The 57,671-nt window shown below is 69.8% G+C and carries 41 protein-coding genes, 2 rRNA genes and 1 pseudogene (2 of these 44 cut by a window edge); 20 read left to right on the top strand and 24 right to left on the bottom strand.

The window, feature by feature from the left end; all coding sequences use genetic code 11:
- The 3 genes from M2157_RS29225 to ftsE all read right to left on the bottom strand — a co-directional run.
- A protein-coding gene (locus tag M2157_RS29225; protein ID WP_280858015.1) for a S41 family peptidase crosses the window boundary here: on the bottom strand, positions 1-360 show its 5' portion. 813 nt of this gene lie to the left of the window's left edge; only the first 360 of its 1,173 coding nucleotides appear in the window; the start codon lies at positions 358-360; the stop codon falls past the left edge of the window.
- 68 nt (positions 361-428) lie between these two features.
- Positions 429-1,346: a permease-like cell division protein FtsX gene (ftsX, locus tag M2157_RS29220; protein ID WP_266528533.1), complete on the bottom strand. Its 918-nt coding sequence runs from the start codon at positions 1,344-1,346 to the stop codon at positions 429-431.
- A gap of 42 nt (positions 1,347-1,388) precedes the next feature.
- Positions 1,389-2,078 (bottom strand): cell division ATP-binding protein FtsE, encoded by a 690-nt coding sequence (ftsE, locus tag M2157_RS29215; protein ID WP_007382424.1) that lies wholly within the window; start codon positions 2,076-2,078, stop codon positions 1,389-1,391.
- Between the two features lie 236 nt (positions 2,079-2,314).
- Between ftsE and M2157_RS29210 the strand changes: the two genes are divergently transcribed.
- Entirely contained in the window at positions 2,315-2,506 is a 192-nt protein-coding gene (locus M2157_RS29210; protein ID WP_280858016.1) for a hypothetical protein, read from the top strand.
- Positions 2,507-2,623: 117 nt separating this feature from the next.
- Here M2157_RS29210 and M2157_RS29205 read toward each other — a convergent pair whose 3' ends face one another.
- The 4 genes from M2157_RS29205 to M2157_RS29190 form a co-directional block, all read right to left on the bottom strand.
- Positions 2,624-3,295 carry a hypothetical protein gene (locus M2157_RS29205; RefSeq protein WP_280866657.1) on the bottom strand — a complete coding sequence of 224 codons (672 nt, stop codon included), beginning with the start codon at positions 3,293-3,295 and terminating at the stop codon, positions 2,624-2,626.
- 291 nt (positions 3,296-3,586) lie between these two features.
- Positions 3,587-4,693 (bottom strand): peptide chain release factor 2, encoded by a 1,107-nt coding sequence (prfB, locus tag M2157_RS29200; protein ID WP_266563956.1) that lies wholly within the window; start codon positions 4,691-4,693, stop codon positions 3,587-3,589.
- 72 nt (positions 4,694-4,765) lie between these two features.
- The gene (locus tag M2157_RS29195) at positions 4,766-6,022 is read right to left on the bottom strand and encodes a serine/threonine-protein kinase (protein ID WP_280866656.1); all 1,257 of its coding nucleotides are present in this window, start codon (positions 6,020-6,022) and stop codon (positions 4,766-4,768) included.
- Between the two features lie 149 nt (positions 6,023-6,171).
- Positions 6,172-7,884, bottom strand: coding sequence for a serine/threonine-protein kinase (locus tag M2157_RS29190; protein ID WP_280866655.1), 1,713 nt, complete (start codon positions 7,882-7,884; stop codon positions 6,172-6,174).
- A 331-nt stretch (positions 7,885-8,215) separates the two neighbouring features.
- Here M2157_RS29190 and M2157_RS29185 point away from each other — a divergent pair, with 331 nt between their 5' ends.
- The 5 genes from M2157_RS29185 to M2157_RS29165 all read left to right on the top strand — a co-directional run bounded on the left by M2157_RS29185 (position 8,216) and on the right by M2157_RS29165 (position 18,564).
- Positions 8,216-12,328 (top strand): FHA domain-containing protein, encoded by a 4,113-nt coding sequence (locus tag M2157_RS29185; RefSeq protein WP_280868292.1) that lies wholly within the window; start codon positions 8,216-8,218, stop codon positions 12,326-12,328.
- A 189-nt stretch (positions 12,329-12,517) separates the two neighbouring features.
- Complete coding sequence (locus M2157_RS29180; RefSeq protein ID WP_280866654.1) at positions 12,518-13,912, top strand: ABC transporter substrate-binding protein; 1,395 nt, start codon at positions 12,518-12,520, stop codon at positions 13,910-13,912.
- A 4-nt stretch (positions 13,913-13,916) separates the two neighbouring features.
- Positions 13,917-15,260, top strand: a complete 1,344-nt coding sequence (locus M2157_RS29175) for a sugar ABC transporter permease (RefSeq protein WP_280866653.1) — start codon at positions 13,917-13,919, stop codon at positions 15,258-15,260.
- Complete coding sequence (locus tag M2157_RS29170; RefSeq protein WP_280866652.1) at positions 15,257-16,165, top strand: carbohydrate ABC transporter permease; 909 nt, start codon at positions 15,257-15,259, stop codon at positions 16,163-16,165. The genes M2157_RS29175 and M2157_RS29170 overlap by 4 nt, the downstream gene beginning before the upstream one ends.
- A gap of 140 nt (positions 16,166-16,305) precedes the next feature.
- Positions 16,306-18,564 carry a bifunctional glycosyltransferase family 2 protein/CDP-glycerol:glycerophosphate glycerophosphotransferase gene (locus tag M2157_RS29165; protein ID WP_280866651.1) on the top strand — a complete coding sequence of 753 codons (2,259 nt, stop codon included), beginning with the start codon at positions 16,306-16,308 and terminating at the stop codon, positions 18,562-18,564.
- Positions 18,565-18,723: 159 nt separating this feature from the next.
- On the opposite strand, the gene galE is transcribed toward M2157_RS29165, so the two are convergent.
- Both galE and M2157_RS29155 read right to left on the bottom strand, forming a co-directional pair.
- Positions 18,724-19,704: a UDP-glucose 4-epimerase GalE gene (gene galE / locus M2157_RS29160; protein WP_280866650.1), complete on the bottom strand. Its 981-nt coding sequence runs from the start codon at positions 19,702-19,704 to the stop codon at positions 18,724-18,726.
- Between the two features lie 125 nt (positions 19,705-19,829).
- A complete protein-coding gene (locus M2157_RS29155; RefSeq protein WP_280866649.1) occupies positions 19,830-20,306 on the bottom strand; it encodes a MarR family transcriptional regulator in 477 nt (158 codons plus the stop codon).
- A gap of 121 nt (positions 20,307-20,427) precedes the next feature.
- Between M2157_RS29155 and M2157_RS29150 the strand changes: the two genes are divergently transcribed.
- Both M2157_RS29150 and M2157_RS29145 read left to right on the top strand, forming a co-directional pair.
- The gene (locus tag M2157_RS29150; protein ID WP_125192855.1) at positions 20,428-20,841 is read left to right on the top strand and encodes an organic hydroperoxide resistance protein; all 414 of its coding nucleotides are present in this window, start codon (positions 20,428-20,430) and stop codon (positions 20,839-20,841) included.
- 103 nt (positions 20,842-20,944) lie between these two features.
- Positions 20,945-21,877: an ADP-ribosylglycohydrolase family protein gene (locus tag M2157_RS29145; RefSeq protein WP_280866648.1), complete on the top strand. Its 933-nt coding sequence runs from the start codon at positions 20,945-20,947 to the stop codon at positions 21,875-21,877.
- A 54-nt stretch (positions 21,878-21,931) separates the two neighbouring features.
- Here M2157_RS29145 and M2157_RS29140 read toward each other — a convergent pair whose 3' ends face one another.
- The gene (locus tag M2157_RS29140; RefSeq protein WP_280866647.1) at positions 21,932-22,195 is read right to left on the bottom strand and encodes a YciI family protein; all 264 of its coding nucleotides are present in this window, start codon (positions 22,193-22,195) and stop codon (positions 21,932-21,934) included.
- Between the two features lie 119 nt (positions 22,196-22,314).
- On the opposite strand from M2157_RS29140, the gene M2157_RS29135 reads away from it, so the two are divergent.
- Positions 22,315-23,019: a Crp/Fnr family transcriptional regulator gene (locus tag M2157_RS29135; protein WP_280858028.1), complete on the top strand. Its 705-nt coding sequence runs from the start codon at positions 22,315-22,317 to the stop codon at positions 23,017-23,019.
- Positions 23,020-23,026: 7 nt separating this feature from the next.
- Here M2157_RS29135 and M2157_RS29130 read toward each other — a convergent pair whose 3' ends face one another.
- Positions 23,027-23,665, bottom strand: coding sequence for a TetR/AcrR family transcriptional regulator (locus tag M2157_RS29130; protein ID WP_280858029.1), 639 nt, complete (start codon positions 23,663-23,665; stop codon positions 23,027-23,029).
- A 304-nt stretch (positions 23,666-23,969) separates the two neighbouring features.
- Between M2157_RS29130 and M2157_RS29125 the strand changes: the two genes are divergently transcribed.
- Positions 23,970-24,887 carry an ABC transporter permease gene (locus M2157_RS29125; RefSeq protein ID WP_280858030.1) on the top strand — a complete coding sequence of 306 codons (918 nt, stop codon included), beginning with the start codon at positions 23,970-23,972 and terminating at the stop codon, positions 24,885-24,887.
- Positions 24,880-25,695, top strand: coding sequence for an ABC transporter ATP-binding protein (locus tag M2157_RS29120; RefSeq protein ID WP_280858031.1), 816 nt, complete (start codon positions 24,880-24,882; stop codon positions 25,693-25,695). Before M2157_RS29125 ends, M2157_RS29120 begins: the two co-directional genes overlap by 8 nt.
- A gap of 94 nt (positions 25,696-25,789) precedes the next feature.
- Here M2157_RS29120 and M2157_RS29115 read toward each other — a convergent pair whose 3' ends face one another.
- Positions 25,790-30,736: an NAD-glutamate dehydrogenase gene (locus tag M2157_RS29115; RefSeq protein WP_280866646.1), complete on the bottom strand. Its 4,947-nt coding sequence runs from the start codon at positions 30,734-30,736 to the stop codon at positions 25,790-25,792.
- Between the two features lie 515 nt (positions 30,737-31,251).
- On the opposite strand from M2157_RS29115, the gene M2157_RS29110 reads away from it, so the two are divergent.
- Positions 31,252-31,818: a DJ-1/PfpI family protein gene (locus M2157_RS29110; protein ID WP_266528590.1), complete on the top strand. Its 567-nt coding sequence runs from the start codon at positions 31,252-31,254 to the stop codon at positions 31,816-31,818.
- Positions 31,819-31,867: 49 nt separating this feature from the next.
- Here M2157_RS29110 and M2157_RS29105 read toward each other — a convergent pair whose 3' ends face one another.
- Positions 31,868-32,533, bottom strand: coding sequence for an HAD hydrolase-like protein (locus tag M2157_RS29105; protein ID WP_280858032.1), 666 nt, complete (start codon positions 32,531-32,533; stop codon positions 31,868-31,870).
- Positions 32,534-32,620: 87 nt separating this feature from the next.
- Complete coding sequence (locus tag M2157_RS29100; RefSeq protein WP_280866645.1) at positions 32,621-33,136, bottom strand: hypothetical protein; 516 nt, start codon at positions 33,134-33,136, stop codon at positions 32,621-32,623.
- A gap of 306 nt (positions 33,137-33,442) precedes the next feature.
- Here M2157_RS29100 and M2157_RS29095 point away from each other — a divergent pair, with 306 nt between their 5' ends.
- Entirely contained in the window at positions 33,443-34,174 is a 732-nt protein-coding gene (locus tag M2157_RS29095) for an Rv3235 family protein (protein WP_280858034.1), read from the top strand.
- 133 nt (positions 34,175-34,307) lie between these two features.
- Here the strand turns inward: M2157_RS29095 and secA are convergent, their stop codons facing one another.
- Complete coding sequence (gene secA, locus M2157_RS29090) at positions 34,308-37,148, bottom strand: preprotein translocase subunit SecA (protein WP_280858035.1); 2,841 nt, start codon at positions 37,146-37,148, stop codon at positions 34,308-34,310.
- 272 nt (positions 37,149-37,420) lie between these two features.
- On the opposite strand from secA, the gene M2157_RS29085 reads away from it, so the two are divergent.
- Both M2157_RS29085 and M2157_RS29080 read left to right on the top strand, forming a co-directional pair.
- Entirely contained in the window at positions 37,421-38,008 is a 588-nt protein-coding gene (locus M2157_RS29085) for a GNAT family protein (protein ID WP_280858036.1), read from the top strand.
- 50 nt (positions 38,009-38,058) lie between these two features.
- A pseudogene (locus M2157_RS29080) lies at positions 38,059-39,244 on the top strand (crosslink repair DNA glycosylase YcaQ family protein).
- 12 nt (positions 39,245-39,256) lie between these two features.
- On the opposite strand, the gene M2157_RS29075 reads toward M2157_RS29080, so the two are convergent.
- From M2157_RS29075 to mtnA, 7 genes are all read right to left on the bottom strand, one after another.
- Entirely contained in the window at positions 39,257-40,003 is a 747-nt protein-coding gene (locus M2157_RS29075) for a response regulator transcription factor (protein ID WP_059210138.1), read from the bottom strand.
- 202 nt (positions 40,004-40,205) lie between these two features.
- On the bottom strand, positions 40,206-40,898 hold the full coding sequence (raiA, locus tag M2157_RS29070) for a ribosome-associated translation inhibitor RaiA (RefSeq protein WP_057610773.1): 693 nt from the start codon (positions 40,896-40,898) through the stop codon (positions 40,206-40,208).
- A 312-nt stretch (positions 40,899-41,210) separates the two neighbouring features.
- The gene (locus tag M2157_RS29065) at positions 41,211-42,329 is read right to left on the bottom strand and encodes a ComF family protein (protein ID WP_280866644.1); all 1,119 of its coding nucleotides are present in this window, start codon (positions 42,327-42,329) and stop codon (positions 41,211-41,213) included.
- A gap of 327 nt (positions 42,330-42,656) precedes the next feature.
- Positions 42,657-44,501 (bottom strand): LpqB family beta-propeller domain-containing protein, encoded by a 1,845-nt coding sequence (locus M2157_RS29060; protein ID WP_280866643.1) that lies wholly within the window; start codon positions 44,499-44,501, stop codon positions 42,657-42,659.
- On the bottom strand, positions 44,491-46,596 hold the full coding sequence (gene mtrB, locus M2157_RS29055; RefSeq protein ID WP_280858041.1) for an MtrAB system histidine kinase MtrB: 2,106 nt from the start codon (positions 46,594-46,596) through the stop codon (positions 44,491-44,493). The genes M2157_RS29060 and mtrB overlap by 11 nt, the downstream gene beginning before the upstream one ends.
- Before the next feature lies 1 nt (position 46,597).
- Positions 46,598-47,275: a two-component system response regulator MtrA gene (gene mtrA / locus M2157_RS29050; RefSeq protein ID WP_009333493.1), complete on the bottom strand. Its 678-nt coding sequence runs from the start codon at positions 47,273-47,275 to the stop codon at positions 46,598-46,600.
- Between the two features lie 157 nt (positions 47,276-47,432).
- A complete protein-coding gene (mtnA, locus tag M2157_RS29045; protein ID WP_280866642.1) occupies positions 47,433-48,581 on the bottom strand; it encodes an S-methyl-5-thioribose-1-phosphate isomerase in 1,149 nt (382 codons plus the stop codon).
- A gap of 140 nt (positions 48,582-48,721) precedes the next feature.
- On the opposite strand from mtnA, the gene M2157_RS29040 reads away from it, so the two are divergent.
- Genes M2157_RS29040 through M2157_RS29020 form a run of 5 tightly spaced genes read left to right on the top strand, consistent with a single transcriptional unit; the run spans position 48,722 to position 54,287 of the window.
- A complete protein-coding gene (locus tag M2157_RS29040; RefSeq protein WP_280866641.1) occupies positions 48,722-50,044 on the top strand; it encodes a glycerophosphoryl diester phosphodiesterase membrane domain-containing protein in 1,323 nt (440 codons plus the stop codon).
- Positions 50,045-50,075: 31 nt separating this feature from the next.
- Positions 50,076-50,789 carry a DUF4129 domain-containing protein gene (locus tag M2157_RS29035; RefSeq protein WP_280868290.1) on the top strand — a complete coding sequence of 238 codons (714 nt, stop codon included), beginning with the start codon at positions 50,076-50,078 and terminating at the stop codon, positions 50,787-50,789.
- Positions 50,786-51,988, top strand: coding sequence for a DUF4350 domain-containing protein (locus tag M2157_RS29030; protein ID WP_280858057.1), 1,203 nt, complete (start codon positions 50,786-50,788; stop codon positions 51,986-51,988). Before M2157_RS29035 ends, M2157_RS29030 begins: the two co-directional genes overlap by 4 nt.
- Entirely contained in the window at positions 51,988-52,977 is a 990-nt protein-coding gene (locus M2157_RS29025) for a MoxR family ATPase (protein WP_266528619.1), read from the top strand. The genes M2157_RS29030 and M2157_RS29025 overlap by 1 nt, the downstream gene beginning before the upstream one ends.
- A complete protein-coding gene (locus M2157_RS29020) occupies positions 52,977-54,287 on the top strand; it encodes a DUF58 domain-containing protein (protein WP_280866640.1) in 1,311 nt (436 codons plus the stop codon). Before M2157_RS29025 ends, M2157_RS29020 begins: the two co-directional genes overlap by 1 nt.
- Positions 54,288-54,388: 101 nt before the next feature.
- Here the strand turns inward: M2157_RS29020 and rrf are convergent.
- Both rrf and M2157_RS29010 read right to left on the bottom strand, forming a co-directional pair.
- A 5S ribosomal RNA gene (rrf, locus tag M2157_RS29015) occupies positions 54,389-54,505 on the bottom strand.
- Between the two features lie 71 nt (positions 54,506-54,576).
- Positions 54,577-57,671, bottom strand: a 23S ribosomal RNA gene (locus M2157_RS29010); it runs 28 nt beyond the window's last position.

Here is a 57,671-nt window from a genome sequence, read left to right as displayed (position 1 = left end):
CCGCGCCCACAGCCCGACGCCGGTGTACTGGCCGTCGAGGGCTTCCTCGAACTCCTCGTACTCGCCGCGGGAGTAGACGGCCCCCCAGCGGTCCCCGCTGCGGCTGACGGCACGCTCGGCGGCCTCCATGGGGGACGTGCCGTCGGCCTTGGCCTCCTCGGCCGCCTCCGCCACGTCCGCGTGATGACCCGCGGGAGCGGCCGAACGGGCCGAGTCCGACGAGGACTTCCGGTCGCCGCGGTCGGCCTCGGGAAAGGAACCGGTCGCCGCGCCGGCCACCAGCACGCTCGCGAACACCAATGTCAGGGCCGCCCCGCGGCGGATGCGGCGGGGCTGACAGAACAGGTCTCGGCCTGACATGCCGGTGAGTCTAGGACAACGCAAGAGGGCCGCACGGCCGGTTGACCGTACGGCCCTCTTGGCATGCGTCACACCTTCAGGTACTTGCGCAGCGCGAAGAACGCGGCCAACGCGGGCATCAGCACACTCGCCGCGAGGATCAGCGGCAGCTTCGTCAGTACGGCGTCCCAGCCCACGAAGTTGATCAGGTTGAGCTTCGTGGACAGGGCCATGCCGTGGTCGATGGTGAAGTACCGGCCGACGACCAGGAAGACACAGGCGAGCCCACCGCCGATCGCACCGGCGACGGCGGCCTCCATGATGAACGGCGCCTGGATGTAGAAGCCCGAGGCGCCCACGAGCCGCATGATCCCGGTCTCCCGCCGCCGGCTGAACGCCGAGACACGCACCGTGTTGACGATCAGCAGCAGGGCGACGATCAGCATGAGCGCCATGACGCCCAGCGCGGCCCGGTTCATCAGGTTCAGCATCGTGAAGAGGTTGTCCAGGATGCCCTTCTGGTCCTGCACGGACTGCACGCCGTCGCGCCCGTTGAACGCGGTCGCGATGACCTGGTACTTCTCCGGGTCCTTCAGCTTGATCCGGTACGACTCCTGCATCTGGTCCGGCGTGAGGGAGGCGGCCAGCGGGGAGTCGCCGAACTGCTCCTTGTAGTGCTTGTACGCCTCGTCCTGGGACTCGTGGGCGACCGTCTCGACGACCGACATCTTCTTCAGGTCGGAGAGGATGTCCTTCTTCTGGTCGTCGGTCACCGCGCCCTTGGCGCAGTTGGGATCCGACTCGGCGTCGCTCTTGTTGCAGAGGAAGATCGAGACGTTGACCTTGTCGTACCAGTAGCCCTTCATGGCGCCGACCTGGTCGCTCATCAGGAGCGACCCGCCGAACAGGGCGAGCGACAGGGCGACGGAGACGATGACGGCAAACGTCATCGTGAGGTTGCGACGGAGACCGACACCGATCTCGGAGAGTACGAACTGGGCGCGCATGGCGTCTTCTTCAGGCCTTTCCGGGGACTCTTCGAACGGCGGTCAGTGCTGGTAGCCGTAGACGCCGCGTGCCTGGTCGCGGACGAGACGGCCCTTCTCCAGCTCGATGACGCGCTTGCGCATCTGGTCCACGATGTTCTGGTCGTGCGTCGCCATCAGCACCGTCGTGCCCGTCCGGTTGATCCGGTCGAGCAGCTTCATGATGCCGACGGAGGTCTGCGGGTCGAGGTTGCCGGTGGGCTCGTCGGCGATCAGCAGCTTGGGCCGGTTGACGAAGGCCCGGGCGATGGCCACCCGCTGCTGCTCACCGCCGGACAGCTCGCCGGGCATCCGGTCCTCCTTGCCGCCGAGCCCGACGAGGTCGAGCACCTGCGGCACGGACTTGCGGATCTCGCCGCGGGACTTGCCGATGACCTCCTGCGCGAAGGCGACGTTCTCCGCCACCGTCTTGTTCGGCAGGAGCCGGAAGTCCTGGAAGACCGTCCCCAGCTGGCGGCGCATCTGCGGCACCTTCCAGTTGGAGAGGCGCGCGAGGTCCTTGCCCAGGACGTGCACCTGGCCCTGACTGGTCCGCTCCTCGCGGAGAACCAGCCGCAGGAAGGTGGACTTTCCGGAGCCGGAGGACCCGACGAGGAACACGAACTCGCCCTTCTCCACTTCCAGGGAGACATCCCTGAGTGCGGGGCGGGTCTGCTTGGGGTAGACCTTGGATACGTTGTCGAATCGGATCACGGATGCACCACGGTAGGCCGGGGGTAGATGAGCGTGACCATACGCGAACCGGGTGCGGGAGCGCAGGCGCCGGTTCGGGTTGCGTAGGGGATGGGCGCTTTTGTGCCGACCTGGAAACCCTCCCTTCGGCAGCGCACAGGCGGCCCTCGGTCGAACCTGGCACAGTAGGGAAGGGAACGTTCTGCTATCCGGGAGCGTTGTCCTGTATGGAACCGACGGCAAGAAGGGTGACGCGCATGACGTACGACCGCCTGGTGTGCGCAAACTGCGCGGCGCCCGTGAGTGAGGGCCGGTGCCACGTGTGCCGCGCCAGCCGCGAGCGGCTGCAGCAGGAGAACCTCTTCGCGGGCCTGAACCCGATGGCCCTGATCGCCCTGCTCGCGGTGCTGATCGCAGCGGTGGCCCTGCTGGCACACCAGACCGCGTAGGCGGGCACCCCGAAGACTTACGCAGACATACGAAGGGCCCGGAGCGACACCCGCTCCGGGCCCTTCGTCATAGCGCACGCACACGTCAAGCGAGCGCGTGACTATCGAGAGTCACCTTCAGGCGACAGCGCCACCGCGACCGCTCGCCAGACGCGGCAGGAGGCGGAAGCCGACGCCGCCGGCGATCATCGTGGCGGCACCGATGACCAGGAAGGCGGTCTGCCCGGCACCGGTCTCGGCGAGCTGCGCACCGCCCGTGCCCTGCGCCGCGGCGTCGGACGTGGTGTCCGTGCCGGTCTCGGTGAGGGCCGAGGAGCCCTCCTCCTGGGTGGAGGCGTTGGAGCCGCCGTCGGGGTCGGTGTTGCTGTTGCCGCCCCCGGCGTTGCCGTTTCCGTTGCCGTTTCCGTTGCCGTTCCCATTCCCGTTGCCGTTCCCGTTGCCCGGGTCGGTCGGGTCCTCGGTGGGCTCGGTCGGCTCCTCGGTGGGCTCCGTCGGGATCGTCGGCTCCTCGGTGACCGGCGGCTCCTCGGTCGGCGGCTGCTCGGTGGGCGGCTCCTCGGTGGGCGGGTTGGGTGCGGTCGGGATGCCTCCGTCAGGAGGGGTCGGAGTGCCGTCGCCCGGCTCGCCGTCGCCGAGGCCGGTGTCGACGTTCACGCCGACCCCGCTCTCGTCCACGCTCACACCGATCTCCAGCGCGGAAGCGGCGCCGGCAGCGGTCAGCGAGGCACCGGCCGCGATCACGGCACCAGCGGCTATGCGCGCGATCCGGATCCGCGTCTTCTTCGTCATGTGGTTGCTACCCCCAGTAGCTCATCGTCAATGAGGCGGCGCTCGGGGCCGTGATCGACGGGAGAAGGTAGCTGAACTTGAATCCCCCGGTTCACATGCGCCCCAGAGATACGCATGCCACGCTTTACCTTTCCCATTTTTCAAAGCATCGTCAAGGCCGTTGAGCGTGCGATGTCCTGGTAAGAGCCCTTTGCCGGGGAAAGCGGTCTGTGAGTGTGATGTAAAACCCAGACATAAAGCAAACTGCCGCCCGGCGGGCGGCAGTTGCGGGGGATTACCAAGTCGACAAAGTTACTTCTCCTGCTGCTTGCGCCAGCGAATGCCGGCCTCCAGGAAGCCGTCGATCTCGCCGTTGAACACAGCCTCGGGGTTGCCGACTTCGAACTCGGTGCGCAGGTCCTTGACCATCTGGTACGGGTGCAGGACGTACGAACGCATCTGGTTGCCCCAGGAGTTGCCGCCGTCGCCCTTGAGGGCGTCCATCGCGGCCTGCTCCTCCTGGCGGCGCCGCTCGAGCAGCTTGGCCTGGAGGACGTTCATCGCGCTCGCCTTGTTCTGGATCTGCGAGCGTTCGTTCTGGCAGGAGACGACGATGCCGGTGGGGAGGTGGGTGAGACGCACCGCGGAGTCGGTGGTGTTCACGCCCTGGCCGCCGGGCCCGGAGGAGCGGTAGACGTCCACCCGCAGCTCGGACTCGTCGATCTCGATGTGGTCGGTCTGCTCGACCACGGGGAGGATCTCGACGCCCGCGAAGGAGGTCTGGCGGCGCCCCTGGTTGTCGAAGGGCGAGATGCGCACGAGCCGGTGGGTGCCCTGCTCCACGGAGAGGGTGCCGTAGGCGTACGGGATCTGCACGGCGAAGGTGGTCGACTTGATGCCGGCCTCTTCGGCGTACGAGGTCTCGTAGATCTCGGTCTTGTAGCCGTGCTGCTCCGCCCAGCGCAGGTACATCCGCTGGAGCTTCTCGGCGAAGTCGGCGGCGTCGACGCCACCGGCCTCGGCGCGGATGTTGACGAGCGCCTCGCGGGAGTCGTACTCGCCGCTGAGCAGCGTACGGACCTCCATCTCGTCGAGCGCCTTCTTGACGGAGGTGAGCTCCGACTCGGCCTCGGCGAGGGTGTCGGGGTCGTCCTCCTCCTCGGCCATCTCGAACAGCACGGAGAGATCGTCGATCCGGCTGCGCAGCGCGTCGGCCTTCCTGACCTCGGCCTGGAGGTGGGACAGCTTGCTGGTGATCTTCTGCGCCTCGTCCGGGTTGTCCCACAGGGACGGCGCGGCCGCCTGCTCCTCGAGCACGGCGATGTCTGCCCTCAGCTTGTCGAGGTCCAGAACGGCCTCGATCGACTCCATGGTCGAGGAGAGGGACTTGAGCTCTTCGGATACATCGACGACTGCCACGCCCTCCAGCCTAACGGCTGTGGCAACCGACCTCGCCCGACCACCGTCACCGGGGCCGCCGCCCCGCCTCCCTCACGGCGAAGCGGGCGCCGAGTTCTTCGTGTCCTGCGGTGACGCCCCCGCGTCGTCCCCCGACGTGGCCGCCCACACCCCGACCCCCGCCGCGGCCACCAGCACCACGGCCGCGGCCCCCACGGCCAGCCGACGCCGCCGCGTGGTCGCCCGGTGCCGGGCCGAACCCGGACGGGGCGCGCCGGCGGCCCGGGGCACCCGGGCCGTTCCCCGCGCGCCCCCGGCCAGCTCATCGGGCGCCGGCACCCTCATCGACGTGTGCGTGTCCCGGTTGGAGTCGGCGGGCTTGGCGCCCGGTACCAACGGCACGGCTCCGCGCCGCACCGGCCGCCCGGAGGACGCCGTCTCCCCGTCGGAAGCCGCCGTCGGCGCCTCCCCGTCCGGCTCCTCCTCTTCCTCCGCGTCCGGCTCGTCCACGTCCAGGGGCGGCATCCCGGCCAGCAGCGGCAACAGCTCCCGCAGGCGCACCCCCAGCTCGGACGCCCGCAGCCGGGAGGCCGGCGCCTTGGCCAGGCACTGGACGATCAGCTGCCACAGCTCGTCGGGGATGCCCGGAAGCGGAACCACCGTCTCCGTGACATGCCGGCGCAGCACCGCCCCCGGATGCCCGCCGCCGAACGGCGTGAAGCCGGCCAGCAGCTCGTACAGGACGGTCGCGAGGGCGTAGATGTCCACGGACGCCCGCGGCGGCAGCCCCTCGACGATCTCCGGCGCCAGATAGTCCGGCGTCCCGATGATCTTCGTGGCCCGGGTCCGCCGCGGTGAGTCGATCAGCTTCGCCACACCGAAATCGGTGAGCAGAGCGGGGTGCGAGCCCCCGGGACCCAGCGGGCCCTGCATGTCCAGCAGGATGTTCTCCGGCTTCACGTCCCGGTGCACGACCCCCTTGGCGTGCGCCGCGGCCAGCCCGTCCGCGACATCGGCCACGATCGCCACCGCCGCCTCGGGCGCGAGCCGCTTCTCCCGGTCGAGCCGGGTGCGCAGATCCGTGCCCCGGACCAGGTCCATGACGAGCGCGAGGTCGTTGCCGTCGACCACGAGGTCGCGCACGGAGACCACGTGGGGGTGCTCCAGGCCGAGCAGGGCCGTGCGCTCCTGGACGAAGCGGCCCACGAGTTCCTGGTCGGACGCGAGGTCCTCGCGCAGCAGCTTGACGGCGACGGGCCCCTCGGGCCCCTCGCCCAGCCACACCGTGCCGGCGCTGCCGCGCCCCAGGATCTGGTTGGCGGTGTACCGGCTGCCGATCTTCCGTGCCAAGACTGCTCCTACAGACGCGTGTTGTCGCTGCTGCGCCGTCTGGGGGACGACCCCCAGACCCCCAGTCGACAAAACTACGCGCCCGGAGAGGTCATGCTCACCGCGGAGACGGAAATCACCCGCTGGGTGTCGACAAATCCCCTGAGTCGCTACTGACCTGAGGACTTACCGCCCAATTCGCCGATCCACCCGCTCACGGTGTCGATCATGTCGCCGAGCTGCTGCCAATAGCTCTTGCCGGTGCCGATCCAGTCCTGGAGCGGGCTCAGCTCCCAGATCAGCCAGCTCGCGACGAACAGGATGACGATGGTGAACAGACAGCCCTTGAGACAGCCCAGACCCGGGATCTTCATCGGGTTGGCGCTGCGCTGCCGCGGCTGCCGGGGTTCGCGCGCGGGGCGCTCGGGCTGCGGCGGGGGCGCGTACCGCTGCGGCTGCTGCTGCGGGGCGTGCTGCTGGGGCGGGGGCTGCTGCCGGCGGCCGTAACCGCCGTCCTGCGGCGGCCGCTGCGGGGGCCGCTGCTGTCGCTGCGGCTGCTGTTGTTCCGGCCTGGCGACCTGCCGCTGCGGACGGCGGCGCAGCGGGTCCTCGCTGGGGTCGAGGTACTGGACCTGCGTCTGTTCGTTGCGGTCCCGGGCCGCGCGCAGCTGGTTCTGCCAGGGGTGCGGATCCTCGGGCCCGCCGGCCTGCTGCCCCTGCTGTCCTTGCTGCCCGTACTGCCCCTGTCCCGGCCGGCCGGGCGGTACCGGCGGCATGACGGCGGTCGGATCGGCCGCGCCACGGTTGGGCAGTACGGCGGTGGGGTCGGCGGCTCCGACGGGGTTCCCGGGGCCGGTGTGCGGCAGGAAGCTGGTCGCGGCGTTCGGGTCGTAGGCGCCCTGGGCGCCCGCGCCGTGCGGCAGCACCTGCGTCGGGTCGGCGGCGCCGGGCGCGTCCGGGACCGCTGCCGGGGCCGGGTCGGGCAGCAGCAGCGCGCCGACGTTGTCCGCGGCGGCGATCTGCGCGGAGTTCGCGTGCACGCCGATGCCCTCGGCGACGACACGCAGCCCGCGCGCGAGGTTCTCGGCGCTGGGACGCCGGTCCGGGTTCTTGCTCAGGCAGCGCTCTATGACCGTCCACAACGGGTCGGGGACCGTGGAGGGGCGGCGCGGTTCGGCGCTCAGGTGCTGGTGCAGGACTTCCAGGGCGGAGCCGCCGGAGAACGGCGGACGGCCGGTGACCAGCTCGTACAGCAGGATGCCGGCGCCGTAGATGTCGACCGCGGAGGTCTGCGGGCGGCCCTCGGCGGACTCGGGAGCGACGTACGCGGGCGTGCCGACGAATTCCTGCGTCCGGGTCAGGCCCGGGGAGTCCGCGAGACGCGCGATGCCGAAGTCGGTCAGGAGGGGGTGCATCTGGCCGCCGTACTGCCGCAGCAGCACGTTGGCGGGCTTGAGGTCGCGGTGGACCACCCCGTCGGCGTGGCTGGCGGCGAGGGCGTCGGCGATCTGGGCGGTGATCAGGGCGGCGCCGACGGGGCTGAAGGGGCCGTTCTCGCGCAGATAACGGTGCAGGTCGGGGCCCTCGACGAGGTCCATGACCAGGGCGAGCAGATCGCCTTCGACGACCAGGTCACGCACCCGCACGATGTTCGGGTGGGTCAGCCGCAGCAGGACGGAGCGCTCGCGCAGAAACCGCATCACGATGTCCGGATCGCTCGCGAGCTCCTCCTTGAGGACCTTGATCGCGACGGTCTCGCCGGGCTGTCCCGGTACGGCGGCCTCGGCGCCCGCGGTCTCCCGCTGGCGGGCTCGCCACACGGTCCCCGTGGCACCGCGTCCGAGCGGCTCCTCGAGGAAGTACTTGCTGCCTACCGGCCGCACGTCATGCACTCCCTGCTGCTTGCTGTCGTTCCGACCCACTGTAGTGCCGCTCCCCAAGGCACTGCGTAAGCGTTCCCAAGCGCGTTCGAAGGAAAGACGCTCCGGCCGGGTCCGCTGGTTGCCGGACGTTGACGTGACCGATCTCAAGTGATCGTCGGCGCTGCACTGGTCAGGCACTTTTGGGGGCAGAGCTGACCAATCAAGATCACTTGCCCTCGGGCGGCGGGCATGTTGTCAGTGGCAGGTGCGAGGATGCCTACCGTCAAGGCCGACGAACTTGGGCGCGTGCTTGTCCGCGAACTCGTCCGCGCAGAAGGGACCGCTGACGGCGATGCAGATCCGGCTGACCGTCGTAGACCCGCTGGGCCCGCCCGACCGCGCCCGGGGCCGCGCCGCGAGCTGCGACGTGCTGGTCACGGCTCCCGTCGGCACGGCGCTGGCCGCGGTGGCGACGGCGCTCGCCTCGGCGGTCCCGGCGGACGGGGGCACCTCCCGCGCGGGCGAAGCCGAGCGCGGGGGCGGCCCGGTCGTGCTGTACGCGGACGGGGAGCGGCTCGACACCCAGCGAGCGACCCTGGGCGAGCCGCCGCTGATAGACGGCGCCGTGCTGTCCCTGGGCGCCCCGGCGGCCCCCGAGCCCCACCCCGAGCTCGACGACGCCCCCACCCAGCTCCACGTGGTCGCCGGCCCCGACGCCGGCGGCGTCCATCTGCTGCACGGCGGCCAGATCCACATCGGCCGCTCCGCCGACGCCGACGTCCCGCTGGACGACCCCGACGTCTCCCGCCTGCACTGCGCGGTCACGGTCGCCGCCGACGGCCACGTCTCGGTGGCCGACCTCGACTCCACGAACGGCACGACCCTGGACGGCACCCGCGTGGGCGCCCGCCCGGTCCGGTTCCCTCCGGGGGCCCTCCTGAGGATCGGCGAGTCGGTGCTCCGGCTGTCACCGAGCGGGGGGCGACGGCTCGGGACGGAACCTGACGGCGAGGGCCACGTGCGGGTGCCGTCCGGCGAGGCCGGGCACATGGCGGGCGACCGAGCCGGGTCGGTGCCGGGCGCGAGCCGGGCCCACCGTGGCTCGGAAGCGGCCGGTGAGTCGGGCAGCGGTGGTCGGGGACCGAGCGTGACCGGAGGGCGCCGGGGCTCGGAGAACACTGCGGAGTCCCGCACGGGCGGGTGCCCGCCGGATGCGGTCCAGGGGCGCGGGGCGGCGGGAACCAGCGAGGACGACGGAGGTGCCTCCGGCTCGGCCCCCGGGCAGGCCGAGCGCTCGCCACGCGCGCGTGGCAGGGTGTCGGCAGGCGCCGGAGGGGCCGGGTCCGGCAGCTCCGCGCCGTCCTCGGACGCGGTACCGGCCGAGGGCTCGGCACGCACGCGTGAAGGCCGTGGCAGTAGCGACACCTCACCCCGGTCGCCCCTCGACCGGACCCACCACACCTACGGCTCCGCCGGCTGGGGCGACTCGGGCGGAGACCCCGAGAGCACCGGAGCGCAGGGCCACGGCCCCGCAGAGCCGCCCATCGTCGTGCCGGAGCAGGGCGGTGCGCCCCGGATCGAGCGCCGGAACGGAACCGGCGGGGGCCGTCCTGACATCGACGACACCCTCCGGGGCGCCGCCGGAGCGGTCTCCGACGACCCGGGCCACGAGCAGGGCAGGAGCCCCGGCGGGGACACCCACGGCGGCCGGTCCGGGATCGGCGCCTTCGAAGTGACGCGCACCACCGCCGTCCCCCCGCCTCCCGCAACCGGCCAGGACCTGCCCTCGGCTGCCGCCGCACCCGACGCCCCCGCGACCGGCCGCCGCAAGGGAACCCCCCTGCGCGGAACCGACGTACCGCAAGGCGTCCGGCGCCGTGGCGGGCTGTCCGCATGGGCCCGGCGGCTGGCCGGGGGGCGGAGCGAGCAGGAGATGCCCCGGCAGGACGAGGCGTACGACGAGGAGGCCGCGCCCGTCGCCGCGGTTGCGTCGCCCTCCGCGCCCCAGGCGCCCGAGGCCTGGCCCGACCCGGCGGCCCTGCTGCTGACGGCGCTGGGTCCCGGGGCGCGTCTGTGGGAGCGCGGGCCCGGGCATCCGGAGGCCCTCACCGTGCGGCTCGGCACCGCCGACCGTGCGGCGCCCGACGGCTCGGGGCTGCTGCCTGCCGTTCCGGTCACCGCGGATCTGCGCGAGGCCGGCGCACTGGGCCTCGCCGGTCCGCGCGCGCGGCTCGCCGGGCTGGCCCGCTCGGTGGTGGCCCAGCTCGCCGCCCTGCACGCGCCCGAGACCCTGGAGATCGTCCTGATCAGCGCGGACCGCTCCCGGCCCGCGCGGGAGCGCACCGCCGAGTGGTCCTGGCTCGGCTGGCTCCCCCATGTCCGCCCCGGTCACGGCCAGGACTGCCGCCTCCTGCTCGCCCATGACCGCGAGCAGGCCGCGGCCCGCACCGACGAACTGCTGCGGCGCCTGGACGACCACCTGTCCGACGCGCAGGCCGCACCGGCCCGCAGGACGGTCCCGGCCGCCCGCTCCGCCGCCCCGCAGGACCGTCTCCGCAACACCGCCCGACGCCCTTCCTGGGCCCGGGACGACGCGGAGGACGAGACGAGCGGCGGTTTCCCGGGGCCGTACACCGTGGTCGTGGTGGACGGCGACCCCGGTGGCGCCGACCTGCGCAAGGCCGTGGCGCGGCTGGCGGCGGAGGGCCCCCGGGCCGGCATCCACGTCGTGTGCCTGGCCGAGACGGCCCCGGCCTCCCCGGCGTCCCCGGTGACGGACACCTACGAGGCGGCGTGCGCGGTGGCCCCGACGTTCCGCGAGTGCGGCGCGGTCGGCCTGCTCAGCGGGGACGTGGCGACGGCACTGCGGCTGATGCGGGTGGCGCGGGCGGGGGTTCGCGCGCAGGCGCGCACCGAGGCCGACGGCACCGGTGCGGCACCTTCCCGCAACCGCCCCGAGCCCGGACGTCCGGCCACCGGCACGTCCCACCCCGGTGCCACCGCGTCCCCGGCCGCCGCACGCCAGGCGGACGCGTCCGGCACCCAGGCCCATCCCACCGGCACGCGCACCGGCGCTCGCACGGGCACCGGCGCCGACGCCGAGACCCTCCACCTCACCGCCGACCCCACCCCCGCCCCCGTCGGCCACGGCACCGTCGCCGCCGTGGACGCCGTCTCCGCGGCCTGGGCCGAGCGGTTCGCGCGGGCGCTGGCGCCGTTGCGTACGGACGGCACCGCCGGTGGAGGGCACGCGCGCGTGTCCTCGCCGTTGCCCCAGGCGGCGCGGCTGCTGGACGAGCTGGGGCTGGCCCGGGCCACCCCGCCGTCGCTGATGACGCGCTGGGCGGACGCGGCCGACGACCCGGAGTCGCTAGGCGGCCGGGCGTGGGCGGTGCTGGGGGCCGGACCGCGCGGCCCGGTCTGCGCCGACCTCGTGGCCGAGGGCCCGCACCTGCTGATAGAGGGCCCCGCGGGCAGCGGCCGTACGGAACTGCTGCGGGCGGTCGTCGCCTCGCTCGCCGCGGCCGAGCGCCCCGACCGCCTGAGCATCGTCCTGATGGACGGCCGGGACAGCGTGAGCGCCGGTGGCACCCCCTCCGGGGGAGGCGGTCACGGCGAGGGCCTGCGTGTGTGCACGGACGTGCCGCATGTGACCACCCACCTCACCGCCAACGACCCGGTCCGCATGCGGGAGTTCGCCCAGTCCCTGAGCGCCGAGCTGAAGCGGCGCGCGGAGCTGCTCGGCCGCTCCGACTTCGCGGAGTGGCACACCGGCCGGGAGCTGTCGGGCCGTATGGTCGCCCAGCGCACGGCACCCACGCGGGGCACGGCAGGCGCCCCCGGTAGCGCGGGCACCCCCGGCGACCCGGCCGCCGGTGACCTGGACTCCCCACCCAGCTCCACGATCCGGCTGCGCCCGGCGGCGGCCCGCCGGCGGACGGAGACGGCACCCCCGCTCCCCCGTCTGGTCGTGATCGTGGACGACCTGGACGCGCTGGTCTCCCCGCCCCTGGGCTCCCCCGGCAGGCCGGCCGCCGGCTCCGTCATACGCGCGCTGGAGGCGGTGTCCCGCGAGGGCGAGCGCCTGGGCGTCCACCTGGTGGCCGCGACCGGCCCGGGCGGCCGTACGGCGGAGTCGGAAGCGGCCCGCCGGGCCACCCTCCGCGTCACCCTGGACACCCCGGCCACCGGGCCGGACGAACCGGCTCCCGGCCGCGGCCGGTTGACCTGGTCCGACGGCCGGGTCACGGCTTTCCAGGCCGGCCGGGTCACCGGCCGCATCCCCCGCACGGCCACCCTCCGCCCCACGGTCGTCCCCCTGGAATGGGAACGCATGGGCGACCCCCCGGCCCGCCGCCCGGTCCGGGAACTGGGCAACGGCCCGACGGATCTTGCCCTGCTGGCGAGTGCATTGGAACGGGCAGCGAGGGAAGTCGCAGCAGCAGAGGTCCCGTCGCTGCTCTAAGACGTGAAGGGATCCGGGGGCAGCGCCCCCCAATGACGGGTGCCGCGACGCACCGGCACTGGTCACGACGGCATCACGATCCTCCACTTGACAGCGGACGCCCACTTGCCGACCTCGTTCCCCCGGCGTAGACCAGTTCGCACGGGACAGCCCTCGAACGTTCGACGAGGAACGAAGAACGGGGTCGTGATGCGTAGCACGAGCAGCACCAACCGGAAGCCCAGGTCAGCGAACAGGGCTTCCGCGAAAACGGCGGCCGCCGCCCTCGCGGCAGCCCTCGCCCTGTCGCTCACCGCATGCGGCGGAGACGACGACAAGAGCAGTGACACGGGCGCGACAGGTGGCAAGGAGACGGGCACCAGCCTCACCCTGCCCAAGCTGAACGGCCAGAGCCTCCAGGTCGCCGCCGTCTGGAGCGGCGAGGAGCAGGCCAACTTCAAGAAAGTCCTGGCTGAGTTCGAGAAGCGCACCGGCGCCAAGGTGACCTTCGTGCCCGCCCAGGACCCGATCGTCAACTTCCTGGGGTCGAAGGTCGCGGGCGGCCAGCCGCCGGACATAGCGATGCTCCCGCAGCCCGGCGCGATCAAGCAGGCCGTGGACAAGAAGTGGGCCAAGCCCCTCGGCTCCGAGGCCAAGGCCGAGCTCGCGAAGAACTACTCGCAGGGCTGGCAGGACATCGGCAAGATCGGCGACACCCAGTACGGCGTCTACTACAAGGCCGCCAACAAGTCCCTGATCTGGTACAACGCCAAGGTCTTCGAGAACGCGGGCGCCACCGAGCCGAAGACCTGGGACGAACTGCTCACCACCGGCCAGACGGTCTACGACTCGGGTGTGACCCCGTTCTCCGTCGGCGGCGCCGAGGGCTGGACCCTGACGGACTGGTTCGAGAACATCTATCTCTCCCAGGCGGGCCCGGAGAAGTACGACCAGCTGGCCAAGCACGAGAGCAAGTGGACGGACCCGTCCGTGAAGGACGCGCTGACCACGCTGGCCCAGGTGTGGGGCAAGAAGGACTTTGTCGCGGGTGGTGCGAAGGGCGCGCTGCAGACGGACTTCCCGGCCTCGGTGACGCAGACCTTCACCGGCGGCGACCAGCCCAAGGCGGCGATGGTCTACGAGGGCGACTTCGCGCAGGTCAACATCCAGACGGCCAAGGCGAAGGTCGGCACGGACGCGAAGGTGTTCCCGTTCCCGAAGGTCGGTGACACCGCCCCCGTGGTCTCCGGCGGCGACGCGGCCGTGATCCTGAAGGACTCCAAGGCTTCGCAGGCGCTGGCGACCTTCCTGGCCTCGCCCGACGCGGCGACGATCCAGGCCAAGCTGGGCGGCTATCTCTCGCCGAACAAGAGCGTCGACATCTCGGTGTATCCGAACCCGGTGCAGCAGAAGATCGCCAAGGCGCTGATCGACTCCGGCGACGACTTCCGCTTCGACATGTCCGACCAGGCCCCGCAGGCCTTCGGCGGCACCCCCGGCAAGGGCGAGTGGAAGGCGCTCCAGGACTTCCTGACGAACCCGAAGGACATCGCGGGCACGCAGGCCAAGCTGGAGGCCGACGCGGCGGCCGCGTACGGGAACTGACGCGATGACAGCGGCCACTGAGGCAGGGGTCCCTCCGGCCCCTGCCTCCCCCAAGTCGCGCAAGAGCGTGACCGGCACGCGAAGGACCGTGGCAGTGCTGTTCCTGCTGCCCGCTCTCGTGCTGCTGGGCGCGCTCGTGGTCTACCCGATCGGGTACTCGCTCGTCCGCAGCTTCTACAACCAGTCCGGCGACGGTTTCGCCGGAATCGACAACTACAAGGCCCTCTTCACCGACGACGGCATCCGCACGGCCCTGAAGAACAACATCATCTGGGTGGTGTTCGCGCCGACGATCGCCACCGCGCTCGGTCTGATCTTCGCGGTGCTGACCGAACGGGTGCGCTGGGGAACGGCGTTCAAGCTGGTCGTCTTCATGCCGATGGCGATCTCGATGCTGGCGGCGGGCATCATCTTCCGGCTCGTCTACGACCAGGACCCGGACAAGGGTTTCGCGAACGCGGTGTGGGTGGGCGTGCACGACACGTTCAGTCAGGCCTCGGCGTTCCCGAAGGCCCACCCGGGCCGTGAGTCGCCGCTGGTGGCTCAGGGGGGCGGGTTCATCACCAAGACGACCGTCCGCACCGGCGGCACGGTGACCCTGCCCCTGGTGGGCGTTGCCCCGGACCAGATGCCCGGCGACGCGAAGAAGGCCGTGGCACCCCAGGCCGACCCGGGCAGGATCACCGGCACGACCTGGCAGGACTTCACCCGCGGCAAGGGCGTCGGCACGCTGGGCGGGGTCGACCCAAGCGAACTCGGCTACCCCGGCATGAAGATCGAGGCGGTCAAGGACGGCAAGGTCGTCGAGACGGCGAAGGCCGGGGACGACGGCACGTTCTCCTTCTCGGAGAAGGCCGACGGGGCCCAACTACGGCTTCCGGCGAGCAACTTCAAGGAGGCTTACAACGGGCTGGACTGGCTCGGCCCGTCGCTGGTGACGCCGGCGATCATCGGGTCGTACATCTGGATGTGGGCCGGTTTCGCGATGGTGCTGATCGCGGCCGGGCTCGCGGGCATCCCCCGCGAACTCCTGGAGGCGGCCCGGGTCGACGGGGCGAGTGAGTGGCAGGTCTTCCGCAGGGTCACGGTCCCGCTCCTCGCGCCCGTGCTCGCGGTCGTCACCGTGACCCTGATGATCAACGTCCTGAAGATCTTCGACCTGGTCTTCATCATCGCCCCGGGCTCCTCGCAGGACGACGCGAACGTCCTCGCCCTGGAGCTGTACCGCAAGGGCTTCGCCGAGGACCAGCCGGGCATCGCGAGCGCCATCTCGGTGTTCCTGCTGCTGCTGGTGATCCCCGTGATGTGGTTCAACATTCGTCGGCTCAGGCGGGAGGTACGGCGATGACCACTCAGGCCGAAAGGCTTCCCGAGACGGCAGCGGCCGACGGGGTGAAGGCGAAGCAGTCGCTCGGCTCACGGCTCGTCGAACGCGTCAGCGGCGGCCTGATCAGCGTCGTCCTCGTCCTCGTCGGCCTGTTCTGGCTGGTGCCGACGATCGGGCTGCTGATCTCCTCGCTGCGCACCCCGGAGGACCTCGCCGCGACCGGCTGGTGGAAGGTCTTCACCGAGCCGTCCCAGATGACCTTCGACAGCTACGACAAGCTGCTCCACAACAGCGACATCACCGGCTCCATCGTCAACACCGTGCTGATCACGGTCCCGGCGACGGTCCTGGTGATCGTCATCGGCGCGCTCGCGGGCTACGCGTTCGCGTGGATGGAATTCCCCGGCCGCGACTGGTGGTTCATGGGCGTGGTCGCTCTGCTGGTGGTGCCGGTGCAGGTGGCGCTGATCCCGATCGCCGAACTCTTCGGCAAGCTGGGCCTGTTCGGCAACATCTTCGGGGTCATCCTCTTCCACACGGGCTTCGGTCTGCCCTTCGCGGTGTTCCTGCTGCGGAACTTCTTCGCGGAGATCCCCCGTGAACTCCTGGAGGCGGCAAGGCTCGACGGCGCGGGTGAACTGCGCCTGTTCGCCAGGGTGGTTCTGCCGCTCGGCGCGCCCGCGATCGCGAGCCTGGGCATCTTCCAGTTCCTGTGGGTGTGGAACGACATGCTGATCGCCCTGGTGTTCACGGACGCCGACAGCCAGCCGATCACGGTCGCCCTGCAGACCCAGATGCGCGCCTTCGCCGACAACGTCGACGTCCTGGCACCGGGCGCGTTCATCTCCATGGTGATCCCGCTGCTCGTGTTCTTCGCGTTCCAGCGGCAGTTCGTGTCCGGCGTGATGGCGGGCGCGGTCAAGTAGCCCGTACGACAGCCGACTTGAAGGGGCGGGCCGACACCGGTCCGCCCCTTCGCGTTCGCCCGAATGCCGTACAGACCGTAACCAGGCTCCTCCATGGGGCGTTCCCGGGCAGAACTCCCGCGCCGACCCATGGAGGTGCCGTGCCCAGGTTCAGTGTCATCGTCCCCGCGTACAAGGTTCAGGCGTACCTGCACGCATGCCTGGAATCGGTGCTGTCACAGTCGTACGAGGATCTGGAACTGATCGCGGTCGACGACCGCTCGCCGGACGCGTGCGGCGAGATCGCCGACGAGTTCGCGGCCCGCGATCCACGTGTCCGGGTGGTCCACCTGGCGCGGAACAAGGGGCTCGGTGCCGCCCGCAACGCGGGAATCTCGGAGGCCACGGGCGACTACCTGGTCTTCCTGGACGGCGACGACACCCTCACCCCGCACGCGCTGCGGGCGATCGCCGACCGGCTGAAGGAGACCGGCGAACCGGACGTCCTGCTCTACGGCCACGCGCTCGCCCCCTGGTCGGGCGAGACCGTCCGCGACGCCTCCACGGGGCATCTCACCGAGCAGGGCCCGGCCCCCTTCCTCCTGGAGGACCGCCCGGGGCTGCTGCGGGCACCGACGGCGGCCTGGAACAAGGCGTACCGCAGGGAGTTCGTCGAAATCGGGGGCTTCGCCTTCCCGTCCGGCCACCACGCGGACACGGCCTGGACCTACCCGGTCCTGATGACCGCCGAGTCGATCGCCACCCTGGACCGGGTCTGCGTCCACCACCGGCAGCGCCGACGGAGCCGGCCACTCGGCACGACCGGCCACTTCGACCTCTTCGACCAGTACGACAGGGTCTTCGCCCACATCGACTCCCGCCCCGAACTCGCGCGGTGGCGGCCGGTGTTGTTCCGCCGCACGGTGGACGACCTCTGGGCGGTGTTCGCCGAGCGGGACCGTCTCCCGCGCGGCAGCCGCGCCGGGTTCCTGCGGCGGGCCCGCGACCACTACCGCGCCCACCGCACCCCGGGCCACCCGGTCCCGGTGCGCTTTTGGCTACGCCACAAGGTGATCCATCTGGGCCTGTACCGCACCTACCGGGTCGCGGAGCTGGCTCGGCGGCTCAGGCGGCGGGCCACCGGGCCGGTCGTCCGCCTCGCCAAGGCCCTGCGCGCGGCGGGCCTCCGGCTCCACTACGGCGTCCAGCTGCGCCTCCCTCTGCGTGAGGACCGGGCCGTCTTCGCCGCGTACGGGGGGCGCGGCCACGGCTGCAACCCGGGTGCTCTGGAGGAGGCGTTCCGCACCTTCGCCCCGCACATCCGCACCGCGTGGATCGCCCGTCCCGAGCACCACCACACGATCCCGACCGCGACGCGCAGGCTGCGTCCCGGCACGGCCGCCTACTGGACGGCGCTCGCCCGCTCCAAGTACCTGGTGAACAACACCGACTTCGACCGCCGTCTGGTCAAGCGGCCAGGGCAGGTCCTCGTCCAGACCCAACACGGCACGCCCCTCAAGCACATGGGCCTGGACCTACAGGAACGCCCGGCGGCCGCTGGGAACTTGGACTTCGACGAGATGCTGAGCGGCGTCGACCAGTGGGACCACCTCCTGTCCCCCAACCGCCACACCACCCTGACCTGGGAGCGCGTCTTCCCCGGCGGCTACACCGTGCTTCCCTACGGCTATCCCCGCAACGACGTGTTCCAGCGGGCGACTTCGGAGGACGTACGGCGGCTGCGCGAGTCCCTCGGCATTCCGGAGGGGTCGGTCGCGATCCTGTACGCGCCGACCCACCGCGACTACCGCCGCACCCAGTGCGTCACCCTCGACCTGGACCGTCTCCTGCGCCGTCTGGGCCCCCGCTTCGTCGTACTGGCCCGCGCCCACCACCGCCACGGCGGCCCGCTCGTCTCCCCCGCGACCGGCCGGGTCATCGACGTCACCGACCACCCGAGCGTCGAGTCGCTGTGTCTGGCCTCGGACGCCCTGGTCACCGACTACTCGTCCCTGATGTTCGACTACGCCAATCTGGACCGCCCGATCGTGATCCACGCCGACGACCGTGAGGCGTACGAGGCGGCCCGCGGCACCTACTTCGACCTGCTGTCCTTCGCGCCGGGCGCGGTCGCGCGCAGCGAGGACGAACTGACCGACATCTTCGCCACCGGCCACTGGCGCGGCTCCCGCTCCACCCAGTTGCGCTCGGCGTTCCGGGCGCGCTTCTGCCCGTACGACGACGGCCGCGCCGCCGAGCGGGTCGTACGCCATGTCGTCCTGGGCGAGACCGAGTTGCCCCCGGTGATCCCGCTCGAGGAGCGCCACCCGGTGCCGTCGGCGGCGGCGGCACGAGACCGCTTCCCGCTGGCCACCGTGCACCGCTCCGCGACGGACACGCCCGTCACCGAGACCCACTAGAAGGGGTCACCATGCCGTCCAGCCCGTCCCACCCCACACCGACCCGTCCGTCCACCTGGCGGCCGGTGGGACGACCGGGGCGCCGGCTCCGCCGCTGCGAGCCGGCGTCCGGCACGCGCTCCTGAGTGTCCGCCCCCAGCGGGAAATTGACGACAGGGCCTACCCCCGGGCCGCCTCCGGATGCAGCCGTACCCATCCCTCCCAGGCCGACGTGATCATGTCCTGGACGTCGTGTTTGGCCCTCCAGCCGAGTTCTGTGGCTGCCAGGTCGGCCGAGGCGACGACTCGGGCCGGGTCTCCGGGGCGGCGGGGAGTGACCGTCGGGGGGCGGTCGTAGCCGGTGATGGCGTTGATGTGGTCGATCATCTCGCGGACGGAGACGCCCTCGCCGCGGCCGATGTTGACGGTGAGATGGCGACCGGGGGTGGACTGCAGGGCACGGGCGGCGGCCACATGGGCCTCGGCCAGGTCGGAGACGTGGATGTAGTCGCGGACGCAGGTGCCGTCGGGGGTGTCGTAGTCGTCGCCGAAGATGCGCGGGGCCGCGTTGGCCGTGAGCTTCTCGAAGACCATCGGGACGATGTTGAAGACGCCCGTGTCGGCCAGCTCGGCGCTCGCCGCTCCCGCAACGTTGAAGTAGCGGAGGCAGGCCGTGGAGAGGCCGGTCGCGCGGCCGGTCGCGCGGACCAGCCACTCACCGGCCAGCTTGGTCTCGCCGTACGGGGACATCGGCGCGCACGGGGTCTTTTCCGTCACCAGGGGGACGTCCGGCATGCCGTACACCGCCGCGGACGACGAGAAGACGAAGGAGGGCACACCGGCAGCGGTCACCGCCTCCAGGAGGACACGCAGGCCCTCGACGTTCTCCCGGTAGTAGTGCAGCGGCAGCTCCACCGACTCGCCGACCTGCTTCTTCGCCGCGAGGTGGACCACGCCGGTGACCTCGTGGTCGGCCAGGGTGTGTGCGATCCGCTCGGCGTCCAGCGTGGAACCCACCACCAGCGGCACGTCGGCCGGCACGCGCTCGGCGACGCCGGTGGACAGGTCGTCGTACACGACCGCCTGCTCGCCCGCCTCGGTCATCGCCCTCACGACGTGCGCCCCGATGTAACCGGCGCCGCCGGTGATCAGCCAGGTCATGTACGGCCGTCCCCTCTTCGGTTGACCCGATTCCGCGTATCAGTGAACCAGGCGGCCGGGGCCGACGGGCGCCACTGCGGTGACCCCGAGTGAATGCCGGGACACGTGCGGTGCTGTTTTCCGCGTCAATCCTCGTCGGGCAGCTCGGCGTGCACCGCCGCGTCGAGGGCCGAGGTGAGCTGGTCCAGGCGGGCCCGCAGGGCGCGGATCTCGTCCACGTCGAAGCTGGTCGCCGAGACAATCCGGCGCGGCACCTGTACCGCGCGCTCGCGCAGGGCGACGCCCTCCTCGGTGAGCCGCACCTCCACCGAGCGCTCGTCGCGGGCACTGCGCTCGCGCCGGACCAGGCCGGCCGTCTCCAGTCGCTTGAGGAGCGGGGACAGGGTGCCCGAGTCGAGCCGCAGGTGCTCGCCGAGCTTCTTGACGGGCAGCTCGCCGTGCTCCCACAGCACCAGCATCACCAGGTACTGCGGGTAGGTGATCCCCAGATCCTTGAGGATCACGCGGTAAACACTGCCGAAGGCGCGGGAGGCCGCGTTCAGGGAGAAGCAGATCTGCTGGTCGAGGCGGAGCCAGTCGGTGGCGGTCGGTGGCGTGGTCATGTCTCCAGGATAGCTCTTGTGGGCCATTTAGTTGTACACAACTGAATTGTGTGCTCTACTTATGGCCGTGAGGCGGCCGCGGATGAGCCGCCGGAACAGACTTCGAGAGGGATGGTCTTTCATGGACGCGCTCTACACCGCTGTCGCCACCGCCACCCACGGCCGCGACGGCCGGGCCTACACGAACGACGGCAAGATCGACGTCGCGCTGGCCCCGCCGGTGGAGCTGGGCGGCAACGGACAGGGCACCAACCCGGAGCAGCTGTTCGCCGCCGGTTACGCCGCCTGTTTCGGCAGCGCCCTCGGTCTCGTCGGCCGTCAGGCCAAGGTGGACGTCAGCGACGCCGCCGTCACCGCCGAGGTCGGCATAGGCAAGCAGGGCGAGGGCTTCGGCCTCAAGGTCGCCCTCCGCGTCGAGCTGCCCGACACCGTGGACGCGGAGACCGGCCGCAAGCTCGTCGAGCAGGCCCACCAGGTCTGCCCCTACTCCAACGCCACCCGCGGCAACATCGAGGTCGACCTCGTCATCGAGTAGACGCCGCACGAGGGTCGCACCAGAGCTCGCCCGCGCGGGTTGCCGGCGGTTCTGGGCCGACCCGCGCGGGAGGCAGTCACCTGCTCACGGCTAACCTGCGCGGATGGTCGTTCGCGCGGAGCGCGCCTTGGGCGCCGTCATCGGTTCCGCCGTGGGGGACGCACTGGGCGCCCCCTTCGAGTTCGGGCCGGAGGGTGCCTTCTCGGACCGCTTTCCCGAGCCGGGGCACGGCAGCGAGATGTGCGGAGGCGGCGGCTGGGACCCGGGCGAGGCGACCGACGACACACAGATGGCGGTCCTGGTCGCCGAGTCCCTGGTGGAGTGCGACGGGCTCGAACTCCCGGACGTCTTTCGGCGGTTCCAGCGGTGGGCGGCGGCCGAGCCGAAGGACATCGGCCTCCAGACCGAGGCCGTGCTGAGCAGCGGCGACCCTTGGGGCATCGCCGCCGCACTCCACTTCCAGGTGAACCAGCGAGCCGCGGGGAACGGAGCGCTGATGCGAGCGGCCCCGTCCGCCGTGCACTTCGCTCCTCACGGCCGCGAGGTCACCATGGACGTCGCCCGCCGACTGGCCGCCCTCACCCACGGCGACCGGGCGGCCTGGGAGGGCACGGCCGTCTTCCACGAGTTGATACGGGTGGCCCTCGCCGGTGACGACCCGCTGGACGCCGTGGAGGCCACCCTCGACGCGGTCCACCCGGAGCACCGCCTGCGCTACGCCACCGTCCTGGCCACCGACTGGCACCCGGACCAGGCCACGGAGTTCAACGGCGCCGTATGGCCCTGCCTGGGCTCCGCGGTCTGGGCCCTGCGCACGACGACCTCGTACGAGACGGCCGTACGCGCCGCGATCGACCTGGGCGGCGACACGGACACGGTGGCAGCGGTGACGGGCGGCCTGGCCGGAGCGGTGTACGGCCTCGCGGCCGTCCCGGAGCGCTGGACAGCACCCCTGCACGTACCGCTTCCGGGCTTCGCCGACCGGGTGCTGCGTACGTCCGACTTGGCGAACCTCACTCGTCGCCTCACCGGGTGACAGAGTCGCCGGGGGGCACAGGCTGATCCGATATGCGGCTCCGCCGCGCCCCGCTCAGGCACCCACGATCGGCGCCCACTCACGAATCGCGCGGACCTCGACTCCCGGCGTGCGCCGGTAGTACGGGTCCGCCTCCAGAATCTCCTCCAGCTCCGGCCGCTCCACCGCGAACAGCAGCATCGCCCCCTGGTCGTCCTCCCACGGCCCCGCGGCAAACAGCTTCCCCTCGGCATGCAGACGGTCGAGCGCCGCGCGGTGAGCGGGTCGGGCGGCAAGACGTTCGGGCGCGGGCGTGAAGGCGAGTTCCACGACAAGCACGAGGTCTCCTTTCCAGGGCAACAGGCCAATTTTCGGGGCAACAGGCCGACGCGAGCGACGTTAGGCTCAGCCCGCCGTACAGGTCTGTATCAGCCGATGCAGCGAGGAGAGGAGCCGTCATGTCCGCACCCGACTGGCGGCGCCTGCAGGGCGTCCCGCTGTTCGCCACACTCCCCGAAGCCGACCTGCGCCGCCTGTGGGAGACCTCGGTCCCCCGCCGCTACGCCCCCGGCGAGACCCTGCGCAGCCAAGGCACCCCCGCCGACCATCTGCTCGTCCTGCTCGACGGCACGGCGTCCGCGTCCGCGACGACCACCGCCGGACGCGTCATACGGTTCGGGACGTGGGCCGGCCCCTGCGCCCTCGACAAGGTCGCGCTGCTCGACGGAGCCGGCCACACGGCCACCTTCACCGCGCTCACCCCGTGCGCCGTACGGGCCGTCCCACGCGGCCGCTTCACGGCCCTGCTCGACGACTCCGCGACGGTACGCGCCCACCTCTTCCGGCTCCTCGCCGCCCAGGCCCGCGCCCAGCAGGAACGACTCACCGACACGGCGACCCTCCCCTGCGAGGCCCGCCTCGCGGCCTGGCTGCTGGACGGACTCGGCCGGGACGGGACCGACGGCCAGGTGCCCCTCCCCGGCGGTCAGCGCGAACTCGCCGACCTGCTCGGAGTCACCCGCGTCACGGTCAACCGCGCGCTGTCCCGGCTCAGGCGGGACGGACTGATCGGCCCCACGGAGAACGGCGGCGGCCGGATCCGGGTGCTCGCCCCGGAACTCCTCGCCCTGCGCGCCGCGCAGTACAGCCGCCACAATCGCTGAGGCAGGCTCAGAGCGCCTTCAGCGCCTCCGTCGTCGCACGCGCCAGAGCCGCGAGATATCCCTTCGGCAGCTTCGGGCTGCGGATCACGACGGAGCGCCAGTACAAGGGGCCGGAGATCAGATCCAGGGCCAGCTCGTCGTTGAAGCCCGTGCGCAGCTCCCCGCGCTGCTCCGCCGCCGTGACGATCTTGCTGGCGACGCCCTCCTGGCCCTTCTGCAACGCGTTCTGCAGGGCCTCGGCGATCTCGGGGTTGCGGGCCGCCTCGGCCTGCAGGTCCGGGATGATCTGCGAGGCCACCGGGTGGCGCAGCGCCCGGGACGTCACCTCGTACAGCATCCGCAGGTCGTCCTCCAGTGAGCCCGTGTCCGGCACCGGCAGGCCCATCACCGCGATCTCCGAGACGACGTCGAGGACCAGGTGCAGCTTCGAACGCCAGCGGCGGTAGACCGCGGTCTTGCCGACGCCCGCGCGGCGCGCGATGCCCTCGATCGACATCCGTGCGTACCCGGCGGCCGCCAGCTCCTCGAAAACGGCCGCCCGAATGGCTTCCGTCACATCCTCACGGAGTACGGCGGCTCCTGCCGGGGCACGGCGGCGCGGACGGGTCTGCGGCGCGTCGGCGTTGGTCGTCATGCGGACCAGCATAGGGCGTAGCGACGAAACGGTCCCGTCCCGACGCGCGTCGCCACGACGGAACAGGTTCGTCCCGGCGTGGGGCGTGGGGGTGGACGCGTGGGCGGTCGCGTTACGACGATACGGTTACGTTCCATCGTCACCCGTCACGACGAAACGGTTGCGTTCCGACGCTCACTCGTCCTACGCTCACGTTGCGACGATACGGTCCCGTCCCGACGTAAGAGAACGTGAAGAGTCACGTAAGGAAACGCCGGATGACGGGCGCGCCGGCCGCACGCGCACCACCCCCACCCCCCGAGTGAAAGCAGCGGATGTGAGCCAGGTCCTCGACACACCGCCCCCGACAGCGCCTCCGACCGACGACGACCTCGCGGCCCTGGCCGCCCGGCACGGCCTCGCGGTCAGCGGCGCCCGCCCCTCGCTGCCGGAATACGTCCGCCAGTTGTGGGCGCGGCGCCACTTCATCACCGCGTTCTCGACCGCCAAGCTCACCGCGCAGTACAGCCAGGCGAAGCTGGGCCAGGTCTGGCAGGTCATGACCCCGCTGCTGAACGCGGCGGTGTACTACTTCATCTTCGGCGTGCTGCTGGGCACCAAGAGGAATGTGCCGGACTACGTCCCGTTCCTGGTCACGGGCGTGTTCATCTGGACGTTCACGCAGAGCTCGATCATGGCCGGCACCCGCGCGATCTCCGGCAACCTCGGCCTCGTGCGCGCCCTGCACTTCCCGCGGGCCGCACTGCCGATCTCGTTCGCCCTCCAGCAGCTCCAGCAGCTGCTCTTCTCGATGGCCGCCCTGGTCGTCATCCTGCTCTGCTTCGGCGTGCCCCTCGCCGCGTCCTGGCTGCTGGCGATCCCGGCGCTGGTCCTGCAGTCCACGTTCAACGCGGGCGTCTCGATGATCATGGCGCGGATGGGCGCCAAGACGCCGGACATCGCGCAGCTGATGCCGTTCGTCCTGCGTACCTGGATGTACGTCTCCGGCGTGATGTGGAGCATCGACAAGCTGGCCAAGGGTCACCACGACTGGCCGTCCTGGGTGGTCCCCGTCCTCCAGGCCAACCCGGCCGCCGTCTACATCGACCTGATGCGCTACTCCCTGATCGACAGCTTCCACGCGAGCCAGCTGCCGCACCACGTGTGGGCGCTCGCGGTGGGCTGGGCGCTGGTCGCCGGCGTCGGCGGCTTCATCTACTTCTGGAAGGCTGAGGAGACGTACGGCCGTGGCTGACATCGAGAACGACAAGATCCCCACCGTCGTCGTCGACGGCGTGGACATCGTCTACCGCGTCAACGGCACCGGCGCGGGCAGGGGCTCCGCCACCGCCGCCCTCAACCGCATGATGCGCCGGGGGCAGGCCGAGAAGGCGGCGGGCGTACGCAAGGTGCACGCCGTCAAGAACGTGTCGTTCGTCGCCTACAAGGGCGAGGCGGTCGGACTGATCGGCACCAACGGCTCCGGCAAGTCGACCCTGCTCAAGGCGGTCGCGGGTCTGCTCCCGGTGGAGAACGGCCGTATCTACACGCACGGTCAGCCCTCCCTCCTCGGCGTCAACGCGGCCCTCATGAACGACCTCACCGGCGAGCGCAACGTCTACCTCGGCGGGCTCGCGATGGGCATGTCCCGCGAGCAGGTCAGGGACCGCTACGAGGAGATCGTCGACTTCTCCGGGATCAACGAGAAGGGCGACTTCATCACCCTGCCGATGCGCACCTACTCCTCCGGCATGGCGGCCCGACTGCGCTTCTCCATCGCCGCCGCCAAGGACCACGACGTCCTGCTCATCGACGAAGCCCTCGCCACCGGCGACCGCTCCTTCCAGAAGCGCTCCGAGGCCCGCATCCGCGAGCTTCGCGAGACCGCGGGCACGGTGTTCCTGGTAAGCCACAGCAACAAGTCGATCCGCGACACCTGCGACCGGGTGCTCTGGCTGGAGCGCGGTGAACTGCGCATGGACGGCCCGACCGACGAGGTCCTGGCGGCCTACGAGGACTTCACGGGCGGCCCGGACAAGGCGAAGCCGAAGGTCGCGGCCTGACCCACGGCTTTCGCACCACGACGACGAGGGCGCCCGGAACTTCACCGTTCCGGGCGCCCTCGTCGTCGTATCACTTATGGATGCTGACGCTCACTCATGAATGCTGCCGCAGCAGCGTCCGCATGGTGCGCATCGCCACCGACAGGTTGGCCAGGTCGAACGCGTCCGAGCCCTGGATCTCGTCCAGCGTGGTGCGCGCCCGGCTCAGGATCGGGGCGTTCTTCTCCTCCCAGGCCTTGAAGCGCTGCTCGGGGGTCGAGGTGCCGTTGCCGACGGCCAGGACGTCCGCGGTGAGCGCCTGGTGGGCCGCGTAGAGGTCCTCGCGGATGGAGGCGCGGGCCATGGACTGCCAGCGGTCGGCGCGGGGCAGCTCGATGATGCGGTCCATGAGCTGGGTGATGTGGAGACGGTCGGCGAGGTCGTAGTACACCTCGGCGACGTCCATCGGGTCGCGGCCCATCCGGTCGGCCACCGAGACGATGTCCAGCGTCGGGAAGGCGGAGGAGAACCCGGCCACGCGCGTGGCGAGTTCGTCCGGGACGCCGGCGCCGCTGAGCTCGTCGTAGATCTTCTGGTACCACTCCAGGTCGGCGCCCCGCAGCAGCTTCGGCAGCTGCGACCACACCTGTTCGACGCGGTCGCCGAAGAACTCGACGGTCTCGGCGAGCTGGAGCGGCTGCGGCCGGTTGTTGAGCAGCCAGCGCGTGCCGCGCTCGACCAGTCGGCGCGAGTGCAGCCGGATCCGGGTCAGTACGGCGGCCTCGACCCGGTTGTCGAGGGCCTCGACCCCGTCCCACACCACGCCGGAGCGGAAGATGGCGCGGGCCACGGTCTGCGCCCGGACGATCTCCTCGAGCGAGGCGCCGGTCTCCTCGCGCAGGCGGTGCAGATAGGTCGTACCACCGGTGTTGACCGTGTCGTTGACCAGGACGGTCGTGGTGATCTCGCGGTGCAGCGGGTGGTTGTCGATGTGCTCGGGGAACTTCTCGCGCAGCGCGGCCGGGAAATACGTGTGCAGCAGGCCGTGCAGATAGGGGTCGTCCGGCAGCGACGTGTGCAGCAGCTCATCGGCGACCGTGATCTTCGTGTACGCCAGCAGGACGGCCGTCTCCGGGCTGGTCAGGCCCTGTGCGGCACCGAGGCGTTCGCGGATCTGACGGTCGGTGGGCAGGAACTCCAGGGCCCGGTCGAGGTGGCCCTCGCGCACCAGGTGGCGCATGAAGCGCTGCTGGGCGTGGAGCATGTCCTTGGACTGGGCGAGCGCGTTGGCGATGGCGGTGTTCTGCGCGTAGTTGTTGCGCAGGACCAGGCGGCCGACCTCGTCGGTCATCTCGGCGAGCAGCTTGTTGCGCTGCTTGACCGTCATGTCGCCGTCGGTGACCAGGCCGTTGAGCAGGATCTTGATGTTCACCTCGTGGTCGGAGGTGTCCACACCGGCGCTGTTGTCGATGGCGTCGGTGTTGATCTTCCCGCCGTGCAGCGCGAACTCGATCCGGCCGAGCTGGGTCAGGCCCAGGTTTCCGCCCTCGCCGACGACCCGCACCCGAAGGTCGGCGCCGTCGACGCGGATCGGGTCGTTGGCCTTGTCGCCGACGTCCGCGTGGGTCTCGGTGGAGGCCTTCACATACGTGCCGATGCCGCCGTTCCACAGCAGGTCCACCGGCGCCTTGAGGATCGCCTTCATCAGGTCGGCCGGGGTCATCTTGGCGACCTTGTCCTCGATGCCGAGGGCCTCGCGGATGTGGGCGTTGACCGGGATGGACTTGGCGGTACGGGGGAAGATGCCGCCGCCCGCCGAGATCAGGTCGGTGCTGTAGTCGGCCCAGCTGGAGCGCGGGAGCTCGAAGACGCGGCGGCGCTCGGCGTAGGAGGTGGCCGCGTCGGGCTTCGGGTCGATGAAGATGTGCCGGTGGTCGAAGGCGGCGACCAGGCGGATGTGCTCGGACAGCAGCATGCCGTTGCCGAACACGTCACCGGACATGTCGCCGATACCGACGACGGTGAAGTCCTCGGACTGGGTGTCGACGGCCAGTTCGCGGAAGTGCCGCTTGACGGACTCCCAGGCACCGCGGGCGGTGATGCCCATGCCCTTGTGGTCGTAGCCGGCCGAGCCGCCGGAGGCGAAGGCGTCACCGAGCCAGAAGTTGTACTGCTCGGCGACCCCGTTGGCGATGTCCGAGAAGGTCGCGGTGCCCTTGTCGGCGGCGACGACCAGGTAGGTGTCGTCCTCGTCGTGCCGTACGACGTCGGCGGGCGGGACGACTTCACCGGCCACCATGTTGTCGGTGATGTCGAGCAGCGCCGAGATGAACGTCTTGTAGCTGGCGATGCCCTCGGCCAGCCACGCGTCTCGGTCGACGGCCGGGTCCGGCAGCTGCTTGGCGACGAAGCCGCCCTTGGCGCCGACCGGCACGATGACGGTGTTCTTCACCATCTGCGCCTTGACCAGGCCGAGGATCTCGGTGCGGAAGTCCTCACGCCGGTCGGACCAGCGCAGACCGCCGCGCGCGACCTTGCCGAAGCGCAGGTGCACGCCTTCGACACGCGGCGAGTAGACCCAGATCTCGAACGCCGGGCGCGGGGCCGGGAGGTCGGGGATGGCCTGCGGGTCGAACTTCATGGAGACGTAGTCGTGCGGCTTGCCGCCCGCGGCCTCCTGGAAGAAGTTGGTGCGCAGGGTCGCCTTGATGACGGTCAGGAAGGAGCGGAGAATCCTGTCCTCGTCCAGCGAAGCCACCTGGTCGAGGGCCGCGTCGAGCTCCTCCAGGAGGGCGTCCACGAGTTCGTGGCCCGCGCGCTGGCGGTCCGGCGACATCCGTGCCTCGAACAGGGAGACGAGCAGCCGGGTGGTGTGAACGTTGTTGCGGAGGGTGTCCTCCATGTAGTCCTGGCTGAACGTCGAGCCCGCCTGGCGCAGGTACTTGGCGTACGCCCGCAGCACCATCGCCTGGCGCCAGCCCAGGCCGGCGCTCAGCACCAGGGCGTTGAAGCCGTCGTTCTCCGCCTTGCCGGTCCAGGTGGCGGCGAAGGCCTCCTGGAAGCGCTCGCGGCCGTCGTCACCGAGGTAGTCGCCGCCGCTCTGCGACTTGGGCATGCGCAGGCCGAAGTCGTAGATCCAGGCGATGCTGCGGTCCGAGCAGCGCAGTTCGTAGGGCCGCTCGTCCGTCACCTCGACGCCGAGCCGGCTGAGGACCGGCAGCACGGCGGACAGGGAGATGGCGTCGCCCTTGCGGTAGATCTTGAAGCGGCGCTCCTCGGGGGCGGCACCCACCGGCTCGTAGAGGCTGAGCGCGAAGTCCTTCTCCTCGCCGAGCCGTTCGAGGTGGATGAGGTCGGCGACCGCGGAGCGCGGGGTGTGGTCGGCCTTGTAGCCCTCGGGGAAGGCGTTGCCGTAGCGGCGCGACAGCTCGGCGGCGCGCTCCTCGCCGAGCTCGGCGTTGAGTGCCTCGTTCCAGCCGTCGGCCCAGGAGCGGGCGGCCTCGACCAGGCGGGCCTCGATGCGCTCCTTGTCGCTGTCGCTGAGCTGCGAGAGCTCGGTGCCCTGCGGAACGCGGACCACGAAGTGCAGCCGGGACAGGATCGACTCGGTGTTCCAGGCGGTGAAGTCAACGCTGATGCCGTCGAGTTCTTCCTTCAGGATGTCGATGATCCTGAGGCGGACGCCGGTGGTGTAGCGGTCGCGGGGCAGGTAGACGAGGGCCGAGTAGTAGCGGCCGTACTCGTCCTGGCGCAGGTAGAGGCGCAGCCGCCGCCGCTCCTGGAGGTACAGCACGGAGGTGGCGATGGACTCCAGCTCGTCGGCGGGGGTCTGGAAGAGCTCGTCGCGCGGATAGGTCTCCAGGATCTGGAGCAGGTCACGGCCGTCGTGGCTGTTGGGCGAGAACCCGGCCCTTTCGAGCACTTCGTCCACCTTGCGCCGAATGACCGGAACCCGGCGCACCGATTCGGTGTAGGCGGCGGAGGAGAACAGTCCGAGGAAACGCCGCTCGCCGACGACATTGCCGTCCGCGTCGAACTTCTTGACACCGATGTAGTCGAGATACGACGGCCGGTGCACCGTTGCCCGGCTGTTGGCCTTGGTCAGCACGAGCAGCTTGTGCTCGCGGGCCTTCGCGCGGGCGTCGGCGGGCAGCCGCTCGAAGGACGGGCTGACCGGGTGGCCCTCCTCGCCGGCGTGCTGCGGGTCGGAGCGCAGGATGCCGAGGCCGGTGCCGGGGACTGCCGCGAGGGAGTCGTCCGCCCTGAGCTGGTACTCCCGGTAGCCCAGGAAGGTGAAGTGGTCGGCGGCCAGCCAGCGCAGCAGCTCGCGGGCCTCGTCGATCTCCATGTCGCGCAGATCAGTGGCGACAGGCTCGGCGGGCAGTTCGTCGGCCATGCGCAGGGCCGCGTCCCGCATCTTCTCCCAGTCCTCGACGGCCTCCCGGACATCGGACAGGACGCGCAGCAGGTCGGCGGTGATCTGCTTCAGGTCGCCGCGGTCGGTCTCGCGGTCGATCTCGACGTGGATCCAGGACTCGGTGTGCGCGTCGTGCGGCAGATCGCCGACGGGCGGGAGGGTGAGGACCTCGATCAGCTTGCCGGTGAGGTCACGGCGGACGACGACCTGGGGGTGGATGACGACATGGATGCCGCGCCCCTGCCGGGTCAGCTCATTGGTGACGGAGTCGACGAGGAACGGCATGTCGTCGGTGACGACCTCGACGACCGTGTGGGTGCACGTCCATCCGTTCTCCTCCACCGTGGGCGTGTGCACCCGCACGTTGGCCGTGCCCTGCGGGCGCGTCTCGCCCAGCCGGAAGTGGGAGAGAGCGGCTCCGTAGATGTCGACCGGGTCGCGGTCGGTGAGGTCCTCCGGGGCCGTGTGCAGGTAGTAGCGCTGGAGGAACGCGAGGACGGTCTCGCTGTCCGGGGTGTCCGGGGCGCGGGGGGTGTCCTCGTCCGTCGACCCAGTCGGTAGGTGCACCCCGGCCGGGCTGTTCTCAGCTACCCGTGCGGCCCTCTCGAGCAGCTCGGCCTTGGCTTCGTCCAGCTTGGTCTGCATTGTCCTCTGACTCCTGTCGCGCGCCGTTGCGTGACGTAGAAGGAAGTACGGTCTCTTCCCCTGCGGCTCGACGCCACGGCCCGGGGTCTCCGGTCTGCTCCGACGCTATGCCGCAAGGTGAGATGAGCGGGGGTATATCAGCCATTCTCGACACGCCCGCCAGGTGTGACGCTGCTCTCTGCCGCGCTGGTGACGAGGGTGCACTCGGCGTCATGAGGGCCCTTACGGCCCCGTCCCGCCCGCGAGGACCAGCGGCCGCCGCCCGGCCACGGAGGTGTTCCGTGCGCACCGGGCGCAGGGCGGGGGCCACAGCGCCCCCGCGAACTATCGCGCTGATCACGCCACCAAGGCTATCGCTCCTTACAGGGGGGCCGTCATGAGCCGTATGTGTACAAAACCGGGGGTGGAACTTTGACACTCTGCACAGTGCCCACATCGCATCCGGGCCATGACCTTCTCCCCTCCCCTTCGCGCGCCCCCTTGGCAAGCACGCCTCCACGGTGCACGTTGCCGACATGACCGTAAAAATCCTCATCGTCACCGGCGACGCAGCAGAGTCGCTGGAGGTCCTGTACCCCTACCAGCGCCTCCGTGAGGAGGGCTACGAGGTCCACATCGCGGCCCCCGCCCGCAAGACGCTCCGCTTCGTCGTCCACGACTTCGAACCCGGCTTCGACACCTACACCGAGAAGCCCGGCTACACCTGGCCCGCCGACCTGGCCTTCGCCGAGGTCGACGCCGGTCAGTACGCCGCCCTCGTCATCCCCGGCGGCCGCGCCCCCGAGTACCTGCGCAACGACCCCGAGCTCCGCAAGATCCTCAAGTCCTTCTTCGACGCGGACAAGCCGGTCGCCCAGATCTGCCACGGCCCGCTGCTCACCGCCGCGATCGACGGTCTCCGCGGCCGCCGCGTCACGGCCTATCCGGCCCTGGAACCCGACATGCAGTCCGCCGGCGCCGCTTTCCAGGACGCCGAGGTGGTGGTCGACGGCACCCTGGTCTCCTCCCGCGCCTGGCCGGACCACTCGGGCTGGATGCGGGAGTTCTTGAAGGTGCTCGGGGCGAAGGCACCGGTGACGTAGCCGACGCGGCACCTGCGTGCCGGCGTGGTCGCGGAACCGGCGGGAACCGTCACGCCGCTATTCGCTCGGCCTCCGCCACCGCCTCCGCCAGGGTGTCCACGACCGGCACCCCCGCCACCTCGAGACTGGCCCGGCTGTGCGACCCCCCGGTGTAGAGCACGGCCCGGGCCCCCACCCGCATCGCCGCCACCGCGTCATCCGCGGCGTCCCCGATCACCACGGTCCGGGCCGCCTCGACCCCCGCCAGCGCGGCTATATGCCGCTCCATGTGCTCCGACTTGCTCCCCCCGGACGGCCCGGTCCGCCCGTCCACCCGCAGGAAGTGCGCCTCGATCCCGAACCCCCGCACCAACGGCAGCAGCTCGTCATGCACGTACATGCTGAGGATCGACTGGCTGTGCCCGGCCGACCGCCATCCCGCGAGCAGCTCCACCGCCCCGTCGGTGAGGCCGCACCCGACCCGGTGCTCGGTGTAGTACCGATGGAAGGTCTCGTCCATGACCTCCCACTCCGCGTCGGTGGGCAGCCGGCCGAGCAGCCGCTCGTAGAACTTCGGCACCGGCACGCAGTACAGCGTCCGGTACTGCTCCATCGTGATCGGCGCGAGCCCCAGCTCCCCGAACGCCGCGTTCGTCGCCCCGATGATCGCGTCGTTGTCGTGGAACAGCGTGCCGTTCCAGTCCCAGACGATGTGCGCCCCTGTCAGCTTCCCCATGCCAAAAAAGTACCCGCCCCCACTGACAATCAAGAGATCAGCAGGTCACAGTGGGTAAAGCCGCAGCCCGACAGGACGGATCACGGCTCAGCCGCCCAGTCCCACGAGATTCGGGATCTCCTGCGTCGCGTACCACAGCAGCTCGTGGTCCTCGGCCCCGTCCACGACGAACTGCGCGTCGTCGTCCCCGGCGTCGGCCGCCTCCAGCGCCTCCGCGGCGGCGGTGACGTCCTCCTCCGCGTCGCCCGAGTCGACGTGCACCGCGGCCGCCTTGGCCAGCCTGACCGTCCCGGCCACCCGCACCTCACCGAGCGCCGAGGGATCCAGCGCCCGGTCGGGGTCGGCGACCGCCGCCCCGTCGGCCACGTCGACGGCCACCACGACCCGGCGCCGCGCCGCGCCGGCGTCCGCCGCGAGCAGCCGCAGCGAGGCCAGCGCGGCCCGGTTCAGCGCCGCGTACTCCAGCTCCTCGATGTCGTCGGAGAGATACCACTCGCGCAGAGCGGGCGTGACGGCGTAGGCGAGGAGCGGTCCGGCCCCCAGCTCACCCGTCTTGTACGCCTCGGCGAGACCGGAGAGGGTCAGGGGGACGTAGACGCGCATGGCTGGCCGCTTTCGTGGTCGGAGAACGTGATCGGAAGGGCTCCGCGAAGGCCTTCAGGATACGTGCGGGCGTCCCCTTTCGAGTCCCTGCCCACCCCTCGGCGGGCGTCCACCCCGGGCCCGGAATTCACCCGCCCCGCCCCTGGGGCCACGGGGTTCCGCCCTGTCCGATCACCCTGATAGGTGAACATTCCGGCCCCCCGGCGCGGTCCGTCGCTTCCTTGCCGCCACGGTCCTCGGCCCCGTACAAGATCCCCAACGCAAGTTACCGCCCGGTACTTTCCGGGCTCGCAGAACGGGGATCCCATGAACAAGGTCATGACCAGGGCTCAGTACCACCCCGGCACCCGCCCGCCGGCTCGCCGCGACTCCCGCCGCCCGGGCGGCACGCCACCCCGCACACCCGGCGGCAGCGCACCCCGCACGGCCCCGGGCGACGGCCGCCCACCCGGCTCCCCCGGCAGCGGCCCCCGCACCCGTACGCGCCCCTCGGACACTCGCCCGCAAGGCACCCCGGGTCCGAACGACACGACCACCGGAGCTCCGCGGCGCGGCACCACGGCAGGCGCCGGGAAAGTCGGCACCACGTCCGGCTCTACGCCCACCACCGTCGTCGCAGCAGCACTCGCCGACGGCCGCACCGCAGCCCCCGCCACAGTGGTCCCGTCCCGGACCCCGAGCCGCCCCCTGGTCCCCCAGCCCCGGCCCACCGACCTCTTCGCAGATCTCCTTGTCGCCGTGTTGAGCGGTCAGCGCCCCGTCCACTCGATGCTCCGGCACACCGCGGGCCGCGCCTACGACGAACTGGCCTGGCTCGCCGAACGCGGCCCCCTGCGCACCCGCGGAACCCGCCCCGTCGTCCGGGACATCGGCTACTACGTCCCGCGACCGGGTGCCGTGGAGGCCTTCGCCCGGATCGGTGCCGGCGACCAGCTGCGCGCCATGGCCTTCCGCCTGGAACAGGGCCAGGACCTCCGCTGGCGGTGCACCGCGGTCGAACTGGGTGGCTCCCGGGCTCCCCGTCCGGACGACGACTGACAGGCCCGGAGAAGGCCGCTGGTCCGTCACACGCCGAAGGGCCGGCCACCCCGAGGTGACCGGCCCTTGCTACGCCACGGCGCCACCGGCACCGTCACATCGATCCGTCACGGCGCCCATCGCACCGTGGGCACTACTTCTTGCGCCGCCCCCGACCACGGGACTGCTTGCGCCGCTCCGCGCGCGTGAGGCCGTCCGCCTCGGAGCGCACGGGCTCGTCGTCGTCGGCGAACTCGCCCTCGATGACACCGCCCTCGCCGTCCACGGTCGGCGCGGAGAAATGCAGGTCCCTGCGCTGCGGGGCGTCGAGCCCCTTCGCGCGGATCTCGGGACGCGAGCCGGCCTGCGCCGGAACCGCGTCCTGCTTGGCGAGGGACGGCCTCTCGTCCTCGACCGGGACCTCCTCGACCTGCTGCTCGACCTGGACCTCCAGGTTGAACAGGTAGCCGACGGACTCCTCCTTGATGCCCTCCATCATGGCGGTGAACATGTCGAAGCCCTCGCGCTGGTACTCGACCAGCGGGTCCTTCTGCGCCATGGCGCGCAGGCCGATGCCCTCCTGGAGGTAGTCCATCTCGTAGAGGTGCTCGCGCCACTTGCGGTCCAGGACCGACAGCACGACCCGGCGCTCCAGCTCACGCATGATCTCGGAGCCGAGCTGCGCCTCACGCGCCTCGTACTGCTCGTGGATGTCGTCCTTGATCGACTCGGAGATGTACTCGGCGGTCAGGCCCGCGCGGTCGCCCGCCGCGTCCTCCAGCTCCTCGACGGTGATCTTCACCGGGTAGAGCTGCTTGAACGCGCCCCACAGCCGGTCGAGGTCCCAGTCCTCCGCGAAGCCCTCGGCGGTCTCCGCCGCGATGTACGCGTCGATCGTGTCGTCCATGAAGTGCACGACCTGCTCCTGCAGGTCCTCGCCCTCCAGGACGCGGCGCCGCTCGCCGTAGATGACCTCGCGCTGGCGGTTGAGGACCTCGTCGTACTTCAGGACGTTCTTACGGGTCTCGAAGTTCTGCTGCTCCACCTGCGACTGCGCGGACGCGATCGCGCGCGTGACCATCTTGTTCTCGATCGGGACGTCGTCCGGGACGTTCGCCATAGACATGACGCGCTCGACCATCTGGGCCTTGAACAGCCGCATCAGGTCGTCGCCCAGGGAGAGGTAGAAGCGGGACTCGCCGGGGTCGCCCTGTCGGCCGGAACGACCGCGCAGCTGGTTGTCGATACGGCGCGACTCGTGCCGCTCGGTACCGAGGACGTAGAGCCCGCCGAGGTCCTTGACCTCCTCGAACTCCGCCTTGACCGCCTGCTCGGCCTTCTCCAGAGCGGCGGGCAGAGCCGCGGCCCACTCCTCGATGTGCTCCTCGGGGTCGAGGCCGCGCTGGCGCAGCTCCGCCTCCGCGAGGTCCTCGGGGTTGCCGCCGAGCTTGATGTCGGTACCACGGCCGGCCATGTTGGTCGCGACGGTGACGGCGCCCTTGCGGCCGGCCTGGGCGACGATCGTCGCCTCACGGTCGTGCTGCTTGGCGTTCAGCACTTCGTGCTGAACGCCGCGCTTGCTGAGCTGCTGGGAGAGGTACTCGGACTTCTCGACCGACGTCGTACCGACGAGGATCGGCTGGCCCTTCTCGTGCTTCTCGACGATGTCGTCGACGACCGCCTCGAACTTCGCGACCTCGGTGCGGTAGATCAGGTCCGACTGGTCCTTGCGGACCATGGGCCGGTTGGTCGGGATCGGGACGACGCCGAGCTTGTAGATCTGGTGGAACTCGGCGGCCTCGGTCATCGCCGTACCGGTCATGCCGCAGAGGCCCGGCTGTTCCTTGCCGTTGTGGTCGTGGCGCTTGTAGAGGCGGAAGAAGTTCTGGAGGGTGATCGTGGCAAGGGTCTGGTTCTCGTCCTTGATGTCCACCCCTTCCTTCGCCTCGATCGCCTGGTGCATGCCCTCGTTGTAGCGGCGGCCGGCGAGGATACGGCCGGTGTGCTCGTCGACGATCATGACTTCGCCGTCCATGACGACGTAGTCCTTGTCCTTCTTGAAGAGCTCCTTCGCCTTGATGGCGTTGTTCAGGTAGCCCACCAGAGGAGTGTTGACCGACTCGTAGAGGTTGTCGATGCCCAGCCAGTCCTCGACCTTGCTGACCCCGGACTCGTGGATGGCGACCGTGCGCTTCTTCTCGTCGACCTCGTAGTCGCCGGTCTCCTCGATGCCCTTGAGCGGGTTTCCGGCCTCGCCCTTCTTCAGGCGGGTGACCAGCTTGGCGAAGTCGCCGTACCACTTGGTGGCCTGGTCGGCCGGACCGGAGATGATCAGCGGCGTGCGGGCCTCGTCGACGAGGATGGAGTCGACCTCGTCGACGATGGCGAAGTTGTGGCCGCGCTGGACGAGTTCGTCCTGGGACCACGCCATGTTGTCGCGCAGGTAGTCGAAGCCGAACTCGTTGTTCGTGCCGTACGTGATGTCGCACGCGTACTGCTCGCGGCGCTGGGCCGGCGTCATGTTGGCAAGGATGCAACCGACGTTCAGGCCGAGGAACTTGTGGACGCGGCCCATCATCTCGGAGTCGCGCTCGGCCAGGTAGTCGTTGACCGTGATCAGGTGCACGCCCTTGCCGGACAGCGCGTTCAGATACGCGGGCAGGGTGCCGACGAGGGTCTTGCCCTCACCGGTCTTCATCTCGGCCACATAGCCGAGGTGGAGGGCGGCGCCACCCATGATCTGCACGTCGTAGTGACGCTGGCCGAGCGCGCGCTTGGCAGCCTCGCGCACAGTGGCGAACGCCTCGGGCAGCAGGTCGTCCAGACTCTCACCGTCGGCGTACCGCTGCTTGTACTCATCGGTGAGGGCCCGCAGCTCGGCGTCGGAGAGGTCGACGAAGTCCTCTTCGATGGAGTTGACCTGGTCCGCGATGCGGTGCAGCTTGCGCAGGATCTTGCCTTCGCCTGCACGCATGATCTTCGAGAGGACGGACACGGGGGTTGGTCTCCTTGCCGGTCGGGCCTAGGACGGTCGGTTTCCATTTGACTTACTGAGCAACGGCCATCGTATGCGAGGACCCCGCCGCGTCGGGAGGCCTGCCGGGTAGGCCGACTGTCAGCTCTTTCAAAATCTGCTTCAAAGGGAACAACGGACGGGGAACACCGATGGTGCCGCGCCCCGCCCACGAATTGCGCGAATTGTGATCGCGCGCTCACTCACAGCTAAACCGATGGCGCCTTCACCGAACACCTGAGCAGAATCGGCTGATGGAACCCGTCATCCTGACCACGGCCCGCCTCCTGCTGCGCACGCCGACCCCGCGGGACACCGAGACCGTCTTCGCGGCCGTGCAGGACCCCGACATCCTGCGCTGGACCACGATCCCCTCGCCGTACCTGCCCGAGCACGCCCGGGGTTTCACGGAGCAGCTGGTCCCGGAAGGCTGGGCGAACGGCACGATGTTCACCTGGGGCCTCTTCCTTCCCGAAGGATTCCTGCCCGAAGGAGAGGAGCTGGTGGGCATGCTCAGCCTCACCAAGCGCTCCGCGGGCACGGCCGAGATCGGTTACTGGAGCACCAAGGAACAGCGCGGCAACGGCTACGTCACCGAGGCCGTCGAGGCCGCCGCCCGCTGGGCCTTCGGCGAGTGGTCGATCGACCGCGTCGAATGGCGGGCGGAGGTCGGCAACCAGGCCTCGCGCGCGGTGGCCGAGCGCGCCGGCTTCACCATCGAGGGCGTACTGCGTTCCTCGCTCGTCCACCAGGGCGTACGACGGGACTGCTGGGTGGGCGCGTTGCTGCCCTCGGACCTGGGCCTGCCGTCGACGGCGCAGTATCTTCCCGCCTCTCAGTAGATCCGCAGGTCACCTCGCACTGTCAGTGCCGGGCCCTATCGTTCGGACCCATGACGACTCCGCCTCCCACCACCGACCTCTCGGCCGACGAGGCCCGCCGCCTCGTGCTGCGCGCCCAGGGCTTCCTCGGCACCCCCGACCGCCGGGCCGGAGTCCGCGGCGTTCTGCGTCACCTCGGGGCGGTCCAGCTCGACACCATCTCGGTACTCGCCCGCTCCCACGAGCTGATCCCGTACGCCCGTCTCGGCGCGGTGGGCCGCAAGAAGGTGGAGAGCGCCTACTGGACCGACACGCACGCCTTTGAGTACTGGTCGCACGCGGCGTGCATCCTCCCCATCGAGGAATGGCCACACTTCGCCTTCCGCCGCCGCGCCTACCGCAGCCGCCCGCACTGGAACCACCAGCTCCCGGACGGCACCTACGACCAGGTCATCAAGCAGCTCCGCACCGAAGGGCCCCTCACCGCCACGGAGTTGGGCGGCGCGAAGAAGACCAGCGAGTGGTGGGACTGGTCGGGCACCAAGGTCGCCGTCGAGCGCGCCCTGATGTACGGCGAGGTGGTCTGCGTGGAGCGCCGTGGCTGGAAGCGTGTGTACGACCTGGCCGAGCGCGCCGTCCCCGCCGACCTGCTCCACGACGAGCTGGACGACACCGAGTGCCTGCGCCGCCTGGTCCCGACTCGCCGGCCAGTCGCTGGGGGTCGGCACCCGCGCGGACATCGCCGACTACCACCGTCTCAAAGGCGAACAGGTCGACGCGGTGATCGCCGACTCCGGCCTGGTGCCGGTCACGGTCGAGGGCTGGGGCAAGCCGGCCTGGGCCGACCCGGCGGCCCTGGAGACACCCCCGCGCGGCCGCCACCGCACCACCCTGCTGTCCCCGTTCGACTCCCTGATCTGGGAACGCGCGCGCACGGAGCGGATCTTCGGCTTCATCCACCGACTGGAGGCCTACGTCCCCAAGCCCAAGCGGGTCTACGGCTATTTCGCGATGCCGGTGCTGGCCGGTGGCCGTCTCGTGGGCCGCGTGGACCCGGCCCGGGAGGGAAGCACGCTGGTGGCCAGGCAGGTCACTCTGGACGGCCCGAAGGCGGTCCCGGCGGTGGCCCAGGCCCTGGTCGAGGCGGCGAGCTGGGTGGACTGCACAGACATTCGGGTCGAGCGGGTGGACGCGCCGGACCTGCGCGAACCCCTCGCCAAGGAAGTCACCGGAGCGCTGACGACGGCCCTGCGCTGACCGGGAGCCGAATCAGCGGATCTCGAGGATCTTCTCCCGCATCGCGTAGACCACCGCTTCCATCCTGGAGTGCAGCTGCAGCTTCTCCAGGATGTTGCGCACATGGTTCTTCACGGTGTTCTCGGAGATGAACAACTCCTTCGCGATATCGCGGTTGTTCATCCCGGTGGCGACGAGCTTGAGGACCTCCAGCTCACGGTCGGTCAGCCGCGGAGCGGGCACGAGACGTCGCTCGTCCGTCCGCTGGATCATCGACTTGAACTCGGTGAGCAGTTTCGACGCCATGGAAGGGCTGATCTGCGACTGGCCGTCGGCCACCGCGCGAATGGCGGTCGCCACCTCGTCCGTGGAGATCTCCTTGAGGAGATATCCGGTCGCTCCGGCCTTGATCGCGTCGTAGAGGTCGGCTTCCTCATCGCTGATCGTCAACATGATGATCTTGGCGCTGGGTGCCACCTCCTTGATGGAGGTGCAGGCCTCGATCCCGCCCCGCTTGGGCATCCGCACGTCCATCAGAACGATGTCCGGCAACAGGTCGGCGGCCTTGTCGACGGCCTCCGCGCCGTCGCCCGCCTCCCCCACGACCTGGATGTCCTCCTCGGCCGCGAGCACGATCTCCAGTCCGCGCCGGAAGAGTGCATGGTCGTCCACGACGAGAACCCGGATCGGCTCCTTGCGTGGAGAGCCCGCGTCCGTGCCCATGCTGACGACGCCGTCGCCGGCGTCCTCGCCGTGCAGCGGTCCGAAGCTGTCCGCCATCGTTCCTCCCCCTGAAGGCTGTGGCTGGTCCTGTGCCATCGCCAACCCAAGGCAACGACCCACCGGTTGGGCCGGTGTGGCCATGATTTCATGCCCGGACGACAGTGAGGTGACAGAGCGGTACGCGAAATGGTCGCACGCGGGTGCCCCTGGGGGCGCACATGCGCTCCAGGGGCACCGGCTCAGCTGTCATCCGGGACGGTCAGCCACCCATCGTGTCTCCGGCCGCGGGAGAGTGCGCCCGGGCGACCATCGGGTCCGTGCTCAGGTGGATGACGCCGTAGTCGTAGGCGTGCCGCCGATAGACGACACTCGGTTCCTTGGTCTCGGAGTCGACGAACAGATAGAAGTCGTGCCCGACCAGCTCCATCTCGTAGAGCGCCTGGTCGAGGGTCATCGGGGAGGCGACGTGGGTCTTCTCGCGGACCACGAGGGGGCCTTCACCCTTGATCTCCAGCGAGCCGATCTTCTTGGTCGGCACACCGTCCGACTCTTCCTCGTGAACGGCCTGCCCGTTGCCGTTGAGCGTCGCCGCGCCCGGAACGTGGTCGGCGACCTCGGCAGCCGTGAGTCGCCGTGCGCCCCTGCGTGTGTGGCGCTTGTCGTGCTCCTTGCGAAGCCGGGCATCCAGCTTCTCCGCCGCCAGGTCGAGTGCCGCGTACGGGTCGCTGGCTGCCGCTTCCGCCCGGATCACCGGACCGCGGGAGCGGAGCGTGATCTCCACTCGGTCACAACGGTCGGCCTGTCGGGGGTTCGGCTCCTTGGACACCTCGACGTCGAGGCTGATCACCTTGCCATCGAGCTTCTGGATCTTCTCCAGCTTCAGCTTCTCGGCCACGTGCTTGCGGAACCGCTCGGGCACCTCGGTCTTGCGGCCCTTGACGACGATGTCCACGCAGAACTCCGTTCCCGGATCGCTCCGCCTCGATGCGGAGCATCTCCCTTTTGCACCAGGCTCCGGTGAGCCCCGGAACCTCGGACTCGGTGACTTCCACCTCCTCCCCCGCGGGCAAGATCTCCATTCCACCGTCGCGGAGGATGGTGGAAATCCCGCGGGCACGGCATTCGGATTTGCGAGGTGTGGCCTGCGCCTTTCTCTCACAACCGAACATATCTCGCCTGGACGGATGTCGTCACCCTCTACTGCGGCGTACCTCCGTTCAGGTGAATTTACCCTCTCGTAACCTGCAACGATGCAACTACGCTGTCAGTTCCGGTTTATTTCGAAGGACTCCGGCGAGGCCGCGACCACAGCTGCGCAGATCAGGTCACGGACGCCACCGACGCCCGCCGCTGTCGCCGAGCAGCGCTCCCGGTCCGTGTCCTCCTCCGTCACTGTGACCAACCGTTCCCCCATGCTTTCCCGAGTTGCAGCGGTGTACACGAAGCCCGCCCCCTCACGGTCGCATCCGGCCACCACCCGTCCACCACGGCGCCCGCTCCCGTCTCGCCGCCGTTCGCCATGCCACTCAGCCGATGCCGGCTGCCCGTGGACACGCTGTCCCGCCGTCTCCGGCGGCCGGTGACCTCTGCGCCCTTCGGCCTCCCGTTGCCGTTGATCACGGTGTCCGGCCCTCATCTGTTCACCGCGGTTCCCGATGTCCTCCCGAGCCCGCGCCTCCCGGACGGCCCGCGCCGCCTCGGTGAGGGAAGCTCCTGTCGTCATCAGGTCGTCGACCAGCACGACCAGCCCTTCGGCCAGCAGCCGTCCGCTGCCGGGAACCGCGGTCAGCGCGCCCGCGAGGTTCTCCAACCGCTGCCGGGAGTTGAGCCCCGACTGGTCGGCCACCCGCCGCCGCTGCCGCAGTACGGCCACCACCCGCCCCGGCATCCCCGCCCGCCGCAGCTCCCCAGCCGCCGCGAGCGCGATCCGCCGCGCCGGATCATGCCCCCGAGCCCGAACCGCCCGCCGCGCGGACGGCACGGGAACGAGCAGCACCGGCACACCGGGCCCAACCAAAGCCCCATAGCCCCCTTCACGCGACCCCCGAGGCCGCCCCGACGCAAATCCCCCACCGCCCGGCTCATATGCCTCCCGCACCGCCGCCGATACCGCCCCCGCCAGAGCCGTGCCGAGCGGCCCAGCGAGGCCCAGCGACCCTCGCTCCTTATGGGCCAGCAAGACCGCCCGTACCGAGTCCGCATACCGAGCCGCCGCGTGCACGACCGGCAGTCCGGGCGGCTCCGGCACCGGTCGCGCCCGGCTCGGTGCGGCCCCGTCCAGGGCGGCACGGCACTCCGGACAGAGCACCGTGCGAGGCCTCCCACAGCCTCCGCACTCGGCCGGCAGCACCAGATCGGTCAGGTCCCGCCACCACCCCCGCATGCCCACCACTGTGCCAACGCCGAAGCCGACCGGCCACCCCTGTGGATAACTGCCTGTGGAAAACTCCGCTCACCGATACGAAGAACACGAACAACAGTTCCCATCACAAATCTCTGGCCCCCCACAGTCATTCGGTCGGCCGAACACAGCCCGCGAATCAGTTCCCCGTACAAACGAATCCGTACAACGAACCCGCCCGTCCGACCAACGAATCCGGCGCGCCCGACCAGCCGCGAATCCCCACCCGCCCCAGAACAAAAGCGGCCACCCTCACCAGGGCCTCACCCCGGCAAAAGCGGCCGCTGACGACAGCGCGGTCCCGTCATCTCACCCCGGATAGACCGGCGCCGTCCCGTCCGCGTCCACCTTCTGCCACTGCGCCCCGGAAGGCAGCCGTACGATCCCGTCCTCCGAGTAGGCCACCAACGGCATCTCGTCGTCCTCGGACGCGGCGATCTCCTTCACACCCGTGAGCACGGCCGGCGGCGGCCCCTCCGGAGTGGAGCCGTCGACCTGGACGTACCGCGTCTGCTGCACACCGCCCTGCTCACGTCCGACCACCGCAAGCCTGCTGTCGCCGGCCCAGGACATGGTCGTGACCTCCTCCAGATCCGGTGTCGTGGAGCGCAGTTCCCGCACCGAGACGCTCTGCGGGTCCCCGGTCCTGCCCTCCCGCTCGATCCGCCCGACGAACAGGGACTGCTTGCCGCCCTTCTCGACGACGAGCGCGATCCGCACCCCGTCGGCGGCCACCCGCAGATCCCTGATACGTCCGTCCAGCCCGGGAGTCGCCACCTCCAGCGGCTTGCCCGCGCCCTCCTTGAACAGCAGCAGCCGCGGATCGGCGGGGTTTCGGTCGGCCACCCACAGATCGCCCTCGGTGTCCCAGCTCGGCGTGGTCAGCCGGTCCTCGGCCGTCTTGCCGTTGCTGACCAGCACCGGTTCCCCGAGTGACCCGCCCGACACCAGCGATCCGACGTACAGCGCCTTGCCGTCGATGCCGACACCGGCCGCCGTGTGCTCGTCACGCGAGACGGCCACCGACCGCAGATTCTTGTCGCCGTCGCCCAGCGCTCCGGGCACCGGCACCGGCTCGGCCTTCGTACCGCCGGCATCCGCTTCGGCCGAAATCCGCACCAGCCGGTGCCGACCGTCCACGAAGTACAGGTACGCGGGATTCTCGACCGAACCGCGCGTGGCGGCGCCGTTGGCCTCGTTCTCCTTCACGGAACACAATTGCTTGCCGCCCGCCTGCAACTCCACCGTGTCCACCGCGGGGGTGAGGTTCTGCAGGGTGAACAGCAGCTGGGTCCCCATCGCTTCACACTGGTCCGGACTGACGTGCCCGGCCTTGCCATTGAGCGGCACCGTCAAGATGTTCTGGTCGTCGGGAGTCAGCGAGGAGACGCCGGACTTCAGCGCGGTACCGGTCGGGAAGCGCGTCCTGACAACGGGGTCGAGCCAGCTCGTCGGCCCGTTGAGCAGGGATCGCACCAACTGCGTCATGGGGTCCACGCGCTCGCGCACATACACGGGATCGGCGACCGCCACGGTCTGCGGAGCCGTCGCCGCCCTCGTGTGCGAGGCGAAGTAGTACTTGTTGACGGACACGTAGTTGCGCTGGAAGTCCGACTTCCCCATGACGACACCCGGCGGAGGACTGTCGATCCGCCACTGCTTGGTCTTCTTGTCCTGCACGAGGTGCACGGTCTCCCGGTACTCGCCGGAGGCCGGCGCGTACGACTGCTGCGCGTCCACCACGGCCACCTTGGTGCCGGTCAGCGTGAACGACGTGTCTTCGGCCTGCTCCCGGCCCACGGGAGGCACGACGTCGGCCCCGGGCCCGTCGTCGAGCACCGTGGTGGACAGCCCCGGCTGCCACTGCTTCGCCGCACTCCCGGTCAGGTACTTGCGGGCCGTCTCGTAGTCCGGATCGTCGCTGGTCAGCGCCTCAAGAAAGCCCTGCACGATGTCCAGGGGCTCGGCGTCCTCCTGCGGCGGCATCGCGTAGACCCGCACCTGAGTGTCCTGCCGCGGGGTGGCGTCGACCCCGCGCAGATCCCCGCTGTCCGGCATGGAGGCACATCCCGCCAGCAGTACGACGCCACAGGCGGCGTACACCACCGCTCGCCTCGGCGTGCGCCGGCCGCCCCCCTCGCGGTCAGCGTCCACGGAATGCCTCCCCCTGCTGTCCGTACGACTCCTGCTGTCCGTACGAGTCCTGCTGTTCGTGCGACTCCTGCGACCCGGCGTCCGGGCGGCTCACGGTCTCCCCGCCGGGCCTGTCCCCGGCAGAAGTGCTGTCCGGCCGTGGCGCACCGGACGTCGGCCGGGGCACCACGCGCGCACCGTTGCCGGGCAGCGCCGTCGGATCGGCCATGGGTGTCACAGAGGCCGACCTGGGCGCTATCGGATCCCGCGAGCTCACCTGGTCACCCGTCGGCTGAACCGGCACGGTGGCCGCCTTTTCGCCGCCCCCACGCGGCAGACCGGCGTCATTGAGTCCACGATTGCGGCGAGAGTCCTTGGGCTCGAGCGGTATCGGCGAGCCCCGCAGCGGCTCGTCGGCCGTCCTCGGCAACGTCAGCCGGAACTGCGAACCGCCGCCCGGCTCGCCCCACGCCTGCAGCCAGCCGCCGTGCAACCGTGCGTCCTCCAGGGCGATGGACAGCCCCAGTCCCGTACCGCCGGTGGTACGCGCGCGTGCCGGGTCGGCCCGCCAGAAACGGCTGAACACGCGCGTGGCCTCGCCGGGCTTGAGCCCGACTCCGTAGTCGCGCACCGCGATCGCGACCGCCCCGCCCGCCGAAGCCAGCTTGACCACGACGTCCTTGCCCTCACCGTGCTCGACGGCGTTGACGACGAGATTGCGCAGCACCCGCTCCACGCGCCGGGCGTCGGCCTCGGCGACGACGGGCTGCTGGTCGCCCACGATCCGGACCGTGGTGCCCTTGCGTTCGGCAAGTGGCGCGGCCCCGCCGACCACTCGCCGTACGACCTCCCTGAGGTCTATCGGCTCCGCCTCCAGCGCCGCCGCGCCCGCATCGAAGCGGCTGATCTCCAGCAGGTCCGCGAGCAGCGTCTCGAACCGGTCCAACTGGTCGGCGAGCAACTCGGCCGACCTCGCGGTCATCGGATCGAAGTCCTCGCGGGCGTCATGGATGACGTCGGCGGCCATCCGTACGGTCGTCAGCGGCGTCCGCAGCTCGTGCGACACGTCCGACACGAACCGCCGCTGCATCCGCGACAGGTCCTCCAGCTGCTGGATCTTCAGCTGAAGGTTCTGCGCCATCTTGTTGAAGGCCTCACCGAGCCGCGCGATGTCGTCCTCACCGGTGACCTTCATCCGCTCCTGGAGCCGACCGGCGGACAGCCGCTCCGCGATCCCGGCGGCCATCCGCACCGGCGTGACGACCTGCCGCACCACCAGCCAGGCGATCGCGCCGAGGAGTACGACGACGAAGAGCCCGGCGGTCGCCAGGGTGCCCTTGACCAGGCTGAGCGACTTCTCCTCCTGAGTGAGCGGGAAGAGGTAGTACAGCTGGTACGGATCGCCGTTGGGGTCGTTGACCTGCTTGCCGATGACCAGGGCCGGCTGGGGACTTTGATAGGGGTCGTAGACGATGCGGGTGTAGCTCTGGGCGGCCGAGGTGCTCTCGTCGATCTTCTCGCGCAGTGCCTCGGGGACGCTGGCCGTCGGGTCGACGTCGCCCGAGGCACGCGGCCCGCGCCCGCTCCCGCTGTCGCCGCCCACGGGCAGGCTCACCACGTCGAAGGCGCCCTGACCACCGCTGGAGAGCGAGTAGACGAGATTACTCATCCACTCGATGACGAACTGATCGGACTGACCCTCCGCGGGGGCCGCCTCGTCGGTCCCGGCACCGGCCTCGTCCGCCTTCTGCTTGGCCACCGCGAACCCTCCGGTGGCCTGGCTCTGCGACGCCTTGACCTTGGCGTCGAGGAGCCCGTTGCGCACCTGCCCGATGACGACGAAGCCCAGCAGAAGCACCACACCGAGCGACATCAGCAGGGTCGTGGCGACGACCTTGAGCTGGATGTTGCGCCGCCACAGCCGCATCACGGGCAGCAGCGGCCGGCGCACCCAGCGCATGAAGAGCCTGAGGACCGGGCTGCCCTGGACTCCACCCTGAAGCAGACCGATCTCGACGAAACGTCCCCAGCGGGAACCCGCCGACTTCCGCCCGACAGGCCGCCCCGCAGCCGCCCCGGTCCGTCCGGGCGACGAAGCAGCACTGTCTCCGGACATGTCAGCTGGGCCCTGCCTTGTAACCCACACCACGGACGGTCACCACGATCTCCGGCCGCTCCGGGTCCTTCTCGACCTTGGAGCGCAGCCGCTGCACATGCACATTGACGAGCCGGGTGTCGGCGGCGTGCCGGTAGCCCCACACCTGCTCGAGGAGCACCTCACGCGTGAACACCTGCCACGGCTTGCGCGCGAGCGCGACCAGCAGGTCGAACTCCAGCGGCGTCAACGCGATCGACTGCCCGTCCCGCTTCACGGAGTGCCCGGCCACGTCGATGACCAGGTCACCGATGGCGAGCTGCTCGGGAGCCGGCTCCTCCGACCTCCGAAGCCGCGCCCGGATCCGGGCCACGAGCTCCTTCGGCTTGAACGGCTTCACGATGTAGTCGTCGGCACCGGACTCCAGGCCCACGACCACATCGACGGTGTCGCTCTTCGCCGTGAGCATCACGATCGGCACGCCGGACTCCGCCCTGATCAGGCGGCACACCTCGATGCCGTCCCGCCCGGGCAGCATCAGATCCAGCAGCACCAGATCCGGCTTGGCCTCACGGAACGCGGCCAGCGCCTTGTCACCGTCGGCTACGAAAGACGGCTCAAAACCTTCACCACGCAGCACAATGCCCAGCATCTCGGCAAGTGCGGTGTCGTCGTCGACGACAAGGACTCGTCCCTTCATAAAGACATCATCCCATTCTCATAACAGTGGTGAAGGCAGTGGTGAGACAGCTCACCGACCAGTGACCTTAGTCGTACTGGACCATCACTGTCTGCCTCGACCGCCGCAGCTGAGGTCGCCGTGGATTCAGGCGGAATACGTGGCCACTACACCCGGATCAGCCGGTCGTCACCTCCGGGGACCTTGCACACAGCTCGGCAAGAGCCTCGGCCGTCACCGGCGACACCACGCCCTCCTCCGTGACGATCGCCGTCACCAGCTCGGGCGGCGTCACATCGAACGCCGGGTTGTACGCCTGGGTCCCCAGCGGCGCCACCGGAATCCCACCGCCCGCCTCGACTCCCGCCACCGGCGCCTGGGGCGCCGCGATCTCGGTCACCTCGTGCCCGGCCCGCTGCTCCACCTCGATCGACGCCCCGTCGGGCGTGTCCGGATCAACCGTGGTCACCGGCGCCACCACGATGAACGGCACATGGTGGTACCGCGCGAGCACCGCGAGCGGATAGCTCCCCACCTTGTTCGCCACCGACCCGTCGGCGGCGATCCGGTCGGCCCCGATCAGTACCGCGTCCACCTCCCCGGCCGCGAACAGCGAGCCCGCCGCGTTGTCGGTCAGCAAGGTGTACGCCATCCCGCTGCGCGCCGCCTCGTACGCCGTCAGCCGGGCACCCTGGAGCAGCGGACGCGTCTCGTCCACCCACAACCGCCGCAGCCGCCCCACCCGGTGAGCCGCGAGCGCCACCGCGAACGCCGTCCCCTCGCCGCCCGACACCAGCGCACCGGTGTTGCAGTGCGTCAGGATCCGGTGCCCGCCGCCCGGCAGCAGTTCGTCCAGGAGTGCCAGCCCACGCTCGGCCATCGCGGCACTGGCCGCCGCATCCTCCCGGTGCAGCCTGCGCGCCGCCGCCAGCGCAGCCCCGGCCGCCAGCTCCTGGTCACCGCTCTTGGCGAGCTCGGCCCGGTACGCGGCCTCGGCTCTGCGCACCCCGACGGCGAGATTCACCGCGGTCGGACGCGCGCCCGCCAGCACGGCCGCCGCCTCGTCCACATCGAACCCGCGCGCGGCGGCGAGCGCGACCCCGTACGCCCCCGCGATGCCGAGCAACGGCGCCCCGCGCACGGAGAGCGAACGGATCGCCTCCACCAGCGCGGACGCGTCAGTACAGACCAGTTCGACCTCCTCGGCCGGCAGCCTCGTCTGGTCGAGAAGCACCAGGACGGGGCCTTCGGGTGGCTCCTCCCAGCGGATTGCCGGAATCTCGGTGGGCTTGCTGTCCTCGCCGGTTTGCGCGTACTGATCAGCCATGCGATCAGTCTGCCCCTTGTGCGCCGGAGTATTGAAGGTGCGCAGCCCATACCGCGGCTGGTCATTCGCCGACCACCCCATGGCACGATGGCTGCCAACCTGCCGCCGCGACCGCGGACGGGCATCGTGAAGGAGCGACGATGAACGACACTCCGGGCTGGGCCTCGCCCGGATCCGCCCCGCCCGACGGACACAAGCCCGGCACGTCCGATTCCGGCGAGCCCGCCATCCGGCCCGAGACTGCGAACCCCGCGCCAGAGCCGCAGGACAACCCGCAGGACGCCGACTCGAAGTGGTCCCAGGAACAGCCGCCCCCCGGTCAGTGGTCCGCCCCCACAGGCCCCGCCGCTCCCGGTCAGACACCTCCGCCCCCACCGCCCGGCCCGGGCTGGGGGTCCCAGCCCCCCGCCGGCCCGCCCGGAGGCTACGGCCCTCCCCCGGGCTGGGGCGGCGCCTACCGCGGCTGGGGCGGCCCCCCGCCCGCGGCCAAACCCGGCGTGATCCCCCTGCGCCCGCTCGGCGTGGGCGAGATCCTCGACGGCGCGGTCTCCACCATGCGCACCTACTGGCGCACGGTCCTCGGCATCTCGCTGACCGTCGCGGTCGTGACCGAGGTCCTCGTCATCCTGCTCCAGGGCTTCGTCCTGAACGACAGCGCGGGGACCGAGGCCCTCAACGACCCCAGCGCCAGCGCCGACGAGCTGACCCGCGCCCTGGGCGAGACCATGGTCGGCAGCACCGTCGTCTTCCTGATCTCCCTGATCGGCACGGTCGCCGCGACCGCGCTGCTGACAACGGTCACCAGCCGGGCCGTGCTCGGCAGGCCGGTCACCACCGGTGAGGCCTGGCGCGAGGCCCGCCCGCAGGTACCCAGGCTGTTCGGTCTGATCTTCCTGCTGCTGCTCATCACCTTCGGTGTGCTCGCCGTCGGTGCACTGCCCGGCATCCTCGTGGCCGCCGCGGGCTCGAACGGCGGCGGTATCGCCCTCGTCGTCCTGGGCGTCCTCGGCGCCGGCGTCGTCGCGCTGTGGCTGATGATCCGCTTCTCCCTGGCCTCGCCCGCGCTGATGCTGGAGAAGCAGAGCATCGTGAAGTCGATGAGCCGCTCCACGAAGCTGGTGCGCGGTTCCTGGTGGCGAGTCCTCGGCATTCAGCTGCTGGCCGGGATCATCGCGAACATCATCGCGGCGATCGTCGTCATCCCCTTCACCTTCCTCGCCGCAGCGCTCAGCGGCGAGGGCGTCGGCGGCTTCGTCAACGGCACCGGCGACCTCGGCTGGACGTTCCTCATCATCAGCGGCATCGGCTCGGTGATCGGCTCCATGATCACCTTCCCGATCACGGCGGGCGTCACCGTGCTCCTCTACATCGACCAGCGCATCCGCCGCGAGGCCCTCGACCTCGAACTGGCCCGCGCAGCGGGCGTACAGGACTACGGCACCGGCCCCACTCCCGGGAGCTGATGCGGTGAACCTGCCGGGGGGAGTGCTCACCATGCTGCGCGCCGTCGACACATCCGTGCTGTCACTGGCACGGTCCACCGACGAACCGCCACTGACGATCCCGCGCGACCCCGCGCGAGAGGCGGCCCGCCGCGAGCTGTCCAAGCGCATGTACCACGAGAACGACCCCAGCTGGTTCCAGCGCGCCCTCAACGCGTTCTGGGACTGGGTCGACAAGCTGTTCAACGCCGCCTCGTCCGCGACACCAGGGGGACCACTCGGGCTCGTCGTCGTCATCGCCGCCGTCCTCCTGGTCGTCGGCGCGCTGTGGTGGCGCCTGGGCACTCCGCGCCGCGATCCCGCCTCCTCCGCCACTCTGTTCGACGACCGCCCACGCAGCGCCGCCGACCATCGCGCGGCCGCCGAGGCACACGCCGCCCAGGGCCACTGGAACCAGGCCGTCCAGGAACGCATGCGTGCCATCGTCCGCTCCCTGGAGGAACGCACCCTCCTCGACATCCGCCCCGGCCGCACCGCGGACGAGGCCGCCGCGGAAGCGGGCCGCGCCCTGCCCTCCCACACGGACCGGCTGCGCTCAGCGGCCGGCGACTTCGACGACGTCACGTACGGCGGCCGGGCCGCGACCGAGCAGTCGTACCACCGCATCGCCGAACTCGACCGCGACCTGGAACGCACCAAACCGGTGCTCGCGGCGAGCATGAGCAACCACGCGGCCCACAACGCCCGCCAGGGAGCCGCCGAATGACCACCGAGGCCACGCTCCCGTCCACCTCGGCCTCGCCCACCGCCCGCCAGGTGTGGACCCGCGCACGAGGCGTCGTGCTCGCCCTCGTGCTTCTCCTCGTCGCGGCCGTGGCGATCGCGGCGATCCGCTCCACCGAACGCCACGGAAGCCTCGACCCGCGCTCCGCCGACCCCTACGGCAGCCGCGCCGTCGCCGAACTCCTCGCCGACCGAGGCGTCGACACCCGAGTGGTCACCACACTCGACGAAGCACGCGCCGCGGCCGGCCCCGACACCACGCTCCTGATCGCCGTACCCGACCTCCTGACGCACCGCCAGCAGAGCCAACTGCACTCCGCGACCGCCGACTCCGACGGCCGCACCCTCCTCGTCGCCCCCAGCAGCTGGTCCGTGGAACGGCTGGCCCCCGGCGTCGTCGCGGACCCCGCCACCAGCCTCGACTCGAAGCTCTCCCCCGACTGCGCCCTGCCGGCGGCCCAGCGCGCGGGCACCGCCGACACAGGCGGCATCCGCTACACCGTCACACACCCCGGCTACGACGAGTGCTACCCCAGCGAGCGCCTGCCCACCCTGGTGCGCGTCCCGGCGGCCTCCGGGGACGGCGACACCGTCGTGCTCGGCGCGCCCGACATCCTCTACAACGACACCCTCGACGAGCAGGGCAACGCCTCGCTCGCTCTCCAACTCCTCGGCTCCCGCCCCCATCTGGTCTGGTACCTCCCCTCGCTCTCCGACTCCTCCGCCACCGGCCCGGGCGAGGAGAAGGACTTTTTCGACCTGCTTCCCTCGGGCTGGCTGTGGGGCACACTCCAGCTCTTCTTCGCGGCAGCACTCGCCGCCCTGTGGAGGGCACGCCGACTGGGCCCGCTCGTGCCCGAGAAACTCCCCGTGGCGATCCGCGCCTCCGAAACCGTCGAAGGCCGCGCCCGCCTCTACCGCAAAGCCAACGCCCGCGACCGCGCGGCCACCGCTCTTCGCTCCACCACCCGCACCCGCCTCGCCCCCCTCGTGGGCGTTCCCGTCACCCAGGCGCACGCGCCCGAAGCACTGCTTCCCGCCCTGTCCGCCCATCTCCACAGCGACGGAGACGGACAGTCCCTGCGTTCCCTCCTCTTCGGCCCGCCGCCCGGCGACGACGCAGCCCTCATCTCCCTCGCCGACCAACTCGACGCCCTCGAAAGAGAGGTACGCCGTTCATGATGGACCCGACCACTGACAACGCCGGGACCACTGGGGACCCGGGCCCCGCCAGGGCCTCCCTGGAAGCCCTGCGCGCCGAGATCGCCAAAGCCGTGGTCGGCCAGGACCCCGCCGTGACCGGTCTCGTCGTCGCCCTCCTCTGCCGCGGACACGTACTACTGGAAGGAGTCCCTGGGGTCGCCAAAACGTTGCTCGTCCGCGCACTCGCATCCGCACTCGAACTCGACACCAAGCGCGTCCAGTTCACCCCCGACCTCATGCCGAGCGATGTGACGGGCTCCCTGGTCTACGACACCCGCTCCGCCGAGTTCTCCTTCCAGCCCGGCCCGGTCTTCACCAACCTCCTCCTCGCGGACGAGATCAACCGCACCCCGCCCAAGACCCAGTCGTCCCTCCTGGAGGCCATGGAGGAACGCCAGGTGACCGTCGACGGCACCCCGCGCCTCCTCCCCGATCCGTTCCTGGTCGCCGCGACCCAGAACCCGGTGGAATACGAGGGCACCTACCCCCTCCCCGAAGCCCAACTGGACCGTTTCCTCCTCAAACTGACGATCCCGCTCCCCTCACGCCAGGACGAGATCGACGTCCTCACCCGCCACGCCGAGGGCTTCAACCCCCGCGATCTGCACGCCGCCGGCGTACGCCCCGTGGCAGGCCCCGCCGACCTCGAAGCCGCACGCGCCGCGGTCGCCAAGACCACGATCTCCCCCGAGATCACCGCCTACGTCGTCGACGTCTGCCGCGCCACACGCGAGTCCCCTTCCCTCACCCTGGGCGTGTCCCCGCGCGGCGCCACGGCCCTCCTGGCCACCTCGCGCGCATGGGCGTGGCTCACCGGCCGCGACTACGTGATCCCCGACGACGTGAAGGCCCTGGCCCTCCCCACCCTCCGCCACCGCGTCCAACTGCGCCCGGAGGCCGAGATGGAGGGCGTGACGGCCGACTCCGTCATCAACGCGATCCTCGCCCACGTCCCGGTCCCCCGCTGATGGCCCTCACCGGACGCGCCGCACTCCTCGCAGCCCTGGGTTCCCTCCCTGTCGGCATCTGGGAACCCAGCTGGGCGGGCATCCTCGCCGTCAACGCCCCCCTGGCAGTGGCCTGCGCCTGCGACTTCGCCTTGGCGGCACCCGTACGACGCCTCGGCCTGGCCCGCTCCGGTGACACCTCCGCCCGCCTGGGCGAGGCCGCCGACGTCACCCTCACGGTCACCAACCCGTCCGGCCGCCTCCTCCGCGCCCACGTGCGCGACGCCTGGCCCCCCAGCAGCTGGCAGCCCGGCACGGAAGTGGAAGCCTCCCGCCACCAGCTGACCGTCCCCGCCGGCGAACGCCGACGCCTCACCACTCGTCTACGCCCCACCCGCCGCGGCGACCGCCAGGCCGACCGAGTGACGATCCGCTCCTACGGCCCCCTCCGTCTCTTCTCCCGCCAGGGCACCCACAGAGCCCCCTGGACGGTCCGCGTCCTGCCCCCGTTCACCAGCCGCAAGCACCTCCCCTCGAAGCTCGCCCGCCTGCGTGAACTCGACGGCCGCACCAGCGTCCTCACCCGCGGCGAAGGCACGGAATTCGACAGCCTGCGCGAGTACGTCCCCGGCGACGACACCCGTTCCATCGACTGGAGAGCCACCGCCCGCCAGACGTCCGTCGCCGTACGCACCTGGCGCCCCGAACGCGACCGCCACATCCTCGTGGTCCTCGACACCGGCCGCACCTCGGCAGGCCGCGTGGGCGACGCCCCCAGGCTCGACGCCTCCATGGACGCGGCACTGCTCCTGGCCGCCCTCGCCTCCCGCGCCGGCGATCGCGTGGACCTCCTCGCATACGACCGCCGAGTACGCGCCCTGGTCCAAGGCCGAACGGCCAAGGACCTCCTCCCCTCCCTGGTCGACGCGATGGCACCCCTCGAACCCGAACTCGTCGAAACGAACGCCCGGGGCCTCACAGCCACAGCCCTGCGTACGGCCCCTCGCCGCTCCCTGATCGTGCTGCTCACCAGCCTCGACGCCGCCCCGATCGAGGAGGGGCTGCTGCCCGTCCTTCCTCAGCTCACCCAACGGCACACGGTCCTTCTGGCCTCAGTGGGGGATCCCCATATCGCCCGCATGGCCACGGCCCGCGGAAACACCGATGCGGTCTACGAGGCCGCAGCGGCTGCCCAGGCGCAGACGGAACGCGATCGCACGGCGGAACAACTCCGTCGCCATGGAGTGACTGTCGTCGACGCGACACCGGACGATCTGGCGCCAGCGCTGGCAGATGCGTATCTGGCATTGAAGGCGGCAGGACGCCTGTAAACGAAAAGGGGGGGGCGCAAAGCGCCCCCCCCTTGAGGAAACCGAACTTGAAATGCAGAAAGGCCCACACCATAAGGTGTGGGCCTTTCTGTCTAAAAGGGGTTCGGCGGTGTCCTACTCTCCCACAGGGTCCCCCCTGCAGTACCATCGGCGCTGTAAGGCTTAGCTTCCGGGTTCGGAATGTAACCGGGCGTTTCCCTCACGCTATGACCACCGAAACACTATGAAGTTAGACCGGAAACACAACACGGTCGTTGCCTCAGAACTAACACAGTGGACGCGAGCAAATATGGACAAGCCCTCGGCCTATTAGTACCGGTCACCTCCACCCATTACTGGGCTTCCAGATCCGGCCTATCAACCCAGTCGTCTACTGGGAGCCTTAACCCCTCAAAGGGGGTGGGAATACTCATCTCGAAGCAGGCTTCCCGCTTAGATGCTTTCAGCGGTTATCCCTCCCGAACGTAGCCAACCAGCCATGCCCTTGGCAGAACAACTGGCACACCAGAGGTTCGTCCGTCCCGGTCCTCTCGTACTAGGGACAGCCCTTCTCAATATTCCTGCGCGCGCAGCGGATAGGGACCGAACTGTCTCACGACGTTCTAAACCCAGCTCGCGTACCGCTTTAATGGGCGAACAGCCCAACCCTTGGGACCGACTCCAGCCCCAGGATGCGACGAGCCGACATCGAGGTGCCAAACCATCCCGTCGATATGGACTCTTGGGGAAGATCAGCCTGTTATCCCCGGGGTACCTTTTATCCGTTGAGCGACGGCGCTTCCACAAGCCACCGCCGGATCACTAGTCCCGACTTTCGTCCCTGCTCGACCCGTCGGTCTCACAGTCAAGCTCCCTTGTGCACTTACACTCAACACCTGATTACCAACCAGGCTGAGGGAACCTTTGGGCGCCTCCGTTACTCTTTAGGAGGCAACCGCCCCAGTTAAACTACCCATCAGACACTGTCCCTGATCCGGATCACGGACCCAGGTTAGACATCCAGCACGACCAGACTGGTATTTCAACGACGACTCCACAACCACTGGCGTGGCCGCTTCAAAGTCTCCCAGCTATCCTACACAAGCCGAACCGAACACCAATATCAAACTGTAGTAAAGGTCCCGGGGTCTTTCCGTCCTGCTGCGCGAAACGAGCATCTTTACTCGTAGTGCAATTTCACCGGGCCTATGGTTGAGACAGTCGAGAAGTCGTTACGCCATTCGTGCAGGTCGGAACTTACCCGACAAGGAATTTCGCTACCTTAGGATGGTTATAGTTACCACCGCCGTTTACTGGCGCTTAAGTTCTCAGCTTCGCCACACCGAAATGTGACTAACCGGTCCCCTTAACGTTCCAGCACCGGGCAGGCGTCAGTCCGTATACATCGCCTTACGGCTTCGCACGGACCTGTGTTTTTAGTAAACAGTCGCTTCTCGCTGGTCTCTGCGGCCACCCCCAGCTCGAGGAGCAAGTCCTCTCACCAGTGATGGCCCCCCTTCTCCCGAAGTTACGGGGGCATTTTGCCGAGTTCCTTAACCATAGTTCACCCGAACGCCTCGGTATTCTCTACCTGACCACCTGAGTCGGTTTAGGGTACGGGCCGCCATGAAACTCGCTAGAGGCTTTTCTCGACAGCATAGGATCATCCACTTCACCACAATCGGCTCGGCATCAGGTCTCAGACTATTGCCAGGCGGATTTACCTACCTGACGTCCTACACCCTTACCCCGGGACAACCACCGCCCGGGCTGGACTACCTTCCTGCGTCACCCCATCACTCACCTACTACAAGTCTGGTTCGCCGGCTCCACCACTTTCCATTCCCCGAAGGGTCCGGAACGGCTTCACGGACTTAGCATCGCCTGGTTCGATGTTTGACGCTTCACAGCGGGTACCGGAATATCAACCGGTTATCCATCGACTACGCCTGTCGGCCTCGCCTTAGGTCCCGACTTACCCTGGGCAGATCAGCTTGACCCAGGAACCCTTAGTCAATCGGCGCACACGTTTCCCACGTGTGTATCGCTACTCATGCCTGCATTCTCACTCGTGAACCGTCCACCACTGCCTTCCGGCGCGGCTTCACCCGGCACACGACGCTCCCCTACCCATCCATACGGGCGTTGGCCCTATTGCATGAATGACACGACTTCGGCGGTACGCTTGAGCCCCGCTACATTGTCGGCGCGGAATCACTAGACCAGTGAGCTATTACGCACTCTTTCAAGGGTGGCTGCTTCTAAGCCAACCTCCTGGTTGTCTCTGCGACTCCACATCCTTTCCCACTTAGCGTACGCTTAGGGGCCTTAGTCGATGCTCTGGGCTGTTTCCCTCTCGACCATGGAGCTTATCCCCCACAGTCTCACTGCCGCGCTCTCACTTACCGGCATTCGGAGTTTGGCTAAGGTCAGTAACCCGGTAGGGCCCATCGCCTATCCAGTGCTCTACCTCCGGCAAGAAACACACGACGCTGCACCTAAATGCATTTCGGGGAGAACCAGCTATCACGGAGTTTGATTGGCCTTTCACCCCTAACCACAGGTCATCCCCCAGGTTTTCAACCCTGGTGGGTTCGGTCCTCCACGAAGTCTTACCTCCGCTTCAACCTGCCCATGGCTAGATCACTCCGCTTCGGGTCTTGAGCGTGCTACTCAAACGCCCTATTAGGACTCGCTTTCGCTACGGCTACCCCACACGGGTTAACCTCGCAACACACCGCAAACTCGCAGGCTCATTCTTCAAAAGGCACGCAGTCACGAGACACCAAGCAAGCTTGATGTCCGACGCTCCCACGGCTTGTAGGCACACGGTTTCAGGTACTATTTCACTCCGCTCCCGCGGTACTTTTCACCATTCCCTCACGGTACTATCCGCTATCGGTCACCAGGGAATATTTAGGCTTAGCGGGTGGTCCCGCCAGATTCACACGGGATTTCTCGGGCCCCGTGCTACTTGGGTGTCTCTCAAACGAGCCGCTGATGTTTCGACTACGGGGGTCTTACCCTCTACGCCGGACCTTTCGCATGTCCTTCGCCTACATCAACGGTTTCTGACTCGTCTCACAGCCGGCAGACTGTGAAAGAGAGATCCCACAACCCCGAATGCGCAACCCCTGCCGGGTCTCACACGCATACGGTTTGGCCTCATCCGGTTTCGCTCGCCACTACTCCCGGAATCACGGTTGTTTTCTCTTCCTGCGGGTACTGAGATGTTTCACTTCCCCGCGTTCCCTCCACATACCCTATGTGTTCAGGTATGGGTGACAGCCCATGACGACTGCCGGGTTTCCCCATTCGGAAACCCCCGGATCAAAGCCTGGTTGACGACTCCCCGGGGACTATCGTGGCCTCCCACGTCCTTCATCGGTTCCTGGTGCCAAGGCA

Source organism: Streptomyces sp. SAI-127 (genome assembly GCF_029894425.1).
GTDB lineage: Bacteria > Actinomycetota > Actinomycetes > Streptomycetales > Streptomycetaceae > Streptomyces.
The sequence above is the reverse complement of the archived record's forward strand: the minus strand, read 5'-3'. Positions and strand labels throughout refer to the sequence as shown.

Coding starts and splice junctions, on each gene's coding strand:
- M2157_RS29205 (WP_280866657.1), bottom strand. CDS start 3,295: ATGACGAAGAAGACGCGGATCCGGATCGCGCGCATAGCCGCTGGTGCC.
- mtnA (WP_280866642.1), bottom strand. CDS start 48,581: ATGGCTGATCAGTACGCGCAAACCGGCGAGGACAGCAAGCCCACCGAG.
- M2157_RS29170 (WP_280866652.1), top strand. CDS start 15,257: ATGACCACTCAGGCCGAAAGGCTTCCCGAGACGGCAGCGGCCGACGGG.
- M2157_RS29030 (WP_280858057.1), top strand. CDS start 50,786: ATGACCACCGAGGCCACGCTCCCGTCCACCTCGGCCTCGCCCACCGCC.
- M2157_RS29110 (WP_266528590.1), top strand. CDS start 31,252: ATGACCGTAAAAATCCTCATCGTCACCGGCGACGCAGCAGAGTCGCTG.
- galE (WP_280866650.1), bottom strand. CDS start 19,704: ATGACCTGGCTGATCACCGGCGGCGCCGGTTACATCGGGGCGCACGTC.
- M2157_RS29155 (WP_280866649.1), bottom strand. CDS start 20,306: ATGACCACGCCACCGACCGCCACCGACTGGCTCCGCCTCGACCAGCAG.
- M2157_RS29020 (WP_280866640.1), top strand. CDS start 52,977: ATGGCCCTCACCGGACGCGCCGCACTCCTCGCAGCCCTGGGTTCCCTC.
- mtrB (WP_280858041.1), bottom strand. CDS start 46,596: ATGTCCGGAGACAGTGCTGCTTCGTCGCCCGGACGGACCGGGGCGGCT.
- M2157_RS29075 (WP_059210138.1), bottom strand. CDS start 40,003: ATGGCGGACAGCTTCGGACCGCTGCACGGCGAGGACGCCGGCGACGGC.
- M2157_RS29040 (WP_280866641.1), top strand. CDS start 48,722: ATGAACGACACTCCGGGCTGGGCCTCGCCCGGATCCGCCCCGCCCGAC.
- M2157_RS29100 (WP_280866645.1), bottom strand. CDS start 33,136: ATGCGCGTCTACGTCCCCCTGACCCTCTCCGGTCTCGCCGAGGCGTAC.
- M2157_RS29180 (WP_280866654.1), top strand. CDS start 12,518: ATGCGTAGCACGAGCAGCACCAACCGGAAGCCCAGGTCAGCGAACAGG.
- M2157_RS29035 (WP_280868290.1), top strand. CDS start 50,076: ATGCTGCGCGCCGTCGACACATCCGTGCTGTCACTGGCACGGTCCACC.
- ftsX (WP_266528533.1), bottom strand. CDS start 1,346: ATGCGCGCCCAGTTCGTACTCTCCGAGATCGGTGTCGGTCTCCGTCGC.
- M2157_RS29085 (WP_280858036.1), top strand. CDS start 37,421: ATGGAACCCGTCATCCTGACCACGGCCCGCCTCCTGCTGCGCACGCCG.
- M2157_RS29105 (WP_280858032.1), bottom strand. CDS start 32,533: ATGGGGAAGCTGACAGGGGCGCACATCGTCTGGGACTGGAACGGCACG.
- M2157_RS29115 (WP_280866646.1), bottom strand. CDS start 30,736: ATGCAGACCAAGCTGGACGAAGCCAAGGCCGAGCTGCTCGAGAGGGCC.
- M2157_RS29150 (WP_125192855.1), top strand. CDS start 20,428: ATGGACGCGCTCTACACCGCTGTCGCCACCGCCACCCACGGCCGCGAC.
- M2157_RS29130 (WP_280858029.1), bottom strand. CDS start 23,665: ATGCTGGTCCGCATGACGACCAACGCCGACGCGCCGCAGACCCGTCCG.
- M2157_RS29095 (WP_280858034.1), top strand. CDS start 33,443: ATGAACAAGGTCATGACCAGGGCTCAGTACCACCCCGGCACCCGCCCG.
- M2157_RS29175 (WP_280866653.1), top strand. CDS start 13,917: ATGACAGCGGCCACTGAGGCAGGGGTCCCTCCGGCCCCTGCCTCCCCC.
- M2157_RS29065 (WP_280866644.1), bottom strand. CDS start 42,329: ATGCGGGGGTGGTGGCGGGACCTGACCGATCTGGTGCTGCCGGCCGAG.
- M2157_RS29210 (WP_280858016.1), top strand. CDS start 2,315: ATGACGTACGACCGCCTGGTGTGCGCAAACTGCGCGGCGCCCGTGAGT.
- M2157_RS29145 (WP_280866648.1), top strand. CDS start 20,945: ATGGTCGTTCGCGCGGAGCGCGCCTTGGGCGCCGTCATCGGTTCCGCC.
- mtrA (WP_009333493.1), bottom strand. CDS start 47,275: ATGAAGGGACGAGTCCTTGTCGTCGACGACGACACCGCACTTGCCGAG.
- M2157_RS29025 (WP_266528619.1), top strand. CDS start 51,988: ATGGACCCGACCACTGACAACGCCGGGACCACTGGGGACCCGGGCCCC.
- M2157_RS29135 (WP_280858028.1), top strand. CDS start 22,315: ATGTCCGCACCCGACTGGCGGCGCCTGCAGGGCGTCCCGCTGTTCGCC.
- M2157_RS29185 (WP_280868292.1), top strand. CDS start 8,216: ATGCAGATCCGGCTGACCGTCGTAGACCCGCTGGGCCCGCCCGACCGC.